Below are 48,609 nucleotides of genomic sequence, written 5' to 3' on the forward strand. Positions count from 1 at the left end.
TTGACGAACTACGTAGAGACGAGGACCGGGGCACAGCCCCCCAACCCCTTGACAAAAACCCCTTACGAAGGTGTCCCCGCCCGACACGCCGAACAAAAACCCGGATCTGCGCACGCTCGCGGGGTTACGAGTCAAGTCCGGGCGATCAGGTACGGCGCCAGGGTGCCCAGCTTCTCGCAGGTCTCCTCGAACTCGCGGTCGGGGCTGGACACGTCGATGATGCCGGCGCCGGCCCGCAGCCAGGTCCGGCCGTCGCGTTCGTAGGCGGCCCGCAGCGTCAGCGCGGCGTCCAGCTCGCCGTCGGCGGAAAACGTCACCACCGCACCGGAATACAGCCCCCGCGGGCATTCGTCGAGGCGCAGAATGGCGTCCACCCCGGCGGCCTTGGGGATGCCGGACGCGGTGACCGCCGGGAACAGGGCCTCCAGCGCATCCATCCGGTCGTGCGCCGGGTCCAGCCGGGCGCTGACCGTCGAGCCCAGGTGCTGCACGCTGCCCCGCTCCCGCACCGTCATGAAATCGGTGACGGCGGCGCTGCCGGGCTCGGCGACCTCGTCGATCTCGGCCATCGAAGTGCGCACCGAGATGGCGTGTTCGACGATCTCCTTGGCGTCGGACTCCAGGTCCTCGCGGGCCTGCCGATCGTGCACGTCGCCGCGGCCCAGCGCTCGGGTGCCGGCCAGCGGTTCGGTGACCACCACCCCGTCGCGGCGGACCGCCGCCACCAGCTCCGGGCTGAAGCCCAGCGCCCGGATCCCGCCCAGCCGCAACAGGAATGACCGCACCGGGGTGGTGTGCCGCCGGGCCCGCCGATAGGTGGACGGAAAGTCCACGGCGAACGGCACGTCGACGCAGCGCGACAGGATCACCTTCTGGTAGCGGTCGCCGCGGATCTCGTCGATGGCCGACGCCACCCGGTGCCGGTAGTCGGCCCCATCGGCGCCCACCTCGACCGCGGACGGGGCCGGGGTCGCCGGCACCCCGTCGGCCAGCAGCCGATCCAGCACCGCGCGATGCCGGTCCTCGGCGTCGAACAGGCGGATCTCCTCGGCGGTGACGACGATGCGGGTCTGCGGCCAAAACACCCGCGCCAGCGGGGTTCCCGGCGCCAGCCGGTGCTGCAGCCCGAACCGGTAGGCGCCGAATTCAAAGGCGATCCAGCCGAACGCGTGGTCGGTCTCCAGCAGCAGCCGGTCCACCGCCTCGCCGAGGGCCTCCCCCGGGCGTCCGGACCAGTCCTGGCGTTGGGTGACGCCGTCGCGAACGATGCGCAGCTCGTCGTTGTCGAGTTCGACGCTGGCCTGCACGCCGATGGCCAGGGTCCAGGCCCCGTCGCGTTCGTAGAGCAGGTATTCGGCGCCGTCGCGTTCCGGCAGCGCCGCGGCCAGCTCGGCCGCCAGGTCGGCCGGCGCGATATCGGCGGCCAACGCGACCGACAGCGACGCGGCGTTCGGGGGGCTGGGCTGGGCACTGACCTCGGTCACGGTTAGTAAATGTAGCCTAACCTATCCACGAGGTGGGGTGGCCCCTCCCGCCGGCGTGATGACGGTGCGCTCGAACGGCCCGCCGTGGTCGGCCGCGTGCTGCACCGCGGCGCCGGCATCGTCCAGCGCGAACGTGGTGACGCGGTCCTGGCTGAGGTCAAGCAGGCCGGCGCGCACCAGCGCGATGAGCTGCGGAGTCGCCGAGCGGGGACACATGAACTGGCCGCGGACGGTCACCGAGTTGCGCATCAGCCAGGGATAGGGCAGCCAGAGATCGTCGCCGCCGAGCATTCCGACCCCGCCCATCAGCACCACGCGGCCGTACTCGCGGACCGTCATGGCCGCGGTGCGCACCGCGGTGACGTCGGCCGCGGGTGGCAACAGGTCGAGCACGACGTCGATGGGCCCGGCGGCGTCGCGCATAGCCGCGCGGTCGGCGTCGGCATCTCCGCTCAGGGTGACGGTGCGGACCCGCGCGCCGAACCGTCGCCGAAGATCCGCCAGCACGGTCTCGTTGCGGCCCGGCGCGACCACGCGGGCGGCGCCCATCGCCAGCGCCACCGCCACCCCGCTGCTGCCGAAGTTGCCGGTCGCCCCGCTGACCAGCAGCGTCTCGCCGGCCCGAAGGTCGGCGGCCAGCAGTCCGGCGTACGGCACCAGTGGCACGACGATGGCCGACCAGCGCGCCGCCTGCTCGACATCGAGGTCGTCGACGCCCAGCGGTACCGCGCTTTCGGTCGGCACCACCATCCGCTCGGCGAACGCACCGTGGTGGAAGTGGCGGGACAGTTGCAGACCGCCGTCGCCGCGGGCGCTCCAACCCTGCAACGCGATGTCGGGTGTGCGGGCATCGTCGCGCGAGCGGACGGTGGGGTCACACAACACCAACGCGCCGGGCTCAAGGCGGGTGGCGTCCGGCCCGGCGGCGAGCACCCGCCCGATCGCGCCGACACCCGGGATGACCGGCGGCTCCAGCAGATACTTGCGGGCGCCGCTGAACACCTCCGCCGCATACGGCAACACGCAGGCGGCCAAGACCTCGACCAGCACCTCCCCGGTACCGATGGTCGGTTCCGCGACGTCCCGGATCGCCAAGGGCGCACCGAACCGCTCCAACACCGCTGCCTTCATCGCTCACCTCGTTCGTCGTCGCCTGGACCGAGCGTAGGAACCGATTCAGGCATGCGTCTAACGAAACTTCGGCATATAGGTCATGCTGTTTCCTCATGGACTTCTCGCTGACCGGCCTGCGGGTGCTGCGCGAAATCGCCGAACGCGGCACCTTCACCGCGGCCGCCGAGGAACTCGGCTACACCCAATCGGCGGTCTCGCGCCAGGTCGCCGCCCTGGAACGCGTGGCCGGCACCGCGTTATTCGATCGGGGCACCGCCGCAACGCGGTTGACGCCAGCCGGCCTGACCCTGCTGCGCCACGCCCGGCTGGTCCTCGACGAACTCGCCGCGGCCCGCCGCGAGCTGTCCGGCGACGACGCGGTGCGCCAGGAGGTGCGGTTGGGCGCCTACATCAGCGCCGGGGCGGCGCTGCTCCCAGCGACGTTAACCAGCCTGCGCCGCCAGCACCCCGAGATCCGGGTCACCACCCGGGAGGGCACGACGCCCGCGCTGGTGCGCGCACTGCGGGCCGGGACCCTCGACCTCGCCGTGATCAGTTCCCGTGCGCCACACCGCCCGCCGGACACCGAACTGCCCCGGCTGACCACCGAAACCCTCGCCGAAAGCAACCTGGTGATCGCCGCCCCGGCCACCGGGCGGTTCGCCGGCCGCGACGCCGTGGCCGTCGCCGAACTGATCGACGTCGACTGGATCGCCAGCCCCTCCAGTGCCGCCGAGCCGCTAATGGGGGTGTGGCCGGGACTGCCCGGTCGCCCGCGCATTGCCCACCACGCGCGTGATTGGCTGACCAAGCTGCGGTTGGTGGCCGCGGGGTGCGGCGTCACCACGATCCCGACCAACCTCGCCCCGACGTTGCCCGACGGCGTGATCGTGCTGCGCGTCCTCGATGGCCTCGCCGAACGGCGCCGGATGGTGCTGGCCCGACTACCCGGCACGCCGTCCCCGGCGATCAGCTGCGTGATCCGGGCACTGCACGCCCAGCACGACCACTGACCGCGGTTACTTGCCCGACGCCGCCTGCAGCAGCTGGGCCGCCGAACCACTCGACAGCATCCAGCCGCCCTGGTTGACGAAGGTGACGTTCATGGTGCGCGCCGCCAGCTTCGGACCCGAGACGGTCACGTCGGCGCTGGCCGCGCCCGGTCCGGCCGGCGCGATGTTGGCCACGTTGAACGCCAACGGCAGCTCTCCCTTGCTGGCGGCTTTTTGCATGTGGTGGTCGGCCATGGCGGCCTGCACCGGCCCGATGCCGCCTTCCACCAGGTTGCTCTTGTTCGCGAACGGCACATTGGGGTCGGCCAGGCCGTTGAGCACGCCGACCAGCTGATCCGCGGTCGGCAGGGCGGCCGTTTGATCCAGCGGCACTTCGAACACCACGGGCCGGACCTGAGCGGCGGCCGGACTGGCGGATACGGCAAGAACTGTCGCGCCGACGGCCGCGGCTCCGACGGCGGTTAGGGCCGCCACCCCGGCGACAAGGGATTTCACGCTCACGACCGGTCCTCTCGCTTGGGTTCTACCTGAGGTAGAGGTTCACGTTGATACTGCTGTTGTCGCAGTTGTGACCGGTGGTGTTACATCCCGGTGCGTGCGCGCGTCATCGAACGTTTCCGAGGCGTTCACGCGCCTGTCGGCCCGCCGGTGCCGTCCGGCAGCCGATGCTGCGTAGCGTCACGTCCGCTTTGGTAACGACGAGAGGAGCGCCCACCGTGTTCATCATCCGGATGCTGGACGGGGAAGAGGTGCATGCCACCGAGCGCGACCAGCTCACCATCAATCCGGAGTCCGGCGTGCTCACCGTTCACCACGTGGACGGCTTCGAAGAAGCCACCACGCACTATTCACCGGCGGCGTGGCGTTCGGTGACCCACCGCGTCAAGAGCACCGCCCACGGCGCCACCGCGCTCTCCGGGGCGAAAGCCACCCGCAGCTGACGACGCCGAAGCCGGGCGGGAGCAACGGCGCTCCCGCCCGGCTTCGGTGTGTTACTGGGGTCTACAGCGCCCGCAGCAGCGCGGCCCGGCCCTTCACGTGCATCCGCTCGAACTTGGAGTTGCGCAACTCCTCCATCCGAACCGCCATCTTGTGGCCCAGCTCCTCGAGTTCGGCGTCGCTGAGATTCACCGGCGCCGGCGGGGGCACCAGGTCGCGTTCCTCCTCGTCGGCGTGCGCCTCCAGCACGGTGAGGAAACTGTTCCATTCGGCTTCGTAATCGGGCGAGGTGACCGGGGTCCGCAACGCCGCGGCCAGCGCGTCATAGATTTGCCGGTGCTCGGCGTGGGCGATCGCGATCAGGGTGCTGGCCGCGGCCAGCGCCGGGTAGTAGAGGTCGTCCTCAATGCGCATGTGAATGTCGAACTCGAGCAGCAGTTCGTCGAGGATCTCTTGGCGTTCGGTCGAGCCGACGGGCGCGGCTTTGAGCCGGCCACCCAGCCCCCGCAGCGTGTCGTGGTGGGCGCACAGGACGTCGTAGGCGTTGCTGCTCATTGCGCCACTTCCTCTCCCACGCGGCTCGGGGCTTCTAAGGCGTCGGCCTCGACGTAGGTGTGCCGTCCGGATCCGGTCGGTTGCGGTGCGCCGTCACGCAATTCGATCATGCCGTCGCGCAGCCGGGCCTGGTAGCAGGGCAGCGGCGCCGCGGCCGGACCGCGGACCACCTCGCCGGTTTGGGGGTCGAATTGCGAGCCGTGCCACGGGCACACGAGGTGGCCGCGGTCCAGCCAGCCGTCCTCCATGGGCGCCGCCAGGTGCGGGCAGTAGCCGCCGACCGCTGACACCGTGTCGCCGTCGCGGCACAACACCACCCCGACGCCGTCGACCTCGACCCGCTTGGGCTTCTTGCCGCTGGGCAGCGCCGCCGCCGGCAGCACCGGCGTCCAGTCGTCCAGCCGGAGCCGCTGCCCGGACTGGTCGATGCCGATCCCGGATCCGAACACCAGCGCCCCACCCAAAAAGCCGCTGCTGGTGGTGATGCCGTACCCGATGGCGCTGATCGCGATGCCGCGCAGGTGCTTGCCGCGACGACGGTCCCGCCAGGACTGGACGTACAGGCCGGTGGCGATGAGGTTCAGCACCCCGTGCACCGCCCCGATCCGACGGTCCTGCTCGTGGGTGTGCTGCCAGTCGGTGACGCCGGTGACCGCCGAGGCGAGGTTGGCCAGGATGCCCAAGCCGAGGGCACGCTGGGCGAACCGCGACGCGTCGAGCAATTCGGATTTGGGCCGGCCGGGCAGCACGCTGAGCGCGTCCAGCGCCACCGTCGTGCCCAGGGCACCGCTGGTCAGCGATGCCAGCGGCGGGTGCACCGGGTGCCCGAGCCAGACCCCGTTAAGCGCGTTGGTCACCCGGTTGCGGGCGCCGCCGAACGTGTTGAACACGAAGCTCAGCGCGTTCTCGAATCGGTAGCTGGGCCGGTCCAGCCATTCCTGGCGCCCGAGTACGGTCAGTACCCGATTCCCGACCTTATGGAACCGATCCTCCACCCGCGGTGACCGTTGAACCACCATCACACCCGTCCTTTGTCTACTAGCGCCGGACCGACGGCCTTCCGTCGGTGTCTCCGCCCAACCCGGCCGGGCCCCATTGCCAGGACAGGTGTGCATCCCTTCCGCTTTCGCGGATCAGCGTAGACCCGGTGTGTGAATTAGCTGACAACAGGGTGGGCGCGCGGGTTGTCAATGCGCGACGGTTGCTGGGAATCTGCTGTAAATCCTTTGATTAACCGATTGTTTACCGTGCTCTGACGTGGCGATTCGATGCTGGTCCACCAGCGCGCAAGTCGAACGGCGATCGTCGCTCACAGTCATTTCACAGCGCGAGTGCGGATCTTGATTAGCGGATATTCCTCGGCTTCAACTCCGCAGATTCGGTTCTGCTAACGGCGTCGGTTCGGGCGACGACCGCGGAAGCTCTGAACCCCGGCGAGCCGTCCGGCATCGGCAGCGGCCAACCGGCTAGTGCGACCGCTACGTCGGCAGGTCCGCGGGTCTTCACATCCTGGCCATGATCGTGGTCCGCTACGACAACGAAATCGACGAAGCGATTGCCTGGACCGCGAACAGCCCAGATCGCAAGCTGCACCGGGAGGGGAGAAACCCGTGACCAACGATCCGGAGCTTCGAGTTGGTCCGCCGGTCGGCACCGTGGAGCGACCGCGTCGCGGGCGGCGACGCTGGATCGCACTACTCGCCACCGCAGCGATCCTGGTCGTGGCGGCAGCCACCGCGATCGCCTACCGCGTCAACAGCCGAGACGGCCGACCTGCGGCCGGATTGCCGAACCCGACCTCGGTGACGCCGTACCCCATCACCACCGTCACGGTCGGCACGTTCCCGACCGATGTGGCCATTGATCCGGCCGCCCACACCGCCTACGTCGTGAACAACGCCGACCACGCCGTGTCGGTGATCGACACCGCCGAGCGCACCGTTGCGGCGACTATCAACGTGGGCAAGGGCCCATGGCGTGTGGCGGTCGATCCCGCAGCCCACACCGCCTACACCACCAACCAAGTCGACGGCACCGTGTCGGTGATCGACACCACCACCAATACCGTCGCCGCCACCATCACCGTCGGCGATGACCCGCGAGGGGTGGCCGTCGACCCGGATGCCCATAGCGTGTACGTCGCGAATTTGATGGACGGCACGGTGTCGGTGATCGACGCCTCCACCCGCACGCTCACCGGCACGATCAAGGTCGGTGTCCAACCGATGGAGGTGGCCGTCGACCCGGCAATCCACACCGTCTACGTCCAAAACGGGGTCGACCGCACCGTATCGGTGATCGACACCACCACCAACACCGTCACTGCCACCATCAAATTCGGCGCGATCCTCGCTGGGCTGACCGTCGATCCGGCCACCCACGCGGTCTATGTCGCCGAGCCATGGGAGAACCTCGTGTCGATCGTCGACCCCGCGACCTGCACCGTCTCGGGCACCATCACGGTGGCCCGTCCCGGCCACCTCGCCATCGACGCGGACACCCACACCGGCTATGCCGCCCGACCCGGTGACGCTCCCTTCCGCGCGATCGACACCGTCTCCGTGATCGACACGGCCTTCCGGCGTGTCACCGCCACCGTGACGGTCGGTGTCACGGCCCGCGCAGGCGCCGTCGACCCCACCACCCACGCCGTCTACGTCACCAACATGGGGGACGGCACCGTGTCGGTGATTGAGCCGAACAACACGCTGTGAATGCAAATGGGGGAAGGAGCGGACTGCATGCTCGACGAGTTTCTGGGCGTCGCCGGGGTCGAAGTGGTGAACTTGTCGCACAGCTGGGCTCCGGGGGAAGTCTGTCACTATCCCGGCGATCCCGAGTACCAGCTGGAGTCGGTGGCCACTCTGGAAAACGACGGCTACGCGCTCAACCGGGTGTCGGTCGGTGAGCACACCGGAACCCACTGGGGCGCACCGTGCCATTTCAACGCCGGAGAGGCCGCCGCGGATGGACTCGACCCGCAGGATTTTTTCCTCCCCGGCGTGGTCGTCGACATCCAGCACAAAGCGGTCGGCAATGACGACTACGCGGTGAGCGTCCACGACCTCCAAGATTGGGAGTCTACCCACGGGCAGTTCCCCACCGAGTGCGCGGTGATCCTCAACACCGGCTGGCATAAGCGCTGGCCGACAGAACATTTCAGCAATCTCGACGAAAACCGCGTGCCCCGCCACCCCGGGTTCTCGCTCGAGGCCCTGCACTGGCTACAAAACCGTGGGAGCCTGGGTCGACGCGGCGCGTTGGGAACCGATGCGTTCAGCCCGGACGTCGGCGCCGACAAAACCTTCGCCGTCTCGAAAGCCCTGTACCGCGAACACCGGATCAGCCTCGAAGTCCTGGCGAACCTCGACCAGCTGCCTGCCCGCGGGTTCTGGCTCGCGGTCGGCGGCTTCATCACCGTCAACGGCACCGGCTCCCCGTGCGTCGTGTACGCGCTGCGCGCGCGATGACACCCCCGATGGCAAACCAAATCCTGTCACCGGAGCGTGACGGTGGGCCGTAAGGTGAGCGTGGCGCGTGTCGGTATCGGCGGGAGGTTGCGGGGTTGGACGAGGTGTTCGGTCGCTATCGGCTGCGCGGTCTGCTCGGCGCCGGCGGCATGGGCCAGGTGTTCCGTGCCTACGACACCGAACTGCACCGCGAGGTGGCGATCAAGGTGCTGCCGCCGCAGGCCGCCACCGACCCATCATTTGAGCAACGGTTCCGCCGCGAAGCCCGCACCGCCGCCGGACTCGGTGAACCCCACGTCGTCCCGATCTACGACTCCGGGGAGATCGACGGCCGGCTGTTCATCGCCATGCAACTCATCACCGGCACCGACGTCGCCACCCTCATCAAGCGCCACGGGCCGATGCCGCCCGAGCAGGCAGTGACCATCATCGAACAGGCTGCCGCCGCACTCGACACCGCCCACGACGCCGGGCTGGTGCACCGCGACATCAAACCCGCCAACCTGCTAATCACCCCGAAAAACTTCGTGTACCTGATCGACTTCGGCATCGCCAACGCCGCCGGTCAAACCAAGCTCACCAGCACCGGCGCAGCCATCGGCACCCTGGCCTACATGGCACCGGAACGGTTCACCACCGGACACTGCGACAAACGCGCCGACATCTACGCACTGACCTGCGTACTACACGAATGCCTCACCGGCACAACACCCTACCCAGCCACCAGCGTCGAACAACAAATGTTCGCCCACATCAACGGACCACCACCCAAGCCCAGCCAGGTGCGTCCCGGGATACCCGCCGCGTTTGACGACGTCATCGCGACTGGCATGGCCACAGACCCCGACCAGCGCTACCAACGCGCCGCCGACTTCGCCACCGCCGCGCGCACCGCACTCCATACCACCCCGGCGCCAACCCAACCGGCTTCCACAAATCCTGTATCCACACATGACGACCGTCATCGACGCCTGGGCGAATTCACCACGACTGCCCCGACCATGCTAGCCGCCACCCAACCGGCCACGCCGTCACCATTGCTGCCCCGGCCTCTGCTCCGCCGCGGTATGCGGCGACGCTGGATCGCAGTGCTCACCGCCGCGGTGCTCGTCTTGGCGGCAGCAATCACCACCGGGGTTGCCTATTGGATGAACAACCGATTTGGCAAGCCAACAGCTGCGACTACAAACCCGACCGCCATCTTGGCTAGCACGCCCCGCACCGTCACTGCCATCGTCAAAACAGGTGCTTCCCCGGGTCTCGTGGCAGTCGACTCGGCCCTCCACACCGCCTATGTCACCGACACCCACGATGGCACCGTCTCGGTGATCGACACCACAACTAATACCGTCACCACCACAATCAAAGTCGGCCGCCTCGCCGCCGGAGTGGCGGTCGACCAAGACACCCACACTGCCTACATCACCAACATCGATGACAGAACGGTGTCGGTGATCGACGCGAAATCCGACACCGTCACCACGACAATTCCTGTCAGGATCTCACCGGAAACACCCTCTGTGGATCTTTTGGAGGGAATAGCCGTAGACCCGTCCACACATGTTGTCTATGTCACTAGTGGACGCGAGAGCGGCGCCGTGCTCGGTTTGGACAGCAAATCTGTCATTGCCAATATCCCCGTCGGCGAGTGGCCGGGCAGAATCGCCATCGACCCGACGAGCCACACCGCCTACACCGCCAACAAGGACGGCAACTCCCTGTCGGTGATCGACACGACCACCAACACCGTCACGACCACGATCTACTTCATCGACCACCCTGAAGATGTGGCCGTCGACAGCGCTGCCCACACCATTTATGTCACTGAGAGCTCAGGCGATACCGTATCGGTGATCGACGGAACCTCCAACACCGTCATCTCCAACATCAAAGTCAACGGGTACTCAAGCGGGGTCGCCGTCGACCCCGCGATCCACACCGCCTATGTCATTACCTCCGGTGGCGACAATAGCGGCCGCATGTCGGTGATCGACACCGGCACGAACACCGTTACGTCGACCGTCAAACTAGGCAAACTTCCCTTAGGCGTGGCCGTCGACCCCGCCACACACACTGTCTACGTCACAAATAGCGGCGATGGCACCGTGTCGGTGATCGGGCCAACCCGTTGAACGCGGTTCGATGTGCGACTAGCAGGTGCGCCCCCTGCACATATCGCTCACCTAAGCCGGTCGTCCGGTCCGTTCCACAGCGAATCCCATTTACATCTCCAAACCGGGAGGGTGACCATGGCGGCCATTTCTCAAGTGTTGGGGAGGTAGCTCGGATTGGATGAAGTATTCGGCCGCTACCGCCTGCGGGGGCTACTGGGCGCGGGCGGCATGGGCCAGGTGTTTCGGGCCTACGACACCCAGCTGCACCGCGATGTGGCTATAAAGGTCCTGCCGCCACAAGCCGCCGCCGACCCGACGTTTGAGCAACGGTTTCGCCGCGAGGCTCGCGCTGCCGCGGGGCTTGGGGAACCCCATGTGGTGACGATCTACGACTCCGGGGAGATCGACGGCCGGCTGTTCATCGCCATGCAATTGGTCAACGGCACCGATGTCGCCACACTGATGAGACACCACGGGCCGATGCCACCCGAACAGGCCGTTAGCATCATCGAACAGGCTGCTGCCGCACTCGACACCGCGCACGCCGCCGGACTGGTCCACCGCGACGTCAAACCCGCCAACCTGCTGGTCACCCCGAAAAACTTCGTGTACCTGATCGACTTCGGCATCGCTAACGCCGCCGGTCAAACAAAACTCACCAGTACCGGCGCCGCACTCGGCACTGTCTCCTACATGGCACCGGAACGCTTCACCACCGGCAAATGCGACAGCCGCGCCGACATCTACGCCCTGACATGCGTGCTACACGAGTGCCTAACCGGCATAAAACCATACCCAGCCACCAACGTCGAACAGCAAATGCTTGCGCACGTCAACGGCCCCCCACCACGACCCAGCCAAACTCGCGCCGGAGTCCCGACGACATTCGATGACGTTATCGCCTGCGGCATGGCCACAAACCCAGACCACCGCTACCAGACCTCCGGACACCTCGCCGCCGCCGCCCGTCGCGCACTTTCGGCATTCCCGACCACCGCGAATTCGGCGCCGACGCAAGCGCATACGGCGAACCCGTGGGCGCCGACCAACCCTACTGACCACAATCCGACCGCGACCGCGCCCACCACACTCGCCCCGACCCAACCGGCGATCGTCAACAGGACACAACCGGCTTCGCCGCGAGCGCGGTTGCGGCGACACTTGATCACGGCCACCGTCGCCACTGTGGCCGCCGTAGCCGCCATTACTTGCTGGGTCTACACCCGTGATGACAATCCGCCCGTGTCGACCGGCAACTCAACCACCGCGGCCAGCATCGGCACCACCACCACCACGATCAAAATCGGTGACGCGCCGCGCGGTATCGCCATCGACACCACTACACACACCGCCTACGCCACCGATTTCGGCGCTAACACTGTTTCGGCGATCGACCTTGCAACCAACACCGTCAAGGCCACCATCGATGTCGGTAACGGCCCGCAGGAGGTGGCCATCGACCCCACGCGCCATACCGCTTACACCTGCGACCTCCACGACGGCGCCGTGTCAGTGATCGACACCGCAACCAACACGGTCACCGCCGTCATAAAACTGGGTACGAGGTCGACAGGTATCGCCGCCGATCCGGCCACTCACACCGTCTACGCTGCCAACACCGCCACCAACGGCGCTAGCAACGTGTCGGTGATTGATACGACCACTAACACCGTCACCACGACGATCCCAGTCGGCGGAGGAGCGTGGGGCGTCGCTGTCGATAGCGTCTCTCGCACTGCGTATGTCACCGGCCACGGCAGCATTCTGTCGGTGATCGACACCGCCACCAACACCGTTACGACCACCATAAAAGTCGATGGTTACGCGGAAGGTGTGGCTGTCAACCCCGCGGCCCACACCGCCTACATCACCAACTCCGGCGGCAGCACAGTTTCAGGGATCGACACCGCCACTAACACCGTCGCGGCCACCATCAACGTCGGCAAGCGCCCGTCTGGCGTGGCTGTTGACGACACTGCCCACACTGCCTACATCGCCAACTTCGATGACAACACCGTGTCGGTGATCGACACCGCCACTAACACCATCACGTCTACCATCTCCGTCGGCAAGCAACCATCTGGTGTGGCCGTGGATCCCACTACCCATACGGCCTACGTCACCAATTTCGGTGACGGGACCGTCTCGGTGATCAAGGACCACTGAGCGGCACAACCGGCCACATGCGTCGGCCAATATCCGTACGTCCCCACACGTTTGCATATTTGACGTTTGACTAGTTGCGGAATGCCGTCGTGGGACCGCTCCTCAACGCCGTAAGGTGAGCGTGACGGACGAGCGAGGTCGGGGGTATCGAAGCGTGGATGAGATGTTCGGCCGCTACCGGTTGCAGGGGTTGCTCGGCGCAGGCGGCATGGGCCAAGTGTTCCGCGCCCACGACACCCAACTGCACCGCGAGGTCGCCATCAAGGTCTTGCCACCGCAGGCCGCCACCGACGCGACGTTCGAGCAACGGTTTCGCCGTGAAGCCCGCACCGCCGCAGCGTTGGATGAGCCCCATGTGATCCCGATCTTTGATTCCGGGGAGATCAACGGTCGGCTGTTTATTGCCATGCAACTGATCAACGGCACTGACATCGCAAGCCTATTGAGCCACCATGGCCCGATGCCGCCCGAACAGGCGGTCAGCATTGTTGAGCAGGCCGCGGCCGCCCTCGATGCCGCTCATGACGCCAATCTCGTGCACCGCGACGTTAAACCCGCCAACCTGCTGGTTGCGCCCACCGGCTTTGTCTACCTCATCGACTTCGGCATCGCCCGCACTTCTGGTCAAACTAAATTGACGGGCACGGGGGCAGCAATCGGCACCTTGGCCTACATGGCCCCCGAACGGTTTCTCAGCGGGCAGGCCGACAAACGTGCCGACATCTACGCGCTGACCTGTGTGCTGTACGAATGCCTCACCGGCACAACACCTTATCCAGCCAAGAGCGTCGAACAACAGATGTTCGCCCACGTCAACGGGCCACCACCGCGGCCCAGCTTAATTCAACCCAGCGTTCCCACAGCATTTGACTACGTCATCGCCCACGGCATGGCCCGCGACCCCGACCAGCGCTACCAAAGCGCCGGTGCCCTCGCCGCCGCCGCCCGCACCGCACTGCATGGCACTGCAACACCACCGCAACCAGCCACTGTCAATACGGTGCCGGTACCCTTTTCCGACGATCATGACGGTCTCGCCGGCGCACTTGCCCCCACGCAATCGGCCATCGCCTCACCGTCGCAAGCATTGCCGCGCACCCGATCGCGGCGGCGCGTGGTCGCCGCAATCATCGCTGCTGCAATCGTCGTCCTGGCTGCCACAACCTCAGTTACCTACTGGGCAGGCGACCGGCGCGACCGGCCGGCAAAACCGGCAAAGGCAGACAACAACCCGACGCCAGTCTCGGCCAGCACGCCCCGCACCGTCACCGCCACCATCAAAGTCGGCGATCATCCAGGCCTGATAGCTGTGGACCCCACGACGCACACCGTCTACCTCACCCAGCCCGTGGAAGATACCGTCGCCGTCATCGATCCCGCCACCAACACCATCGCCACCACCGTCAAAGTCGGCGAGATCCCGGCAGGGGACCGCAATACGCAGGAAGGTGTGGCCGTCGATCCCGCCGCTCACACCCTCTACGCGGCCAAGACCCGCACCGACGGCACGGTAGCGGTGATCGACACCACCACCAACACCGTCACCGCCACCATCAAAGTCGGCGAGTTCCCGATGGGAATAGCCGTCGACCCCACGAGCCACACCGCCTACGCCGTCAACGCCCACGACGACACCGTCTCGGCGATCGACACCACCACCAACACCGTCACCGCCACCATCAAAGTCGGCAAGCTCCCGATGGGAATCGCCGTCGACCCCGCCAGCCACACCGCCTACGTCACCAACTCTGGTGATGACACCGTCTCGGTTATCGACACCACCACCAACACCATCAGCAGCACGGTCTACTTCGTCAAAAGCGCGCATTGGGTGGCCGTCGACCCCACCAGCCACACAGCCTACGTCACCAACTACACCAACCAAACCGTGTCGGCAATCGACACCACCACCAACGCCATCACCACCACCATCAAAGTCAGCGGATCACCGGAAGGAATAGCCGTCGACCCCACCAGCCACACCGCCTACGTCGTCAACTCCACCGATGACTCGGTGTCGCTGATCGACACCACCGCCAACTCTGTCGCCGCGACCATCAAAGTCGGCCGATTCCCGGATGGAATAGCCGTCGACTCCAGCACCCACACCGCCTACGTCGTCAGCCGGATTGACAACACCGTGTCGGTGATCGCGCCATAGGCTGAGCGATGGGCCTGTCTCAAGTGTTGGAGGTACCTCAGGTTGGATGAGATGTTCGGCCGCTATCGGCTGCGCGGGTTGCTTGGTGCGGGCGGTATGGGTCAGGTGTTTCGGGCCTACGACACGGAGTTGGACCGCGAGATCGCAATCAAGGTGCTCCCGCCGGATGCTGCTGCCGACCCGACATTCGAGGCACGGTTTCGCCGCGAAGCGGTCGCCGCTGCCGGCCTCGGCGAACCCCACGTAATCCCGATCTATGATTCCGGTGAAATCGGCGGTCGGCTGTTCATCGCCATGCAACTCATCAACGGCACCGACGTGGCGACCCTGCTGTCCCGCCACGGCCCAATGCCACCCGAACAGGCGGTCAGCATTGGTGGGCAGGCCGCCGCCGCCCTCGACGCCGCCCACGATGCCGGACTGGTGCACCGCGACGTCAAACCCGCCAACCTACTGGTCACGCCGAAGGGCTTTGTCTACCTCATCGACTTCGGTATCGCTCGCGCCCCCCGGTGAAACCGCGCTGACCAGTACGGGGGCAGCGATCGGCACCGTGGCCTACATGGCCCCCGAGCGGTTCACGGTCGGCACCGTCGATGCCCGCGCCGACATCTACGCGCTGACCTGCGTGCTGCATGAATGTCTGACCGGCGCCGTCCCGTATCCGGCAACCAGCGTCGAACAGCAAATGTTCGCCCACGTCAACGGGCCACCCCCACGACTCAGCCAGGCCCGGCCCGGCATCCCCGCTGCATTCGACGATGTCATCGCCTGCGGTATGGCCCGCGACCCCGACCGGCGCTACCAGAGGGCAGGTGACCTCGCCATTGCCGCACGTAGCGCCCTCCATGGCATAACACCCATCCGGCCGGGGCCGGTGCCGACCCAGGCAGTGATACCGGATCGGCCTATGCCCTCCCGCGGCGAGACTGATCAGAGCGCCGCCGCGGCCACCGCACTCGCCCAGGCCAAACCGGCCATGTTCAACGACGCTCCAGCGCTGCCGCGCACCCGGTCACGGCGGCGGTTAATCACCGCAATGGCCGCTGCCGCCATCGTCATCGCGGCCAGCGGCACCGCAATCACCTACTGGGCCAACACTCGCGGCGGCAATACATCATCGTCTGCCGATAGCTCAACCGCCCCTTCCCCCACCGCCACCGCGCCCTACTCCGTCGCCGGGACCATCAAAGTTGGAATGGGTGTAGGCGGTATCACCATCGACCCCATCAGCCACACCGCCTACGTCACCACCCTGAGCGCGGTGTCCATCATCGACACGATGTCCAACAGAGTCACCGGCACCATCGGCGTCGAGGGAATACCAAAGAGCGTTGCCGTGGACCCCACCGCCCATACCGCCTACGTCACATACAGCAATGGCAACGCGGTTCCGGTAATCGACACCACCACCAACACCATCACCACAACCATCGGTGTGGGGACGCAACCGAACGGGGTGACTGTGGACCCCACCAGCCACACCGCCTACATCACCGATAGCGATGACCGCAGCGTGTCGGTCGTCGACACCACCACCAACACCATCGCCGCCACTATCAAAGTAGGCAACTACCCGAAAGCGATCGCCGTAGACCCCACCAGCCACACCGCTTACCTTGCTGACTCGTCTTCTGTGCCGGTCATCGACACGATCACCAACACCGTTACCACGACCATTAAAGACGACATGAGTCCAAACGGCGTGGCCGTGGACCCCACCAACCACACCGCCTATGTGACGAACATGGGTGGCCGCAACACCGTGTTGGTCATCGACACGACCACCAACACCATCACCACCACCATCAAAGTCGGCGGGAACCCGTCGGACATGGCCGTGGACTCATCCGCCCATACCGCCTATGTCGTCAACTCCGGCGATGGCACAGTGTCGGCTATCGACACCAACACGAACACCGTCTCGGCCACCATCAAGGTCGGCAAGTGGCTGCAAGGGATAGCGGTCGATCCCACCAACCACAGTGCCTATGTCACCGATGACGACCCCACCAACAGCACCATCTGGGTGATCAAACCCACCCGCTGAACCGACCTACCCCAGCAGCGACCGCACCACCCCGTCGGCCAGCAGTCGGCCGCGGTCGGTGAGCACCAACCGGTCACCCTCCGCGACCAGGAGGCCGTCTTCAACGGCGGTCTGCGCCCGCTCCCCCTCCGCCACGCCAAGACGCGCCACCGCCAACCCCCGCCGCAGCCGCAACGCCAACATCACGTCCTCGGTGTGCCGGTCGGCCTCGGAGAGTTCCTCGAAATCGGCCACCGGCAGCTCGCCATCGCCGATCAACTCCGCATACGCATTGGGGTGCTTGACATTCCACCAGCGCACATCGCCAACAAACCCGTGCGCGCCGGGTCCGGCGCCCCACCACTGGCCCCCATCCCAGTAGCCCAGATTGTGCTGGCATTCCCCACCGGGCCGGCTCCAGTTGGACACCTCGTACCAGGAGAACCCGGCCGCACTCAGCCGCGAATCGAGCAGCTCGTAACGCCGAGCCATCACGTCGTCGTCGGGCGCGGGCAGCTCACCGCGGCGCACCCGGCGGGCCAGGGCGGTGCCGTCCTCGACGATCAGCGCATACGCCGACACGTGGTCGACGCCGGTGTCGAGCGCCACCTCCACCGAGTCCAGCAGGTCATCGTCGGTCTCCCCCGGTGTGCCGTAGATCAAATCCAGGCTGACGTGCTCGAAACCGGCGGCCAGCGCTTCCCGCGCCGCGGCCGCCGACCGGCCCGGCGAGTGCACCCGGTCCAGGGTGGCCAACACCCGCGGCGCCACCGACTGCATGCCCAGCGACACCCGCGTGTAGCCGGCTTCCCGGATCGTGGCAAAGAACTCCGGTGACGTCGACTCCGGGTTGGCTTCGGTGGTGACCTCGGCGTCGGGCGCCAGATCGAAGTGGCTGCGCACCGCGTCGAGCATCATGCCCAGCCGGGCAAAACCCAGCAGCGACGGCGTCCCGCCGCCGACGAACACGGTGTGCACGGTCGGCGCGCCCAGCCGCGCGGCCGCCAACTCCAGCTCCGCGCACAGCGCCGCCAGCCAGGCGTCCGGGTTGACCCCGCCCAACTCGGCCGGCGTGTAGGTGTTGAAGTCGCAGTAGCCGCACCGGGTCAGGCAGAACGGCACATGCAGGTACAGCCCGAACGGTCCGCCCGGGCGCAACCGCAGAGCGGGCAGGTCGACCGGCGCAGAGGGCATGCCAAATGATGCCACGGCGCAACGGCACCGGCCCGTTCGCCGGACACAGCTTCGGTGTGATCCACCAGCTAGGTCAGGAATTCGCGGCAGGCAGCAGCGCACCCGACCTGACCACAGCATGCTAATGTATGAGCATGTCACTGGAGCATCGGCTGCAGATCCTGCTCGATGACGCGCGCCATCGGCGAATCACTGCGATAGCGCGCGAGCGGGGGGTTTCGGTGGCAACCGTCGTGCGTGAAGCCATCGATCGCGGTGTCGCCAGCCCCGGCGAGCGTCGCAAGTCCGCCGGCCAGCGACTTCTCGACGCTCCCGACATGGCCGTCCCCGACGCACCGGAGCTAACAGAGGAATTGGACGCGCTGCGTTCACGCCGCGGATGATCGTGCTCGACACGACGGTGCTCGTCTACGCAAAGGGCGCCGACCACCCGTTCCGTGACCCATGCCGCAAGCTGATCGCGGCGATCGCCGACGAGCGCATCGATGCGACGACCACCCCCGAGGTGATTCAAGAGTTTGTTCACGTTCGCGCTCGCCGCCGTGGCCGCACCGACGCGGTCACCCTCGGCCGTGACTACGCCGAACTACTCTCACCGTTACTGAGCATCACCCGCGATCACCTTCAGCAAGGCTTGGCGTTGTTCGAAACAACACCGCAACTCGGGGCGTTCGACGCCGTCCTCGCGGCCGCAGCCGCTGAGGCCGGCGCGGCCGCCATCGTCTCCGCGGACACGGCGTTCGCCGGCCTACCGGGCGTCGCGCACATCGTTCCCGACGCGAACGGGATCGCGAAGCTGCTCGGCGAGTCCTGACCCCGTCTCGCCCGCGGTGAATGCGCATTCACTCTGCGTCCACGCCGCGAAAGTTCGAGAACAATGCGCCGTGGACGCAGAGTGAAAACATCACCGGCCCCGTCAAGCCGCCCTTTTGCTCAGGGTGATCCCAACTTTGACCTGGTAGCGCGGTTCCCAGGCGGCTGTGGCACAATGGCCGGGTGACCGTCGCCCACCACACCTGGAACGTTGCATTGGTGGCGCGTCGGCACATCGATCTCAAGCGTGTCTGCAGCTGTCGCTGTCTGCCTTGATGTCGTAGACCCGCCCACCTGAACTTCCAGCTGGCCGCCGGATCTGCGCCGCCGGGACAGCCACCGGTGATTTGCGCGGTCCAAAGCCGGCTCCTCCGCGAAGGAGAGCTCGACCCATGACGGCACCGAAGACCAAGCCGCGCCCCGCCAAAACCCGCGATGAGGGGCAGTGGGCGTTGGGGCAGCGCGAGCCGCTCAACGGCAACGAGGAGTTCAAGCAGGACGACGCGCCGCTGAACGTGCGGGACCGCGTGGTGGACGTCTACGCCAAGCGGGGCTTCGATTCCATCGATAAGACCGACCTGCGCGGCCGGTTCCGCTGGTTGGGCCTGTACACCCAGCGCGAACAGGGCTATGACGGCAGCTGGACCGGCGACGAGAACGCCGACCTGCTGGAGGCTAAGTACTTCATGATGCGGGTGCGCTGTGACGGTAAGGCGTTGTCGGCGGCCGCGGTGCGCACCCTGGGCGAGATCTCCACCGAGTTCGCCCGGGATACCGCCGACATTTCTGACCGGCAGAACCTGCAGTATCACTGGATCGAGATCGAGAAGGTTCCGCAGATCTGGGACCGGTTGGCGGCGGTGGGCTTGCAGACCACCGAGGCGTGCGGTGACTGCCCGCGCGGCATGCTGGGTTCGCCGCTGGCCGGTGAGTCCCTGGATGAGGTGCTTGATGCTTCTCCCGCGCTCGATGAGATCGTGCGCCGCTATATCGGCAAACCCGAGTACGCCAACTTGCCGCGCAAGTTCAAGACCGCGATTTCTGGGCTGCAGGACGTCGCCCACGAGATCAACGACGTCTCCTTCATCGGCGTCCACCATCCCGAGCACGGCCCGGGCCTGGACTTGTGGGTGGGCGGTGGCCTGTCGACCAACCCGATGCTGGCCCAGCGGGTCGGGGTGTGGGTGCCGCTGGAGGAGGTGCCCGACGTGTGGGAGGCCGTCACCGCGATCTTCCGCGACTACGGCTACCGCCGGCTGCGGTCCAAGGCCCGGCTGAAGTTCCTGATCAAGGACTGGGGTGTGGAGAAATTCCGGGAGGTGCTCGAGCAGGAGTACCTCAAGCGGCCGTTGATTGACGGCCCGGCGCCGGATCCGGTCACCCACACCGTGGATCACGTCGGGATCCAGCGGCTCAAGAACGGACTCAACGCCGTGGGGGTGGCTTCGATCGCCGGGCGGGTGTCGGGCACCATCTTGTCGGCGGTGGCCGATCTGATGGAGCGGGCCGGCTCGGATCGGGCCCGGCTGACCCCGTATCAGAAGCTGATCATCCTCGACGTGCCCGACGATAAGCTCGATGAGCTGGTCGCCGGCCTGGACGCACTCGGGTTGGCGTCGGCGCCGTCGCTGTGGCGGCGAAACCTGATGGCCTGCACCGGGTTGGAGTTTTGCAAGTTGTCGTTCGTCGAAACCCGGACGCGTTCACAGTCGTTGGTGCCCGAGTTGGAGCGCCGCCTTCACGACATCAACGCTGGACTTGACGTGCCGGTCACCGTCAACATCAACGGCTGCCCCAACTCGTGTGCCCGCATCCAGGTCGCCGACATCGGCTTCAAGGGCCAGATGATCGACGACGGCAACGGCAACTCGGTGCCCGGTTTCCAGGTGCACCTGGGCGGCAGCCTGGGCGCTGACAGCGGGTTCGGTCGAAAGCTGCGCCAGCACAAGGTTGCCGATGCGGAGCTCGGTGACTACATCGACCGGGTGGTGCGTAACTTCGTCAAGCATCGCGATGACGGGGAGCGCTTTGCCCAGTGGGTGCTGCGCGCCGACGAGGACGACCTGCGATGAGTTTCACCGAAACGCAGTTGCGCGAGGTGGCCGCCCGCGGCGCCGCCGATCTGGACGGTGCGGACGCCACCGAGTTGCTGCGCTGGACCGATGAGAACTTCGGCGGCGTGCACGGCCCGCGCGGCGCGGCGACCTGCAACTACCTGGTGGCCTCCAATATGGCCGACGCGGTGCTGGTGGATCTGGCCGCCAAGGTGCGCCCCGGGGTGCCGGTGCTGTTTTTGGACACCGGGTATCACTTCGCGGAAACCCTCGGCACCCGCGATGCCGTCGAGGCGGTCTATGACATCTCGGTCCTCAACGTCACCCCCGAGCACACGGTCGCCCAGCAAGACGAGCTGCTGGGCAAGGACTTGTTCGCCCGCGACCCCGGCCAATGCTGCCGGCTGCGCAAGGTCGTGCCGCTGACCACCGCGTTGCGCGGCTACGCGGCCTGGGTGACCGGGCTGCGCCGGGTGGAGGCGCCCACCCGCGCCAACGCCCCGCTGATCAGCTTCGACGAGCAGTTCGGGCTGGTGAAGATCAACCCGCTGGCGGCCTGGACCGACGACGACATGGCCGACTACATCGCCGCCAACGATGTGCTGGTCAACCCGCTGGTCGAGGAGGGCTACCCGTCGATCGGCTGCGCGCCGTGCACCGCCAAACCGGCCGCCGGCGCCGACCCGCGCAGCGGGCGCTGGCAGGGCACCGCCAAGGTGGAATGCGGGCTGCACGCCTCGTGACGACGACCCTGGTGTTGACCGCGCACGGCAGCGCGGATCCGCGGTCGTCGGCCAACACCGCGGCGATCGCGGGCCATCTGCGTCGGGTGGCGCCCGAACTGGACGTGCGGGTGGCGTTTTGCGAGCACAACACCCCGAACCTGCGCGACGTGCTGCCCGGGTCCTCCGGCGACGTTGTCGTCGCGCCGTTGTTGTTGGCCAGCGCCTACCACGCGCGCATCGACATCCCCGGGTTGATCGCCCAGACCGGCGCCCGGGTGCGCCAGGCCGACGTGCTCGGCGAGGACGAGCGGCTGCTGCAGGTGATGCGCCAACGGCTCACCGAGGCCGGCGCCTCCCGGTTCGACGCCGGGTTGGGGGTGCTGGTCGTGGCGGTGGGCTCGTCGAACCCGGCCGCCAACGCCCGCACGGCCCGCCTGGCCGGCGCCCTGGCCCGCGGAACCCGGTGGGCGGGCGTGGAAGTCGGCTTCGCCACCGGACCCGCCGCCTGCCTACCACAGGCCGCCGCGCGGCTGCGTGACCAAGGCGCCACCCACCTGGCGATCGCCCCCTGGTTTTTGGCGCACGGCCGCATCACCGACCGGGTCGCCCACTACGCCGCCACCACCGGGATCATGATGGCCGAACCACTGGGCCCACACCGACTAGTGGCCGCCACCGTCCTGGACCGGGTCGAAGACACCCTGGCCGCGCGGATCGCCGCTTAACCAACCAGCGCAGGCCTGCGGGTGGGCGTATCCGTGTCCTCACCCAGCAATAGCGAACGGACCAGCCGGCGCGGCCCGAACGGCCGCAGCATGCTGCTGGCTGGCCGCGGCCGCACCTTCAGCGGCCACCAGAACCATCGTCCCAGGAGCGCCGCAATCGACGGTGTCAACAAGGAGCGCACGATCAAGGTGTCGAACAACAGGCCGATACCGATCGTGCTGCCCGCCTGGCCGATGGAGTGCAGGTCACTGGCGACCATCGACATCATCGTGAAGGCGAACACCAGGCCCGCCGCGGTGACGACCCCACCGGTTCCGCCCATCGATCGGATGATGCCCGTCTTGAGTCCGGCGCCGATCTCTTCCTGGAACCGGGACACCAGCAGCAGGTTGTAGTCGGAGCCAACCGCCAACAGGATGATCACCCCGAACACCGGTGCGATCCAGTTCAACTCGAGGCCGAAAATATGCTGCCAGATCAACACGGACAGCCCGAAAGCAGCACCCAGCGACAACAGCACGGTGCCGACGATCACCAGTGACGCGACCAGGGCCCGGGTGATGATCACCATCACGACGAAGATCAGCGTCAACGCCGCAATACCCACGATCAGGATGTCGAACTTCGACCCGGTTTGGATGTCGTTGTACACCGCCGCCGTCCCGGCCAGGTAGAACTTCGCATTGGTCAGCGAGGTGCCCTTCACCGCGTCATGCGCGGCGTCCAGCGCCGGTTTGACGGCCGAGATGCCGGCCGGGGTGGCCGGATCCGAACGATAGGTGATGATGAAGCGCGCCGCCGTACCGTCCGGCGACAGAAACAGCTTCAGGCCCTTCTGGAAGTCGGCGTTGTCGAACGCTTCCGGGGGAAGGTAGAAGTAGTCGTCGCTCTTGGCGGAGTCGAACGCCTGGCCCATCGCGCTGGCCGTGTCGGTCATCCGAGACATTTGGGTGAGAAGTCCCGAGAAACTGCTGTGCATCGTTAACAGGCTGCCCCGCATCGATTGCGCGACCGCGATGATCGGCGGGAACTGTTCGACCATGCGGGGGATCACCGTGTTCAGGTCGTCGACGTCGGTGAGCAGCGGCGCCAGGTTCGAACTGAACTTGTCGACGCCGTCGTATGCGTCGAACACCGAACGCACCGCCCAGCAGATCGGGATGCCGACGCAGTGCTGCTCCCAGTAGAAGTAGTTGCGGACCGGCCGCGCGACGTCATCGAAATCCGCGATGTGATCACGCATCTCGTCTAACGTGTCTTTGATCTCGGTCAGGTGGCCGGCCATATTCTGCGTGGTGTCGCCGATCTGTCCGACCAGCGTGCGCAGCCGCTCCATGGACGTGACCATGGCGCCCAGATCGTCGCTCATCGTGAGCATGTCGGCCATCCGGTCTTTCATGAACCGCAGGTTTTCTTGGATGGGGATGGCCTGCATGCTGATCTGAAACGGTATCGACGAGTGGTCGATCGGACTTCCCAACGGCCTGGTGATGCTTTGTATTCTCTCGACACCGGCGGTGCGGAAGAGGTTCTTGGCAATTCGGTCCAGGATGATCATGTCGGCGGGGTTCCGCATGTCGTGATCACCCTCGACCATCAAGATGTCCGGGTTCATGCGCGCCGCGCTGAAATGGCGTTCGGCGGCGTCGTAGCCGACGTTCGACGGAAGACCCGCGGGGATGTAGTAGCGATCGTTGTAGCTGATCTTCATACTCGGCATGATCAGCAGGCCGACGATGACGACGATCAGTGCGGCCACGAACACCGGCGCGGGCCAGCGGACGGATGCCGTACCGACCCGTCGCCACCCGCGGGTTCTGATCATCCGCTTCGGATCGAGCAGACCGAACCGGCTGGCCACCGCGACCACGGCCGGCCCCGCCGTCAACGCACCGGCGATGACCACCAGCAGCCCCAGCGCGGAGGGAATCCCCAACGCCTTGAAATAGGACAACCGCGCGAAGTGCAGGCACAGCGTGGCACCGGCGATCGTCAGACCCGAACCCAAAATCACATGATAGGTGCCACGGAACATGGTGTAGTACGCGGTTTCCCGGTCCTCACCGGCCTGACGTGCCTCCTGATAACGCCCGACCAGGAATATCCCGTAGTCCGTTCCGGCCGCGATGGCCAGCGATGACAGCATCGCGACGACGAATGTCGAGAATCCCAACAGCCCATGGTTGCCGAGCAGCGCGACGACCCCCCTGGCCGTACCCATCTCGAATCCGACCATGACGAGGACGAGCAGTACCGTGCTGACGGAGCGATAGACCAGCGCGAGCATGATCACGATGACCAGCCCGGTCACCCCCATCATTTTGAACATGCTCTTGTCCGCGGCCTCGGTCATGTCGGTGGTGAGCGCCGCCGGCCCGGTCACGTATGCCTTGATCCCGCCCGGCGGCGGTGTGTCGCCGACGATCTTGCGCACCGCGTCGACCGATTCGTTGCCCACGGTGCTGCCCTGGTCACCGGTCGTGTTGATCTGCGCATAGGCCGCTTTGCCGTCTGCGCTCTGCGCGCCGGCGGCCGTGATCGGATCCCCCCACAGATCCTGGACGTGCTGGATGTGTTGGGGATCGGCCCGCAGTTTGCCCACCACCGTGTCGTAGTAGCGGTGCGCCTCGGCGCCGAGTTCACCCTCGCTTTCCACGACCAGCATCACGATGCTGTCGGAATCAAACTCCTCGAACTTCGCACCGATATGTTTCGCCGCGATCAGCGCCGGCGCGTCATGCGGTGACATGGTCACCGCATGCGTTCGTGCCACCGATTCGATCGGTGGCACCAGAACGTTCACCGCGACCGTCAGCAACAGCCACCCGATGATGACCGGCCAGGCGAAGCTGCGCACCATCCGCATGAACATCGGGCGAGCGTCGTCGTGGCCGTTCATGCGGCTTTCACCAGACAAAAGACCTGGGCGTGATGCCCGTTGGTGAACTGCTCATCCTTGACATCACCGTTGACGGTGATGCGGCACCCGATACCGTCGCCGTCACCCTGGGCCACCAGATTGGCGACCACCACCGGCGCCGTTGTGGTGATCGTATGCGCCCACGGGAGCTCGGCGAAGTCCGCGTCCTCCGGTTGGGTGACGGCGTTCAAGTAGCTCACGCCGCCGCCGGTGCCGCTGGGCCCGAAAACCTCGTAGCGCACCTCTTTGGTGTTGATCGAGGCGATCGCCGCCGAACCGCTGCCGTTCCACGCGAAGATCTCGTCGGAGCCGAACACAGCGCGCAACCGCACCACGGCCACGCCACCGAGTGCCACCGCCGCGACCACGATCAGCGGCACCCAAACCCGCTTCAGCACGGTGAGCATCGAAATTTCCCTTCGTCAGGACAAGGTCAAGAACAGCTTTTCGAGTTCGTCTTCGGACAGGTTGGCCCCGAGTTCGCTATCGGCTCCGGTGATGCACTGGCGCATTCCGGCAGCGACGATCTTGAAGCCGGCACGGTCGATCGCGCTGCCGACAGCAGCCAGTTGGGTGACGACGTCCCGGCAGTCACGGCCCGCTTCGATCATCGCGATGACCCCGGCCAGTTGGCCCTGGGCACGCCGCAGGCGCTTGAGTACCAGGTCCTTGGCGTTGGTGTCGGTGGCGCTCATAATCCATCTCGCTTTCACCACAACGGGTTATCGACGCCACCAGGGGCGTGTTGTCATTTCCGGGTGCCCACCGCACCACTGCGACGGCGGTACCCGAGCCTGCACCTCGGCGACGTGGCGACCGCAACCCGACCAGCTGATCAGCCCGCAGGTCCGGCACCGCACGGCGTGGCACATCAGCGACGCCCCGGCACCGACGGGGGCCCCTGGTACGGGCGTTGCAGGACAGCAAATCCGGGTGTCGACACCGCGGTCAGCACGGCGTCCAGCAGCGCGATGCCGCCGTCTCGAGCGGGGACCTCGGTCAGCACCGGACCGAAGAACCCGGTGCCGTCCACCGCGATGATCGGGCTACCGCCAGCCCCGCCGAGCACGTCCTGACTGCGTTGATGCGCCGCACGCACGCCGTCATCCCACCCGGGGTCATCGAGTGCATCGATGAGCGCGGGACCGAGATTTGCGGCCGCCAGCGCCTCTTTGACCGTGCCGTCAGCCAACTCCGCGCCCTCGTTGTGCACCAGGACGCCGAATGCCTCGTAGAGTTCGCCGAACGAGCCGGGCCCACCGCGCGCAACCGCGGCGAAGACCCGCCCCACCCGGCCGGCCCAGTCGAGCTTGACGCGCTGTGCCGGTGCCATATCGCGACCCTCGTTGAGCACCGCCAGGCTCATTTGCCGCAGCTCCACGTCGCACCCGGCGGCACCGGCCACATCAAGTAACCACCGTGACGTCACCCAGGCGAACGGGCAGATCGGGTCGACGTAGAGCTCGATGGCGCTCATGACAGTTCCTCGGCCAACGTGCCGAGGGCGGCCCGGAGCTGCCGTGCCGCCTGCTCGGCGACCGGCACCAACGCCGAGTCGTCGACGACCTGCGCCATCAACTGCGGGTTCATCGCCTCGACGTGCACCGTTGCCGGGTTGTCCGCGTCTTCGCGGACCACCACGTTGCAGGGCATCAGCAACCCGACGTGCTTGTGCGCCGACAGCGCCGCATGGGCCAGCGGCGGGTTGCAGGCGCCCAGGATCAGGTAGCGCTCCATCGACTCGCCAAGCTCTGTTGGAGGGTCGCTTGCACGTCGATCTCGGTGAGCACACCGAACCCGTTGTCTTTGAGCACTTCCCGAGTCCTCAACACCACCTTGTCGAAGTCGGCCGTCTCGAACGATGCACTGATCGCGATGGACATAATCCGCCTTTCTGCTCCGCGCGCCGACGGGTCCAACCCGACGCCACCAGCACGTCCTGATATACCCCCGCGGGTATACGCATGAGGCTATCCAATACCCAGGGGGGTATGCAAGTGGGTGTGCGAAATGAGGCGCAGTTCACTCACGCGGATGCGACGGCACACGTTGAAATCGCGCCACGGACGCACAGCCGACGGCAAACACCGCCATGAACGCACAGCCAATGCCCCAGGCCAGGAACGACTACGTCGATTCCCGGCTCGCGGTCAGCCCCTAAGCCGAGGTCAGCGTGCTCTCATCGTGTCCGGGGTACTCCACGCCACCGTCGCCGTTCAGCGGCGGCACATGGGTGGCCCGCACGTAGACGGTGTCGCCCTCGGCCAGCCCCAGCGCCTCGGCGTCGCCGCGGGTGATTTGCGCGGTGAACGATCCCTGGGTGGCCGCGCTGGTCAACTCGACCCGCACCTCAAACCCCAGCGCCACCACCCGGTCGACGGTGGCGCGCACCACGCCGGTGGTCCCCCCGGTCCCGTCGCTGGCGGCGATCGCCAGGTCCGGGGTGCGCCCGACCCGGATGTCGTGCGGTCGCACCAGCGCGCCGTTGAGCGACGACACCGCCCCCAGAAACGACATGACAAAGGCGTTGGTCGGCGCGTCGTACACCTGGGTCGGTGAGCCGACCTGCTCGATGCGGCCCTTGTTGAGCACCGCGATCCGGTCGGCCACATCCAGCGCCTCGGCCTGGTCGTGGGTGACCAGCACGGTGGTGACGTGCACCTCGTCGTGCAGGCGGCGCAGCCAAGTCCGCAGATCCTCGCGGACCTTGGCGTCCAGCGCACCGAACGGCTCGTCGAGCAGCAGCACCTGCGGGTCGACCGCCAGCGCGCGGGCCAGCGCCATGCGCTGGCGCTGCCCGCCGGACAGCTGGTTGGGGTAGCGGCCCTGAAACCCGCTGAGCCCCACCACCTCGAGCAGGTTGTCGACCTTGGCCTTGATCTCGGACTTGGGTCGGCGGCGGATCTTCAACCCGAACGCGACGTTGTCGCGGACCGTCATGTGCTTGAACGCCGCGTAGTGCTGGAACACGAACCCGATGCCGCGCCGCTGCGGCGGCACCCCGGTGACGTCGCGCCCGTTGATGGTGATGGTGCCGGTGTCGGGCCGGTCGAGGCCGGCGATGGCGCGCAGCAGGGTGGATTTGCCCGACCCGCTGGGCCCCAGCAGCGCGGTGAGCGACCCGGCGGGCACCACGAAGTCGACGTTGTCCAGCGCGGCGAAATCGCCGTAGTGCTTATTGGCGCCGGTCACGGTGATCGCGTTGTCAGTCACTAGGACACCTCCTTGCCCGCGCGCCGGGCATCCAAAATCACCTGCACCACCAGGACCAGCACCGAAACCGCCATCAGCAGGGTGGACAACGCGTAGGCACCGTACTCGGCGCCGCGGTTGTAGCGGTCGGAGACCAGCAGCGTCAGGGTCTGCGAGGTCCCCGGCAGGTTCGACGACACCATCAGCACCGCGCCGTATTCGCCCAGCGTCCGCGCCACGGTCAGCACGATGCCGTAGGTCAGCCCCCACCGGATCGACGGCAGCGTGATCCGCCAAAACGTCTGCCACCAGCCGGCGCCCAGGGTGGCCGCCGCCTCCTCCTGGTCGGTGCCCAGTTCGTGCAGCACCGGTTCGACTTCCCGGATCACGAACGGCAGGGTGACGAACAGGCTGGCCAGCACGATGCCCGGCAACCCGAAGATGATCTTGATGCCGAGGTTGTTTTCGACGAACCCCAACGCGCCCGCCGACCCCCACAGCACGATCAGGGCCACACCGACGATGACCGGCGACACCGCGAACGGCAGGTCGATGATCGCCTGTAGCGCGCCCTTGCCCCGGAACCTGTTGCGCGCCAACACCAGCGCGGTCGGGATCCCGAAGATCAGGTTCAACGGCACCACGATCGCCACCACCAGCAGCGTCAAGTCCAGCGCCGCGATGGCGGCCGGGGTGGAGATGTAGTCGAAGAACTGCCCCAGCCCCGGGGCGAAGGTGCGCCACAGGATCAGCGCGACCGGCACCACCAGCAGCACGAAGACATAGCCGAGTGCCAGGTAGCGGGTGAGGTAGCGGATCGCCGCGGAGGGGGTCATGCCGCCTGCTCCTCACGTTTGGCGGCGCGCGAGCCCACGGTGCGCAGGATGAACAGCACCACGAACGAAATCGTGAGCAGCACAATGGAGATGGCCGCCGCCCCGGTGCGGTCGTCGTTTTCGATGAGGGTGCGGATCCACTGCGAGGACACTTCGGTCTTGCCCGGCACCGCGCCCCCGATCAGCACCACCGAGCCGAATTCGCCGATGGCGCGCGAGAACGCCAACCCGGCCCCGGTCAGCAGCGCCGGGGTCAGCGCCGGCAACACGATGGTGGTGAAGATCGTCGCGCCGCCCGCCCCCAGCGAGGCGGCGGCTTCCTCGGCGTCCCGGTCGATTTCGAGCAGCACCGGCTGCACGGCGCGCACCACGAACGGCAGCGTGACGAACGCCAACGCCACCGCGACACCCCAGCCGGTGTGCTGCAGGTGCAGTCCGACCGGGCTGTGCGGCCCGTACAGGGCCAGCATCACCAGGCTGGCGACGATGGTGGGCAACGCGAACGGCAGGTCGATGATGGCGTCGATCAGCCGTTTGCCCGGGAAGTCGTCGCGCACCAGCACCCAGGCGATCAGCAGCCCGAAGATCAGGTTGAGCACGGTGACCCCGGCCGAGATCGTCAGCGTCACCCGGAACGAGTCCAGCGCGGCGTGCGAGCTGACCGCCAACCAGAACGCCTGCCAGCCACCGCCCACGGCCTGCCAGCCGATCGCGGCCAGCGGCAACAACACGATGATCGACAGCCACACCACCGCGGTGCCCACCCGCAGCGAGGTGCTGCCCAGCCGCTGCCCCAGCTGCGCCGCTACCCCACTGCGGGCGCGGTCGAGTTCGGACCCGGCGGTGGCCTTGTCCGGTTCTGCGGTCGTGGTCATCCGGTGGCCTGCATGTAGATCTTGGTGATGGCACCGTTGCGTTTGTCGAACAGCCGCGGGTCCACGCTGTCCCAGCCGCCCAGGTCGGTGATCGTCCACAGTTTCTCCGGCACCGGGAACTCATCGCGGAAGTCGGCGGCGACGGCCGGATCGACCGGCCGGAAACCGGACTGGGCCCACAGCTTTTGCGCCTGCGCGGTGTACTGGAAGTTCTTGAACGCGGTCGCGACGTCGAGATGGTTACTGGTGGTGACCACCGCCATCGGATTGTCGATTTTGAAGGTCTGCGGCGGGTTGAGGTGTTGCACCGGTTTGCCCTGCCGTTCGGTGGCGATGGCCTCGTTTTCGTAGCTGATCAGCACGTCGCCGCTGCCCTGGACGAACACGTCGGTGGCCTCCCGACCCGATCCCGGACGCAGTTTGACGTGCTCGCTGACCAGTTTGTGCACGAAATCCAACCCGGCCTGCGCGTTCTTGCCGCCGCCGCTTTTCACCGCGTAGGGGGCCAGCAGGTTCCATTTGGCCGAACCCGAACTCAGCGGGCTGGGGGTGATGACCTCCACCCCGGGCCGCAACAGGTCATCCCAGTCCTTGATGTGTTTCGGGTTGCCCTTGCGCACCACCAGGGTGACCACCGACCCGAACGGCAGACCCTTGGTGGCGTCTTTGTCCCAGTCCGGGGACACCTTGCCGGCCTGCACCAGCCGGGTGATGTCGGGTTCCACCGAAAAGTTCACGATGTCGGCGGGTTTGCCGGCCGCCACCCCGCGGGACTGGTCGGCCGACGCGCCGTAGGAGGTGACCACCTCCACGTCCTTGCCCTCCTCGGAGGCGGTGAACGCCGGAATCACCGCGCTCCAGCCGGGTTCGGGGGCCGAGTAGGCGACCAGCGTGAGGCTGGTGTGCGCACCGCTGCGGCTGCTGCCGCCGACGACGTCGCTGGGGCCGCCGCCGCAGGCCGCGAGCAGGGCAGCGCCCAGCACCGCGCTGAGCATCAGCACGGCGGCGCGTCGGGCCTGGTTGAACATGGGTGACCTTTCAGTGCGGGCTTCAGCGATACGGCCCGTCGCGACGGAAAGGTGCTCAGTAGTTAAGGGTCACGCACTGACAAAGCCACACCGCGGACGGGACTCTCACGTCAGCGACAACAGTGCACATCGGCCACAGCGCAATTTCCCACGGCAATGAGCGCCAAGATGTGGCACTCACCGTTACCGGACGCTGCGAGCATGCCGCGAAGCCTAACAGAATTTCTCATCACCGCAGGCCCAGGCCCGGCCGCGTCAGCGGGTCAGCAGCCAGGTGACGATCACCAGCACGATCAAGATCACCAACACCAACGTCACCCGGGATCGCGGCAGCCCGCCCATCAGGTCTCCTCGTCGCTGTGCCAGGCGCGCCGCATCAGCTGGATGCCGTTGCCGAGCAGGCCGTCCATCAGCACCGCGGCCAGGTAGGCGATCACCAACACCACCGGCATCACCACGATGGTCTGTATCACAAAGCCGAGCCCGGACAGCCACAGTTCGATGCCGTCCCACCAGCTCAGGAACCCAGCCACGCCGCCCACCCTATGCGGCTGGCCCGGTGAAACCAACATCGCCGCGATGGCCGACACACCTTCCCGAGGTGGACGCCGGGCCGGTCGGCAGATGATGATGGCCGCATGGTCCTGCATGCCAAGCCCGCCGACCAGCACACCACCGAGCCCGCCGACAAGACCATCGCCCGACCGCTGACCATGAGCACCCCGGTGCCGTACGTGGCGGGCGCCCCGCTGCGCAACCCGTTCCCGCCGATCGCCGACTACGCGTTTTTGTCCGACTGCGAGACGACCTGCCTGATCTCCGCGGCCGGCTCGGTGGAGTGGATGTGTGTGCCGCGCCCGGATTCCCCGAGCGTGTTCGGCGCGATCTTGGACCGCAGCGCCGGGCATTTCCGGCTGGGACCCTACGGGGTGTCGGTGCCGTCGGCGCGGCGCTACCTGCCCGGCAGCCTGATCCTGGAGACCACCTGGCAGACCCATACCGGCTGGTTGATCGTGCGCGACGCGCTGGTGATGGGGCCCTGGCACGACATCGAGACCCGGTCGCGCACACATCGGCGCACCCCGATGGACTGGGACGCCGAACACATTTTGCTGCGCAGTGTGCGCTGCGTCAGCGGCACCGTCGAGCTGGTGATGAGCTGCGAGCCGGCCTTCGACTACCACCGGCTCGGCGCCAGCTGGGAGTACTCGGCCAACGGCTACAGCGAGGCGGTCGCCCGGGCCACCAAGAACCCCGACGGCCACCCGACGCTGCGGCTGACCACCAACCTGCGGCTGGGGTTGGAGGGCCGCGAGGCCCGGGCCCGCACCCGGCTCAAGGAGGGCGACAACGTCTTCGTCGCGCTGAGCTGGTCGCGGCATCCGGCGCCGCAGACCTACGAAGAGGCCGCCGACAAGCTGTGGAACACCACCGAGTTCTGGCGGCAGTGGATCAATATCGGCAACTTCCCCGACCACCCGTGGCGGGCGTTCCTGCAGCGCAGCGCGCTGACGTTGAAGGGGCTGACCTATTCGCCGACCGGCGCGCTGCTGGCGGCGTCCACCACCTCGCTGCCGGAGACCCCGCACGGCGAACGCAACTGGGATTACCGCTACAGCTGGGTGCGCGATTCGGCGTTCACGCTGTGGGGTCTGTACACGCTGGGCTTGGACCGCGAGGCCGACGACTTCTTCTCCTTCATCGCCGACGTGTCCGGCGCCAACAACGGTGAACGCCATCCGCTGCAGGTGATGTACGGCGTCGGCGGCGAACGCAGCCTGGTCGAGGAGGAACTGCACCACCTGTCCGGCTATGACCACGCCCGCCCGGTGCGGATCGGCAACGGCGCCTACAACCAGACCCAGCACGACATCTGGGGCACCATGCTGGATTCGGTGTACCTGCACGCCAAGTCGCGCGAACAGGTGCCCGAGACGCTGTGGCCGGTGCTCAAGGCCCAGGTCGAGGAGGCGGTGAAGCATTGGCGGGAGCCCGACCGCGGGATCTGGGAGGTGCGCGGCGAACCGCAGCACTTCACCTCCAGCAAGATCATGTGCTGGGTGGCGTTGGATCGCGGCGCCAAACTCGCCGAGCGGCAGGGCGAACGCAGCTACGCCCAGCAGTGGCGGGAGATCGCCGACGAGATCAAGGCCGACGTGCTCGAACACGGGGTGGATTCGCGCGGCGTGTTCACCCAGCGCTACGGCAGCGATGCGCTGGACGCGTCGCTGCTGCTGGCGATCCTGACCCGGTTCTTGCCGTCGGATGACCCGCGGGTGCGCGCGACCGTGCTGGCCATCGCCGACGAGCTCACCGAGGACGGCCTGGTGCTGCGCTACCGCGTCGAGGAGACCGACGACGGGCTGGCCGGCGAGGAGGGCACCTTCACCATCTGCTCGTTTTGGCTGGTGTCGGCGCTGGTGGAGATCGGCGACGTCAACCGCGCCAAGCGGCTGTGCGAGCGGCTGCTGTCGTTCGCCAGCCCGCTGCACCTGTACGCCGAGGAGATCGAGCCGCGCACCGGTCGGCACCTGGGCAACTTCCCGCAGGCGTTCACCCATCTGGCGTTGATCAACGCGGTGGTGCACGTGATCCGGGCCGAGGAGGAAGCCGAAAGCACCGGCACCTTCCAGCCCGCCAACGCCCCGATGTGACGGCGTCAGCTCAGGTCGGTGACCTTGTTCATCATGGTGTGCGCGATGTCGACCGCGCTGTTTTTCTGCTCCCCCGACACGTCGCGGTAAAACGACACCTGCACCTCGACGAGGCAATTCACCCGGACCCCCAGCGCCCGCAGGCCTGGGATCGTCCCGCTATCGAAGCTGAAACTGGTGTTGGCCGATAGGACCGAATCGGCGACTTTGGGTCGGCTCAGGGTAAAGGTGTCACCCCGGGACGTCTCCGCATCGCCGTCGCGGTGCTCCCACTGCTTGGTCAGCTCCTCGAACACGGTGTCGGCGTCCGCGGCGCTGGGCAACGCGACCACGCCCTCTTCCACGTCGATCACCGTCGCGTCGCGGTCATTCCGCGGCGTCCACCAGATCTCCCGGGCGGCGTCCCGTACGTCGGCGGAGTCGTAGCTGCTCTTTTGCATCAGGCCGACCGCTAGCGCGCAGTCCGGGGACGAGACGTCCGGTCGTTCGTCGAACGCGTCGTCGCCGAACCGCGGCGCCAGGTTGGGGTCGCTTTCGAAGGACTGGTCCAGCATCTTCTCCAGTTCGGCGTCGTCGAGCAGCACCTGCTTGACGGCGCGACCGGCGAGCGGATTCGGGGTCAGCCCCGACGCCGGGTGCACCGTGCCGTCCACGATGCGGGTGCAGCCGCTCACCACCGCCAGCGCCAACAGCAGCACCGCGACCCTCCGCCTAGCCACCATCTGCGTCCTTCCCGCCGCTTAGCTCGCTACTCGGCTCGCTGAGATTGCGTCTAGGGTTGCGATCTCGCCGAAAGCACAGCCCTGGCCGCAATCTCACCGCGACGCCAGCGGTGTGCCCGTCACCTCTTGGCCTTGTCCCCGCCGGCATCGGTGGACAGCGCCGCGACGAACGCCTCCTGCGGCACGTCGACCCGTCCGATGGTCTTCATCCGCTTCTTGCCTTCCTTCTGCTTTTCCAGCAGTTTGCGTTTCCGGGTGATGTCGCCGCCGTAGCACTTGGACAGCACATCCTTGCGGATCGCGCGGATGTTTTCGCGGGCAATGATTTTCGAGCCGATCGCGGCCTGCACCGGCACCTCGAACTGCTGGCGCGGAATGAGTTCCTTGAGCTTGGTGGTCATCTTGTTGCCGTAGGCCGCCGCGGCGTCCTTGTGCACGATGGCGCTGAACGCGTCGACGGCCTCGCCCTGCAGCAGGATGTCGACCTTGACCAGCGCGGCTTCCTGTTCGCCGGCCTCCTCGTAGTCCAGGCTGGCGTAGCCGCGGGTGCGGGATTTCAGCGCGTCGAAGAAGTCGAAGATGATCTCACCCAGCGGCAGGGTGTAGCGCAGCTCGACGCGTTCGGGTGACAGGTAGTCCATGCCGCCGAGTTCGCCGCGGCGCGACTGGCACAGCTCCATGATGGTGCCGATGAACTCGCTGGGCGCGATGACGGTGGTTTTGACCACCGGCTCATACACGGTGCCGATCTTGCCCTCCGGCCAGTCCGACGGGTTGGTGACGATCACCTCGGTGCCATCGTCTTTCACCACCCGGTACACCACGTTGGGCGAGGTCGAGATGAGGTCCAGGTCGAATTCGCGTTCCAGGCGCTCCCGGGTGATCTCCATGTGCAGCAGGCCCAAAAAGCCGCAGCGGAACCCGAAGCCCAGCGCCACCGAGGTCTCCGGCTCGTAGGTCAGCGCGGCGTCGTTGAGCTGCAGCTTGTCCAGCGCGTCCCGCAGATTCGGGTAGTCCGAACCGTCGACCGGGTACAGGCCCGAGTACACCATCGGCTTGGGTTCGCGGTAGCCGGTGAGTGCCTCGGTGGCGCCGTGCCGCGCGGTGGTGACCGTGTCGCCGACCTTGGACTGCCGGACGTCCTTCACCCCGGTGATCAGGTAGCCGACCTCGCCGACCCCGAGGCCCTTGGTGGCCTTGGGTTCCGGGGACACGATGCCGACCTCGAGCAGTTCGTGGGTGGCGCCGGTGGACATCATCGCGATCTTCTCCCGCGGCGTGATCTTGCCGTCGACGACGCGGACGTAGGTGACCACGCCGCGGTAGATGTCGTAGACGGAGTCGAAGATCATCGCCCGGCTGGGCGCGTCGGGGTCACCGGTGGGCGGGGGCACCTGCCGGACCACCTCGTCGAGCAGTTCGGCCACCCCCTCGCCGGTCTTACCGGACACCCTTAATACGTCGCCGGGTTCGCAGCCGATGATGTGCGCGATTTCTCCCGCGTAGCGGTCCGGGTCGGCGGCCGGCAGGTCGATCTTGTTGAGCACCGGGATGATGGCCAGGTCGCGGTCCAGCGCCAGGTACAGGTTGGCCAGGGTTTGCGCCTCGATGCCTTGGGCGGCGTCGACCAGCAGCACCGCGCCCTCGCAGGCCGCCAGCGCGCGGGACACCTCGTAGGTGAAGTCGACGTGGCCGGGGGTGTCGATCAGGTGCAGCACATGGTCGGTGTCCCCGACACGCCAAGGCAGCCGCACGTTTTGCGCCTTGATGGTGATGCCGCGTTCCCGCTCGATGTCCATCCGGTCCAGGTACTGGGCGCGCATCGACCGCTCGTCGACGACGCCGGTGAGCTGCAGCATCCGGTCCGCCAGCGTGGACTTGCCGTGATCGATGTGGGCGATGATGCAGAAGTTCCGAATCTGCGCCGGCGCGGTGAAGGTTTGGTCGGCGAAACTGCTGATGGGAATCTCCTGGTTGACGGGGTGGGACAGCGGCGGGGCGCGGCTTCCAGGGTATCCAGCGACGAGCCGGACAACACAATCGCGCCTCAGCGTTGTCACCTATGCTGGCGCCATGGCTTCCCCGCGGAGGACCGGGTGGCAGACGTTTCAGCGGTTTGCCGAAAACCTCGTGTTCAACGAGGCCCCGCGGGTCATCCGCCAGCTCCAGCAGGTGCCCGCCGTCCAGCAGGGCATTCAACGCGGCATCCAGCAGGGCATCAAGATCGGTCTGGACGTCCTGTCCGGCGCCTCCTCGGAGCCGCCGGTCGCGATCCCGGCCGGTCGCCCGGTGACCAGCAGCAGCGTCCCGACCGCGCATCGGGCCCGCAAAGTGGTCTATGCCCCGGATCTGGACGGCCGCGCCGACCCGGGCGAAGTGGTGTGGACCTGGGTGGTTTATGAGGAGGATCCCACCCGCGGCAAGGACCGGCCGGTGCTGGTGGTGGGCCGCGACCGGCACACCCTGCTGGGGTTGATGTTGTCCAGCCAAACCCACCATCACGACGACCCGGACTGGGTCGGCATCGGCGTCGGCCCGTGGGATTACGAGGGCCGGCCCAGCTGGGTGCGGTTGGACCGGGTGCTCGACGTTCCCGAGGAAGGGATCCGGCGCGAGGGCGCGATCCTGGACCGCGCCCTGTTCGACGTGGTCGCGACCCGGCTGCGGGCCGGCTACTCGTGGAGTTGAGCCGTCTCGCCTAGCCCAACGCACTGACATGGCGTGGGTATTTATGTAAAACTTACGGAATTATCAGCTTGGTACCATCTCGGGGGGTTGCCATGTTCGGACGTTTCGTCGCCTTGGCTGCGCTCGGAGTGGCCGCCGCCGCACCGCTCAGCTTTGCCCCCGCCAAACCCGCCCTACCCGCCTGGGTCGATGTGTTGTTGGCGGCGGACGAGACCGCGCTCATCCTGGGTCCCAGTGGAACCGCAACCCCGAATCAGACCTACATCGACACCGTCGTCAACAACTACCTGAGCCCCGAGGGCTACACCGGCGGCGACGCGGGTGCTAGCGCGCTCACCACACCGGAGCAGTTCAGCGGTGCCAGCTACACCCAGGGTGAGGCCGACGTGATCGAGAAGCTGGTGGAGTTGCAACAAAGCGGGGCCTTGTCGTCGGCTGATCCGACGTACCTGTTCGGGTACTCGCAGAGTGCCACGATCTTGTCGGCCGTGGACTCCAACCTGCACAATCCGCAGTGGGTGGAAAGTGTGTTGACCAGCCCCAACTTGGGCGGCGCCGCGCTGTCGCCGGCGCAAGCCGCCGCCGACGCGCAAACCCTGACCCAAATCGACCCGAGCGACCTGCACCTGGTGTTGGTGGGAGACCCGGCAGCCGACCCGGGCGACGGCATACTGCCGGGCTTCGACAACGCGGCGTTCACGCAGTCGTGGCTGCAAGACTTCGGCTTCCCCGAGATGATGGGCGTCAACAGCAACGCCGACCTTTCCCCTACCGACGTGTTCACCCTCGACGGGGACAACTGGGCGCAAGCGCAGTCGTTGCTGGGAATCCCCGACCTGTCCAGCTGGCAACACCTCGCCTATCTGGGACTCGAAGCCTCAAACTTCACCCCAGTAGCAACCGATGGTCTCACCGACTACTTCAACGCCGCCGACGACTCGGTCAACGCGCTCACCGCCCTGTGGGATGCGCTGTTGGCCTCTCTCTAACGCTGCGCCCGTGATTCAATCGGGTTTCCCGGCCGCGTTCGACATCGACGGTGGTGTCGTCGTCAGGGGCTTAGCCCTGGGTGATGTAGGACTGCAGCTGCTCCTGCTCGGCTTGCAGCTCTTCGATCCGGGTTTTGACGACGTCACCGATGCTGACGATCCCGACCAGCCGGCCCTGCTCGAGCACCGGCACATGCCGGATCCGGTTCTCGGTCATCAGCACGCTGACGTCGTCCACCGAATCGGATTTGGTGCAGCTGGCCACCACGGAGGTCATGATCGTCGACACCGGGCGGGCCAGCATGCTGGCGCCGTGGGCGTGCAACTCGCGCACCACGTCACGCTCCGAGACCACACCCTCCAGGCCATCCGGTCCGACCACCACCATGGCGCCGATGTTGTGCTCGGCGAGCCCGGCGAGCAAGTCCCGCACTGAAGCATCCGGGTCGATGGTCACCACCGCTGCGCCCTTATTCCGCAACACGTCCGTTATTCGCATCCAGACCTCCGCGTTTGTGATCCGGTTCACACTAGGCTACGCCACGCCCGCGGTGGGTGATCCGTTCCCGGGTCAGTGGAGGGACCCGATGACCTCCAGGCAGTAGGTCAGTGGCGGCTCCGGATAGGCCAGCGGCTGCTGATCGCCGCCGCACAATCCGGGGTCGTCCACGCCGTCACGCCGCAGCGCAACCCGGACCGTGGGCTCGGTGAAACCGGGTGTGCACCCGGTGGGTTCGAACAAGTGCGTGACGATGCCCTGCTGATAGCAGGTGCCGACAGCCAAGTCGTCCTGCAGGCACAGCCCGCCGCCACCGCCCTCGAGGGTGGCGTACTCGTCGGTGGGACAGTTCTTCTGCCCCGTGTACTTCTTGGCCACAATCACCCGTGCGTCCGGCGACGAGCAGGGCAGTTCGTGGACGTCGCCGGGTTTAACCAGAATCGTCGTGTCCAGCTTGAGGCAGGTGCCGACGGCGTAGTCGAACAATGGCTCGTCGCCGCCGCTGCTATGCCCGTGGTGATGGAAAACGCCGCCGACAACAGCTTTGGCCGCGATCAACCCGATCAGCACCGTCGCGGCACGGCCGATCCGTTTCCCGATCGACGGCTTCGCCTTCGGGGTGGGCGCCGTGGGCGGAAGTGATTGCGGCGGCGGGTAACCGCCGGACGGAGGCGGTGGATATGCGCCCGACGGAGGCGGATAGCCACCCGGAGCGGGCGGCGGGTAGGCCCCCGACGGCGGCGGCGGATAACCGCCACCGGGTTGCCCGGCTCCGGGCTCGTAATTGCCTTCCGTCATGGGTCCCCCTGGTGTCGAAGGCGAGAAAGTCCCAGGGAGCTTATCGCGGCCACGAGGCCCCGACCGGCGGCAACTTGAGCGGCGATCACCACCGTCGGCATGGCCGCGCCGCGGCACGGCTTTCATCGAACCGGACCGTAGGCTGAGGTCAACAAAGAGCGCGGAAGCCGGGGAAGACATAAGCATGCGAAGATCAGCCGCTCGCATCCTCGGCGCGCTGGTGACCGCGGTGACGCTGGTGGGCTGCACCTCGACGGTGACCGGAATTCCGGTGCAGGCGCCAGCGGATCCCGATGCCGCGATCGTGGCACTGCTGGACACCGGCAACTACCCGATCGTGGCCCGCGACCCGTTCGGTACAGCGGGCAGCGGCGGTTCCCACTTCGAAGCGCACCGGATCGCCGAAAATGTGGTCGGCCCGTGGCAGGTCAACGTCGACCTGCGGCAACAACCGCCCCTCGAGAACCTGGGTTTCACCGCACCCATCGCGTCGTTCATTCCCACCTCGTTCGATTTGCCGGACCCGCTGCCCGAGATCGCGGTCGCACACGGGTTCATCGCCGGCTTCTCCAGTTATCGGGTGACGCGGGGCTCCTTCCCGCACCGCGAGCTGCGCAATATGGTGCTGCGGTTCCCCGACCCCGGGTCGGCTGCGGCGGCCGCCGGCGAAATGGCGGGCGCGGTTCCGCAGACCCGCGAGGCGCCCCGACGGCCGTTGACCCTCCCCGACCACCCCGCGGCGATTTCCTCGGCCTACGACGACGGCGGCGGTATCGCGATCGACAGCTTCTTCGTGCACGGGCCGTACGTCTTCTACGAGTCCGCCGCGGTCACCAACGACAACAACAACGAAAGCAGTGCCAGTCGGCTCATCGACAACGCGCTGATCACGCAGGAACGCTTGATCGACCAGTTTGAGCCGACCGATCCGGCAAAGCTGGGCGACCTGCCGAAAGACCCGACCGGCTCGTTGCTGGCCCACACCCTGCAGGCACCGGGCGTCGGCGAGGCCGGCCTCAGCGATGGGGCGTGGCGGCCCACTGCCTGGCTGCACTTTGAGGACGATCCCGTCGACGCGGCGACACTGTTTCGCGACGCCGGGGTCGTGTGGGTGACGCAGCTCCTGACGACGGTGTATCAAACGCCTAGCTCCGGTGCGTCCACGCGCGTGGCCGACTGGGTCGCCAAGCAGATGAGCGGGGTGCCGGAGGTCAAACCCACCGCGACCGGGGTGCCCGGTTACCCGTCGGCCCGATGTTTCACTCGGACTAAAGGGGCGGCAGCGAAAACGGCGCCGGTGTCGATGCAGCGCGTCGCCTGGCACTACAAGTGCGTCGCGCGGATCGGCCGATACGCCTTCACCGCGTTCTCGGATGACGAGAAGGACGTCAAACAGCAGATCTCGGCGCAATACCTGATCCTGGCCGGCGCGTAGGCGACCGTCACGGGGTGCGCCGAGTGCGGCTGGTCGGCAGCAGCGCCCCGGCGACGATCAGCCACACCAGACCGCCGAGCCGCGCGATCGGCAGCAACGGGGCCACTCCGGGCCACACCAGCACCAGTGTCGTCACCTCGGCGATCGCCGCGAACGCCAGACCCACCCACGCCAGCGGCCGCGGCAGGCAAGGCCAGCCACCAACCACGCGGCTGTCCGCGGTTGCCGTCGCGCGCCGAATCGGTCATGCGGTCGACGTTAGGTGTGGTCAGAACACGCGAAGCAGTTCCACGGCTGCGGCAGCCGCGTCGCCTTTACCAAGGCCAGGGACGTTCCGCTTTGGGAGATCGCCGCGGCGACTGGTAACCTGAACAGTCGCTGCCCAGGCGCCCGGATGCCCTGAGGCACCCCAAGCCGAGATTTTGAGAAGGAATTAACGCGTGGCCAACATCAAGTCGCAGGAAAAGCGCAACCGCACCAACGAGCGCGCCCGGCTGCGCAACCAGTCGGTGAAGTCGTCGCTGCGCACCGCGGTCCGCGCATTCCGCGAGGCCACCGAGGCCGGCGAGAAGGACAAGGCCGCCGAACTGCTGGTGGCGACCGGTCGCAAGCTCGACAAGGCCGCCAGCAAGGGCGTGATCCACAAGAACCAGGCCGCGAACAAGAAGTCGGCGCTGGCCCGGGCGTTCAACAAGCTCTGAGTCACCGCGCTTAGCCGCGCGAGCAGACTGTAAAAAGCCCTATTTCCGCAGGAAATGGGGCTTTGTACAGTCTGCGTGTCGAGATTGCGTCGGTGGTCGTGCATTGGCGAAAACCACGACCCCAGCCGCAATCTCGACGACGTCACCGCCGGCGTCTGCTCGGCACCCCTAGTCCGCCACCAGCTCGGCGACCTTGCGCACCGCGGCTTCCAGTGCGTAGTCGGCGTCGGCGGCGGCCCCCTTGACGTCGGCGTTGAGCGCGGCCACCAGCCGCAGCGCTTCGGCCACGCTGTCGCGCGACCAGCGCCGCGCCTGCCGCTGGGCTTTTTGCACCCGCCACGGCGGCATCCCCAGTTCCCCCGCCAGCCGGTAGGGATCGCCCGATCGCGCACCCACCCGGGCGATGGTGTGCACGGCCTCGGCCAGCGCGTCGGCCAACACCACGTGCGGCTCGCCGCGCAGCATCGCCCAGCGCAGCGCCTCGGCGGCGCCGGCGACATCGCCGACGACGGCCTTGTCGGCGATGTCGAAGCCCTTCACCTCCGCCTTGCCGCTGTGGTAGCGGCGCACCGCGGCGGGGTCGACGAGTCCGCCGGTGTCGGCCACCAGCTGCGAGCAGGCCGACGCCAGCTCCCGGATGTCGGAGCCCACCGCGTCCAGCAGCGCGGTCACCGTCTCCGCGGTGACTTTGACCCGCAGCGCCTTGAACTCGGCGCGGACAAAGTCGGCGCGTTCACTGGCCTTGGTGACCTTCGCGCACGGATGCACCTGCGCCCCGAGGTCCCGTAACTGGCCGGCCAGCGCCTTGGCGCGTCCGCCGCCGGAGTGCACCACCACCAGTACGGTGCCCGACGGGATGTCCGCGGCGGTCGCCGCGATCAGGGTGGCCGCGTCCTTGCCGGCCTCCCCGGCGGCGTCCAGCACGACGACCCGCTCGTCGGCGAACAACGACGGGCTCAACAGCTCGGCGAGCTCATGGGTGTCGACGTCCCCGGCCCGCAGCCGGTCCACCGGAATGTCGTCGGCGCCGGCCTGCGCCCGCACCGCCCGCAGCACGCCGGTGACGGCCCGCTCGACCAGCAGCTCCTCATCGCCGAGCACCAGGTGCAGCGGCGAAACCGGTGGGCTCACCCGCTAATCGTGTCACGCGGCGCCGACAGCGCGCCGACCTGGACCCCGACCTGACCGGTCAGCACCCCGGATGCCGACCAGGCGAGCAGGCACACCGCGGCACCGGCGGCGGTCAGCCGAAACCACCACCACCGCCACGCCGCCACCGCGGCCGTCGTGGCCGCCAGCACCACCGCGGCGCCGGGCACCCCGGCCGGAACCGGCACCGTCGCGCCGGGAAGACCGGCGGTCCAGTGCGCGATGCGGCCCACCCACCACAGTTCCGGTCCGGTGAAGCGGATCAACAGCTGGGCGGCGGCCGGCCAGCACACGCACAGCGCGGCGGCCGCGCTGCCCAGCACGGTGATCGGCACGACCAGCGCCGCCACCGCCAGGTTGGCGAACGCCCCGACCAGGCTGACCCGGCCCGAGATCGCGGCGATCAGCGGCGCGGTCACCGCCTGCGCGGCGCCCGCCACACACACCGCATCGGCCACCGGTTTGGGCCAGCCGCGCGCCACCAGTCCCCGCGACCACACCGGCGCGATGACGATCAGCGCCGCGGTCGCCACCACCGACAAAGCGAACCCGATGTCGACGGCCAGCTGCGGGGCGGCGACCATCAGCACCAGCACGCTGGCCGACAGGCTCGGGATCGCCTGGCGGCGCCGCGACGACAGCACCCCCAGCAGCGCGATCGCGCCCATCACCGCCGCCCGTAACACGCTGGCCGTGGGCTGCACCACGACGACGAACGCCACCAGGGCCAGCGCGGCCAGCGCCACCGCCGCGCGCGGCCCGATCAGCCGGGCCAGGAACAGCACCGCCCCGCACACGATGGTGACGTTGGCCCCCGACACCGCCATCAGATGCATCAGGTTGGCGGCGCGGAACTCCCGGCTGGTGGTGGCGGTGACCGCCGCGGTGTCGCCGAGCACCAGCGCCGGCAAAATCCGGGCCTGCTCGCCGGGCAGCACCTCGGCGGCGACGGCGGCGAACCGGGTGCGGACGGCGTGGGCGGCACGCTGGGTCAGCCCGGCCCGGCCCAGCCTGGGCGCGCCGGAGGCGGTCAGCACCGCGACGGTCAGGTCGCGTCGGGTCGGTGGGGTGATCCGGGCCCGAAACGCCAGCGACCGGCCCACCATCACCTCGTGAAACTCCATCGTCGGCGCAAACACCACCACCCGGCCCGACATTGTGTCGCCGCCGAGCCGCTGCAGCGTGGCCCGAAACATCAGCCGGCGGCTGCCCACCGCGACCGCGCTTTCGCTCGGCGTGACGGTCACCGGCGCCACCGTGCCGAACGCCGCGGTGATCGGGTGCTGGCGGGCCGCGTCGGCGCGCAGGGCCACCGCAGTCCCGAAACCCGCCCCCACCACCCCGACCGCCACCAGGCTCGCGCCGAGCACCCGCAGCCGGTCCCACCCGGCCCGGTCGGCGCGCCACCACAGCCCCACCGCCGCGGCGGCTAGGGCGCCGCCGAGCGTGGCGAGGACAAAACCGACCGGCCACAGCACCCCGGCGGCGGTGACCAGCCAGCTGGTCAGCGCGGCCGGCACCAGCCGGACGTCGAGCCGCGCCGACGGCTGCACCGCGGTCAGACACGGACCAGGGCACGCAGTTTCTCCAGGCGCGCCGGGCCGATGCCGTCCACCTCACCGAGCTGGTCGACGCTGGTGAACTTGCCGTGGGCATCGCGCCAGGCCACGATCGCGGCCGCGGTCACCGGACCGACGCCGGGCAGCGTGTCGAGCTGCTGGGCGGTGGCGGCGTTGAGATCGATGAGTTCGCCGGGTTTGCCCGCGGTCGACCCGGCGCTGGGGTGCGGGGCGGTCGGGCTGTCCGTCGTCCCCGAGCTCACCGAGCTGCCCAGCGCGGTCGGCTGCCCCGACCGCGGCGCGAGGCCGACCACGATCTGCTCGCCGTCGGTGACCGGGCGGGCCATGTTCAAGCCGATGGTGTCCGCGCCGGCCACCGCACCACCGGCGGCCTGCAGCGCGTCGGCGATGCGGGCGCCGGGCGCCAAGGTGACCAACCCGGGGGTGTGCACCAGGCCGACCACGCTGACCACCGGCCGCTGCGGTGCGGGTGCCGGGCCGGCGCTGGGGGTGCGACTGGCCGACGAAACCATTTCCACCGGAGGCAGTTTGGCCGACGAGACGGGCGCGGGCCGATCCCGCACCAAGGTGAAGATGGTGATCAGCACCGCCACCCCGGCGATCACCGCCAACGTGACGGCGCCGGCCCGACCGGGGTCGGCCCGCAGCTTCGCCAGCCAGCCGGCATTGTCGGGTGCGCCGTCGGGCAGCCAACGGGGCAACACCGCATTCGGGTCCTCGTCCTCGTCGGGCTCGTCTGGCTCATCGTCGGCGGGGTCGGTGGTCGGCCGGGCACCGAATCGCCGGTGCAGCCGTTCGGCGGGTAGTTCGGTTCGCATGGCCCGACGCTAGGCGGCGGCCCGGACGGCAACGGCCCGTCGCCGGGCGTGCGGGCCCCGGCTGTGGATGAAGGCGCGACTGTGCAGAAGCCCCACCGGTCGCCCGACCAACCGATTGGGCGACCCATTAATGTGCAAACAGCATTGGTGCACGCCCACAGACAAGGAGGCCGCCATGCAGTTGGCGCTCACCGCAGACGAGGCCGCGTTCCGGGACGAGCTGCGCAGCTTCTACACGAGCAAAATTCCCGCCGACGTGCGCGAGCGGACCCGGTTGGGTGAGTTCCGCCACGACGACCTGGTGACCAGTCACAAGATCCTCCACGAGCACGGGCTGGCCGTGCCGCACTGGCCCGTCGAGTGGGGCGGCAAGGACTGGACCCCCACCCAGCACCAGATCTGGCTCGACGAGATGCAGCTGGCCAGCGTGCCCGAGCCGCTGAACTTCAACGTCAAGATGGTCGGCCCGGTGATCGCCGAGTTCGGTTCCCAGGAGATCAAGCAGCGGTTCCTGCCGCCGACGGCCAACCTGGACATCTGGTGGTGTCAGGGGTTCTCCGAGCCCGAGGCGGGTTCGGATCTGGCGTCGCTGCGCACCACCGCGGTCCGCGACGGCGACAGCTACATCGTCAACGGGCAGAAGACGTGGACGACGCTGGGCCAGTACGCGGACTGGATCTTCTGCCTGGTGCGCACCGACCCGCAGGCCCCTAAACGCCAAGCCGGGATCTCGTTCCTGCTGTTCGAGATGTCCACGCCCGGGGTCACGCTGCGCCCGATCAAGCTGATCGACGGCGGGTATGAGGTCAACGAGGTGTTCTTCGAAGACGTCCGGGTGCCCGCCGACCAGCTGGTCGGCGAGGAGAACCAGGGCTGGACCTACGCGAAGTTCCTGCTCGGCAACGAACGGACCGGCATCGCCGGGGTGGGCCGCACCAAGGTCCGCCTCGCCGAGGTCAAGGAGCGCGCCGCCGCCACCGGGATGCTGTCCGACCCGCTGTTCGCCGCGCGGCTGGCCGAGGTCGAAAACGAGTTGCTGGCACTGGAGCTCACCCAGATGCGGGTGGCCACCGGCTCGGCGGACGGCAAACCCAACCCGGCGTCGTCGGTGCTCAAGCTGCGCGGCAGCCAGCTGCAGCAGGCCGCCACCGAGCTGCTGGTCGAGGTGGCCGGCCCGGACGCGTTGCCGTTCGACGGCGGCGACGCCATCGCGTCGCCGGGCTGGGCGCAGCATGCCGCCCCGCACTACCTGAACTACCGCAAGACGTCGATCTACGGCGGCAGCAACGAGGTGCAGCGCACCATCATCGCGTCCACCATTCTGGGATTGTGAGGCAGCCATGGACTTTCAGTTGAGCGACGAGCAGACCCTGCTCCGCGACACCACCCGCGATCTGCTGTCTCGCAGCTATGACACCGAGACCCGCAACAAGATCGTCGACACCGAGCTCGGCTGGAACCGCGACGTGTACAAACAGCTGGCCGACATCGGGATCCTGGGGCTCGGGTTGGAGCCCGACGCCGGCGGCCAGATCGAGATCATGTTGGTGCTCACCGAGATCGGGCGGCGGCTGGCCCCCGAACCGGTCGTCAACGCCGCGCTGGGGCCGGGCGCATTGATCGCCGAACACGGCACCGACGCGCAGCGCCAACTGCTCGACGAGGTCGCGGCCGGCCAAAAGCTGCTGGCCTTCGCCCACACCGAACCCGGCCTCCGCGGGGCCGGCACCGAGGTGTCGACAACGGCGGTGCAGCAAGGTGATTCGTGGGTGCTGAGCGGACGCAAGAACCCGGTGTTGGCCGGGCACTGCGCCGACACGCTGGTGGTCAGCGCCGCCCTGCCCGACGGCGGGACCGGGTTGTTCTTGGTCGACGCCGACGCGGTGACCCGCCGCCCGTACCGGACCTTCGACGGGTTGCGCGGTGCGCAGGTCGAGCTGGACGCCGCGCCGGGTGAACCGCTGGGCGCGGCCTCCGACGCGTCGGCCGCCATTCGTGGCGCACTCATCCGGATCCAGTCGGCGCTGTGCGCCGAGGCGCTGGGCGCGATGGAAGAAGCCCTGCGGCTGACCACCGACTACCTCAAGACCCGCAAGCAATTCGGGGTCACCCTCAACACGTTCCAGACGCTGACCCAACGCGCCGCCGACATGTACGTGTCGCTGGAGTTGGCCCGCAGCATGACCCTGTACGCCGCCATGTCGATCGCCGACGGCGAGCTGGACCCGGTGATCGCGGCGCGCGCCAAACTGCAGATCAGCCGATCCGGGCGCCACATCGCCCAGGAGGCCATCCAATTGCACGGCGGCATCGGGGTGACCGCGGAATACCCGGTCGGCCACTACGCGGCCCGGCTCACCGCGATCGAGCAGACCCTGGGCTCCGCGCAAGACCAGCTGGGTGTGCTGGCCGGACACGTCGGCGACTACGGCGTCGTGACGCTGTAGCCGCCGAGGCGCCGACCGGGTCGCCGCCTTCTTGTCGACGGGCACCCGCACCGGCATGCTCGGCTACCTGGCGTCCGACGGGCGGCCGCTGGTCGCCCCGGTGTGGTTTATCGTCGACGACGGTGCGCTGGTGTTCAACACCGGCGCCGCCACGGCCAAAGGGCGTGCGCTGGCGCGGGATCCGCGGGTGGTGATCTGCGTGGACGATCCGCATCTCCCGTATTCGTTTGTGCAGGTGCAAGGGATCGCCGCCCTCAGCGAGAACACCGACGACTTGCTCGCCAGCGCAACCCTGATCGGCGCCCGGTACATGGGCGCCGACCGCGCCGATGAATTCGGCTGCCGCAACGCCGTCCCCGGTGAGCTGCTGGTGCGGGTGCGGCCGACCAAGGTCGTCGCGGGCTTCGACATCGCCGACTGAATGTTCCGCGAGCGCGCTCGGGGCCCAGGTGCGGTTAGAAACGGAAGCCGATTTGGGCGGGGACGTCGCTGACGAACGCGGCGCCCAGGCGCGCGATCAGCTCCGGATCCTTGCAGCGTAGCCGATGTACGGCCGCCAAAGGGCCGCGCGGGGGTCGCCCGAACATCGCATCTTGGCGTGCCCGCGCTGATATCTGCTTCACTGCTGGGTTGGAATTCGTCCGGTGGGCGGTTCGTCGTCGGGGAAGTCGTGCACTTCGTATTTGTGGGTTCCTTCCAGGTCGTCGGTGATCGCGGCCTGA

The 48,609-nt window shown here is 67.5% G+C and carries 47 protein-coding genes and 1 pseudogene; 23 read left to right on the forward strand and 25 right to left on the reverse strand.

The features are described from left to right. Window positions 1–131: 131 nt before the first annotated feature. The gene (locus ACAG26_RS25840) at window positions 132–1,439 is read right to left on the reverse strand and encodes a salicylate synthase (protein ID WP_370485977.1); all 1,308 of its coding nucleotides are present in this window, start codon (window positions 1,437–1,439) and stop codon (window positions 132–134) included. A 66-nt stretch (window positions 1,440–1,505) separates the two neighbouring features. Then, window positions 1,506–2,615, reverse strand: a complete 1,110-nt coding sequence (locus tag ACAG26_RS25845; protein WP_370485937.1) for a zinc-binding dehydrogenase — start codon at window positions 2,613–2,615, stop codon at window positions 1,506–1,508. A gap of 95 nt (window positions 2,616–2,710) precedes the next feature. Here ACAG26_RS25845 and ACAG26_RS25850 point away from each other — a divergent pair, with 95 nt between their 5' ends. Next, the gene (locus ACAG26_RS25850; protein ID WP_370485938.1) at window positions 2,711–3,610 is read left to right on the forward strand and encodes a LysR family transcriptional regulator; all 900 of its coding nucleotides are present in this window, start codon (window positions 2,711–2,713) and stop codon (window positions 3,608–3,610) included. A gap of 6 nt (window positions 3,611–3,616) precedes the next feature. Here the strand turns inward: ACAG26_RS25850 and ACAG26_RS25855 are convergent, their stop codons facing one another. Then, window positions 3,617–4,111, reverse strand: coding sequence for a hypothetical protein (locus tag ACAG26_RS25855; RefSeq protein WP_370485939.1), 495 nt, complete (start codon window positions 4,109–4,111; stop codon window positions 3,617–3,619). A 215-nt stretch (window positions 4,112–4,326) separates the two neighbouring features. On the opposite strand from ACAG26_RS25855, the gene ACAG26_RS25860 reads away from it, so the two are divergent. Beyond that, window positions 4,327–4,551, forward strand: a complete 225-nt coding sequence (locus ACAG26_RS25860) for a hypothetical protein (RefSeq protein ID WP_370485940.1) — start codon at window positions 4,327–4,329, stop codon at window positions 4,549–4,551. 61 nt (window positions 4,552–4,612) lie between these two features. On the opposite strand, the gene ACAG26_RS25865 is transcribed toward ACAG26_RS25860, so the two are convergent. Together ACAG26_RS25865 and ACAG26_RS25870 are read right to left on the reverse strand one after the other, a co-directional pair. Next, complete coding sequence (locus ACAG26_RS25865; RefSeq protein ID WP_370485941.1) at window positions 4,613–5,104, reverse strand: hemerythrin domain-containing protein; 492 nt, start codon at window positions 5,102–5,104, stop codon at window positions 4,613–4,615. Beyond that, window positions 5,101–6,123, reverse strand: a complete 1,023-nt coding sequence (locus tag ACAG26_RS25870; protein ID WP_370485942.1) for a Rieske 2Fe-2S domain-containing protein — start codon at window positions 6,121–6,123, stop codon at window positions 5,101–5,103. Before ACAG26_RS25870 ends, ACAG26_RS25865 begins: the two co-directional genes overlap by 4 nt. A gap of 591 nt (window positions 6,124–6,714) precedes the next feature. Between ACAG26_RS25870 and ACAG26_RS25875 the strand changes: the two genes are divergently transcribed. From ACAG26_RS25875 to ACAG26_RS25905, 7 genes are all read left to right on the forward strand, one after another. Beyond that, window positions 6,715–7,818, forward strand: coding sequence for a YncE family protein (locus tag ACAG26_RS25875; protein ID WP_370485943.1), 1,104 nt, complete (start codon window positions 6,715–6,717; stop codon window positions 7,816–7,818). A 27-nt stretch (window positions 7,819–7,845) separates the two neighbouring features. Further along, on the forward strand, window positions 7,846–8,574 hold the full coding sequence (locus tag ACAG26_RS25880) for a cyclase family protein (protein ID WP_370485944.1): 729 nt from the start codon (window positions 7,846–7,848) through the stop codon (window positions 8,572–8,574). A gap of 104 nt (window positions 8,575–8,678) precedes the next feature. Beyond that, window positions 8,679–10,706, forward strand: a complete 2,028-nt coding sequence (locus ACAG26_RS25885) for a serine/threonine-protein kinase (RefSeq protein ID WP_370485978.1) — start codon at window positions 8,679–8,681, stop codon at window positions 10,704–10,706. A 156-nt stretch (window positions 10,707–10,862) separates the two neighbouring features. Continuing rightward, complete coding sequence (locus tag ACAG26_RS25890; protein WP_370485945.1) at window positions 10,863–12,854, forward strand: serine/threonine-protein kinase; 1,992 nt, start codon at window positions 10,863–10,865, stop codon at window positions 12,852–12,854. 163 nt (window positions 12,855–13,017) lie between these two features. Beyond that, window positions 13,018–15,015, forward strand: a complete 1,998-nt coding sequence (locus ACAG26_RS25895; protein WP_370485979.1) for a protein kinase — start codon at window positions 13,018–13,020, stop codon at window positions 15,013–15,015. A 51-nt stretch (window positions 15,016–15,066) separates the two neighbouring features. Next, window positions 15,067–15,531 carry a serine/threonine-protein kinase gene (locus ACAG26_RS25900; RefSeq protein WP_370485980.1) on the forward strand — a complete coding sequence of 155 codons (465 nt, stop codon included), beginning with the start codon at window positions 15,067–15,069 and terminating at the stop codon, window positions 15,529–15,531. Window positions 15,532–15,577: 46 nt separating this feature from the next. Continuing rightward, on the forward strand, window positions 15,578–17,065 hold the full coding sequence (locus ACAG26_RS25905; protein ID WP_370485946.1) for a hypothetical protein: 1,488 nt from the start codon (window positions 15,578–15,580) through the stop codon (window positions 17,063–17,065). Window positions 17,066–17,071: 6 nt separating this feature from the next. Here the strand turns inward: ACAG26_RS25905 and hemW are convergent, their stop codons facing one another. Next, window positions 17,072–18,238 (reverse strand): radical SAM family heme chaperone HemW, encoded by a 1,167-nt coding sequence (gene hemW / locus ACAG26_RS25910; protein ID WP_370485947.1) that lies wholly within the window; start codon window positions 18,236–18,238, stop codon window positions 17,072–17,074. 128 nt (window positions 18,239–18,366) lie between these two features. Between hemW and ACAG26_RS25915 the strand changes: the two genes are divergently transcribed. From ACAG26_RS25915 to ACAG26_RS25940, 6 genes are all read left to right on the forward strand, one after another. After that, complete coding sequence (locus tag ACAG26_RS25915) at window positions 18,367–18,621, forward strand: antitoxin (RefSeq protein ID WP_370485948.1); 255 nt, start codon at window positions 18,367–18,369, stop codon at window positions 18,619–18,621. After that, complete coding sequence (locus tag ACAG26_RS25920; protein ID WP_370485949.1) at window positions 18,618–19,052, forward strand: type II toxin-antitoxin system VapC family toxin; 435 nt, start codon at window positions 18,618–18,620, stop codon at window positions 19,050–19,052. Before ACAG26_RS25915 ends, ACAG26_RS25920 begins: the two co-directional genes overlap by 4 nt. Window positions 19,053–19,270: 218 nt before the next feature. Then, complete coding sequence (locus tag ACAG26_RS25925; RefSeq protein WP_370485981.1) at window positions 19,271–19,327, forward strand: hypothetical protein; 57 nt, start codon at window positions 19,271–19,273, stop codon at window positions 19,325–19,327. 116 nt (window positions 19,328–19,443) lie between these two features. Then, window positions 19,444–21,123 (forward strand): nitrite/sulfite reductase, encoded by a 1,680-nt coding sequence (locus ACAG26_RS25930; protein ID WP_370485950.1) that lies wholly within the window; start codon window positions 19,444–19,446, stop codon window positions 21,121–21,123. Beyond that, window positions 21,120–21,848: a phosphoadenylyl-sulfate reductase gene (locus ACAG26_RS25935; RefSeq protein ID WP_370485951.1), complete on the forward strand. Its 729-nt coding sequence runs from the start codon at window positions 21,120–21,122 to the stop codon at window positions 21,846–21,848. The genes ACAG26_RS25930 and ACAG26_RS25935 overlap by 4 nt, the downstream gene beginning before the upstream one ends. After that, on the forward strand, window positions 21,827–22,555 hold the full coding sequence (locus ACAG26_RS25940; protein WP_370485952.1) for a sirohydrochlorin chelatase: 729 nt from the start codon (window positions 21,827–21,829) through the stop codon (window positions 22,553–22,555). Before ACAG26_RS25935 ends, ACAG26_RS25940 begins: the two co-directional genes overlap by 22 nt. Here ACAG26_RS25940 and ACAG26_RS25945 read toward each other — a convergent pair. The 11 genes and pseudogenes from ACAG26_RS25945 to ACAG26_RS25995 all read right to left on the reverse strand — a co-directional run bounded on the left by ACAG26_RS25945 (window position 22,552) and on the right by ACAG26_RS25995 (window position 31,940). Then, window positions 22,552–25,455, reverse strand: coding sequence for an RND family transporter (locus ACAG26_RS25945; protein WP_370485953.1), 2,904 nt, complete (start codon window positions 25,453–25,455; stop codon window positions 22,552–22,554). The genes ACAG26_RS25940 and ACAG26_RS25945 overlap by 4 nt on opposite strands. After that, window positions 25,452–25,883, reverse strand: coding sequence for an MmpS family transport accessory protein (locus tag ACAG26_RS25950; RefSeq protein WP_370485954.1), 432 nt, complete (start codon window positions 25,881–25,883; stop codon window positions 25,452–25,454). Before ACAG26_RS25950 ends, ACAG26_RS25945 begins: the two co-directional genes overlap by 4 nt. 15 nt (window positions 25,884–25,898) lie before the next feature. Continuing rightward, window positions 25,899–26,171, reverse strand: a complete 273-nt coding sequence (locus ACAG26_RS25955) for a metal-sensitive transcriptional regulator (RefSeq protein WP_370485955.1) — start codon at window positions 26,169–26,171, stop codon at window positions 25,899–25,901. A gap of 176 nt (window positions 26,172–26,347) precedes the next feature. Next, a complete protein-coding gene (locus ACAG26_RS25960; protein WP_370485956.1) occupies window positions 26,348–26,953 on the reverse strand; it encodes a disulfide bond formation protein DsbA in 606 nt (201 codons plus the stop codon). Continuing rightward, a pseudogene (locus ACAG26_RS25965) lies at window positions 26,950–27,359 on the reverse strand (DUF302 domain-containing protein). Before ACAG26_RS25965 ends, ACAG26_RS25960 begins: the two are co-directional and overlap by 4 nt. Window positions 27,360–27,633: 274 nt before the next feature. Beyond that, entirely contained in the window at window positions 27,634–28,689 is a 1,056-nt protein-coding gene (locus tag ACAG26_RS25970; RefSeq protein ID WP_370485957.1) for a sulfate/molybdate ABC transporter ATP-binding protein, read from the reverse strand. Continuing rightward, entirely contained in the window at window positions 28,689–29,504 is an 816-nt protein-coding gene (gene cysW / locus ACAG26_RS25975) for a sulfate ABC transporter permease subunit CysW (protein WP_370485958.1), read from the reverse strand. Before cysW ends, ACAG26_RS25970 begins: the two co-directional genes overlap by 1 nt. After that, window positions 29,501–30,379: a sulfate ABC transporter permease subunit CysT gene (gene cysT, locus ACAG26_RS25980; RefSeq protein ID WP_370485959.1), complete on the reverse strand. Its 879-nt coding sequence runs from the start codon at window positions 30,377–30,379 to the stop codon at window positions 29,501–29,503. The genes cysW and cysT overlap by 4 nt, the downstream gene beginning before the upstream one ends. Continuing rightward, window positions 30,376–31,374: a sulfate ABC transporter substrate-binding protein gene (locus ACAG26_RS25985; protein WP_370485982.1), complete on the reverse strand. Its 999-nt coding sequence runs from the start codon at window positions 31,372–31,374 to the stop codon at window positions 30,376–30,378. Before ACAG26_RS25985 ends, cysT begins: the two co-directional genes overlap by 4 nt. Window positions 31,375–31,517: 143 nt before the next feature. Further along, the gene (locus ACAG26_RS25990; RefSeq protein WP_370485960.1) at window positions 31,518–31,637 is read right to left on the reverse strand and encodes an Ms4533A family Cys-rich leader peptide; all 120 of its coding nucleotides are present in this window, start codon (window positions 31,635–31,637) and stop codon (window positions 31,518–31,520) included. Window positions 31,638–31,748: 111 nt separating this feature from the next. Continuing rightward, window positions 31,749–31,940, reverse strand: coding sequence for a hypothetical protein (locus tag ACAG26_RS25995; RefSeq protein ID WP_370485961.1), 192 nt, complete (start codon window positions 31,938–31,940; stop codon window positions 31,749–31,751). A 105-nt stretch (window positions 31,941–32,045) separates the two neighbouring features. Between ACAG26_RS25995 and ACAG26_RS26000 the strand changes: the two genes are divergently transcribed. Beyond that, window positions 32,046–34,061: a glycoside hydrolase family 15 protein gene (locus ACAG26_RS26000; protein WP_370485962.1), complete on the forward strand. Its 2,016-nt coding sequence runs from the start codon at window positions 32,046–32,048 to the stop codon at window positions 34,059–34,061. 5 nt (window positions 34,062–34,066) lie between these two features. Here ACAG26_RS26000 and ACAG26_RS26005 read toward each other — a convergent pair whose 3' ends face one another. Further along, window positions 34,067–34,780 (reverse strand): sensor domain-containing protein, encoded by a 714-nt coding sequence (locus ACAG26_RS26005; RefSeq protein ID WP_370485963.1) that lies wholly within the window; start codon window positions 34,778–34,780, stop codon window positions 34,067–34,069. Between the two features lie 122 nt (window positions 34,781–34,902). After that, window positions 34,903–36,843 carry a translation elongation factor 4 gene (gene lepA, locus ACAG26_RS26010; protein ID WP_370485964.1) on the reverse strand — a complete coding sequence of 647 codons (1,941 nt, stop codon included), beginning with the start codon at window positions 36,841–36,843 and terminating at the stop codon, window positions 34,903–34,905. A 13-nt stretch (window positions 36,844–36,856) separates the two neighbouring features. Here lepA and ACAG26_RS26015 point away from each other — a divergent pair, with 13 nt between their 5' ends. After that, complete coding sequence (locus ACAG26_RS26015; protein ID WP_370485965.1) at window positions 36,857–37,471, forward strand: type II toxin-antitoxin system PemK/MazF family toxin; 615 nt, start codon at window positions 36,857–36,859, stop codon at window positions 37,469–37,471. 92 nt (window positions 37,472–37,563) lie between these two features. Next, window positions 37,564–38,460 carry a hypothetical protein gene (locus tag ACAG26_RS26020; protein ID WP_370485966.1) on the forward strand — a complete coding sequence of 299 codons (897 nt, stop codon included), beginning with the start codon at window positions 37,564–37,566 and terminating at the stop codon, window positions 38,458–38,460. Window positions 38,461–38,530: 70 nt separating this feature from the next. Here the strand turns inward: ACAG26_RS26020 and ACAG26_RS26025 are convergent, their stop codons facing one another. Together ACAG26_RS26025 and ACAG26_RS26030 are read right to left on the reverse strand one after the other, a co-directional pair. Continuing rightward, window positions 38,531–38,959, reverse strand: coding sequence for a CBS domain-containing protein (locus ACAG26_RS26025; RefSeq protein ID WP_370485967.1), 429 nt, complete (start codon window positions 38,957–38,959; stop codon window positions 38,531–38,533). 72 nt (window positions 38,960–39,031) lie between these two features. Continuing rightward, a complete protein-coding gene (locus ACAG26_RS26030) occupies window positions 39,032–39,757 on the reverse strand; it encodes a hypothetical protein (RefSeq protein ID WP_370485968.1) in 726 nt (241 codons plus the stop codon). 184 nt (window positions 39,758–39,941) lie between these two features. Between ACAG26_RS26030 and ACAG26_RS26035 the strand changes: the two genes are divergently transcribed. After that, the gene (locus ACAG26_RS26035) at window positions 39,942–41,192 is read left to right on the forward strand and encodes a hypothetical protein (RefSeq protein WP_370485969.1); all 1,251 of its coding nucleotides are present in this window, start codon (window positions 39,942–39,944) and stop codon (window positions 41,190–41,192) included. Window positions 41,193–41,199: 7 nt separating this feature from the next. Here the strand turns inward: ACAG26_RS26035 and ACAG26_RS26040 are convergent, their stop codons facing one another. Further along, entirely contained in the window at window positions 41,200–41,400 is a 201-nt protein-coding gene (locus ACAG26_RS26040; protein ID WP_370485970.1) for a hypothetical protein, read from the reverse strand. 232 nt (window positions 41,401–41,632) lie between these two features. Here ACAG26_RS26040 and rpsT point away from each other — a divergent pair, with 232 nt between their 5' ends. Next, window positions 41,633–41,893 (forward strand): 30S ribosomal protein S20, encoded by a 261-nt coding sequence (gene rpsT, locus ACAG26_RS26045; protein ID WP_370485971.1) that lies wholly within the window; start codon window positions 41,633–41,635, stop codon window positions 41,891–41,893. A 168-nt stretch (window positions 41,894–42,061) separates the two neighbouring features. Here the strand turns inward: rpsT and holA are convergent, their stop codons facing one another. The 3 genes from holA to ACAG26_RS26060 are packed head-to-tail and all read right to left on the reverse strand — an operon-like array spanning window position 42,062 to window position 45,440. Further along, complete coding sequence (gene holA, locus ACAG26_RS26050; protein WP_370485983.1) at window positions 42,062–43,003, reverse strand: DNA polymerase III subunit delta; 942 nt, start codon at window positions 43,001–43,003, stop codon at window positions 42,062–42,064. Between the two features lie 17 nt (window positions 43,004–43,020). Continuing rightward, entirely contained in the window at window positions 43,021–44,595 is a 1,575-nt protein-coding gene (locus ACAG26_RS26055) for a ComEC/Rec2 family competence protein (RefSeq protein WP_370485972.1), read from the reverse strand. A gap of 5 nt (window positions 44,596–44,600) precedes the next feature. After that, a complete protein-coding gene (locus tag ACAG26_RS26060; RefSeq protein ID WP_370485973.1) occupies window positions 44,601–45,440 on the reverse strand; it encodes a ComEA family DNA-binding protein in 840 nt (279 codons plus the stop codon). A gap of 175 nt (window positions 45,441–45,615) precedes the next feature. Here ACAG26_RS26060 and ACAG26_RS26065 point away from each other — a divergent pair, with 175 nt between their 5' ends. Genes ACAG26_RS26065 through ACAG26_RS26075 form a run of 3 tightly spaced genes read left to right on the forward strand, consistent with a single transcriptional unit; the run spans window position 45,616 to window position 48,308 of the window. Further along, complete coding sequence (locus ACAG26_RS26065; protein WP_370485974.1) at window positions 45,616–46,773, forward strand: acyl-CoA dehydrogenase family protein; 1,158 nt, start codon at window positions 45,616–45,618, stop codon at window positions 46,771–46,773. 7 nt (window positions 46,774–46,780) lie between these two features. Continuing rightward, window positions 46,781–47,887, forward strand: a complete 1,107-nt coding sequence (locus ACAG26_RS26070; RefSeq protein WP_370485975.1) for an acyl-CoA dehydrogenase family protein — start codon at window positions 46,781–46,783, stop codon at window positions 47,885–47,887. Between the two features lie 31 nt (window positions 47,888–47,918). Further along, complete coding sequence (locus tag ACAG26_RS26075; protein ID WP_370485976.1) at window positions 47,919–48,308, forward strand: PPOX class F420-dependent oxidoreductase; 390 nt, start codon at window positions 47,919–47,921, stop codon at window positions 48,306–48,308. Window positions 48,309–48,609 lie beyond the last annotated feature (301 nt).

This window comes from Mycobacterium sp. pUA109, from assembly GCF_041287095.1.
In the GTDB taxonomy this organism is placed as follows: Bacteria; Actinomycetota; Actinomycetes; order Mycobacteriales; family Mycobacteriaceae; genus Mycobacterium.

Coding starts and splice junctions, on each gene's coding strand:
- ACAG26_RS25935 (WP_370485951.1), top strand. CDS start 21,120: ATGAGTTTCACCGAAACGCAGTTGCGCGAGGTGGCCGCCCGCGGCGCC.
- ACAG26_RS25895 (WP_370485979.1), top strand. CDS start 13,018: ATGTTCGGCCGCTACCGGTTGCAGGGGTTGCTCGGCGCAGGCGGCATG.
- ACAG26_RS25940 (WP_370485952.1), top strand. CDS start 21,827: ATGCGGGCTGCACGCCTCGTGACGACGACCCTGGTGTTGACCGCGCAC.
- cysW (WP_370485958.1), bottom strand. CDS start 29,504: ATGACCCCCTCCGCGGCGATCCGCTACCTCACCCGCTACCTGGCACTC.
- ACAG26_RS25955 (WP_370485955.1), bottom strand. CDS start 26,171: ATGAGCGCCACCGACACCAACGCCAAGGACCTGGTACTCAAGCGCCTG.
- ACAG26_RS25960 (WP_370485956.1), bottom strand. CDS start 26,953: ATGAGCGCCATCGAGCTCTACGTCGACCCGATCTGCCCGTTCGCCTGG.
- hemW (WP_370485947.1), bottom strand. CDS start 18,238: ATGCCCTCTGCGCCGGTCGACCTGCCCGCTCTGCGGTTGCGCCCGGGC.
- ACAG26_RS25950 (WP_370485954.1), bottom strand. CDS start 25,883: ATGCTCACCGTGCTGAAGCGGGTTTGGGTGCCGCTGATCGTGGTCGCG.
- ACAG26_RS25915 (WP_370485948.1), top strand. CDS start 18,367: ATGAGCATGTCACTGGAGCATCGGCTGCAGATCCTGCTCGATGACGCG.
- ACAG26_RS26060 (WP_370485973.1), bottom strand. CDS start 45,440: ATGCGAACCGAACTACCCGCCGAACGGCTGCACCGGCGATTCGGTGCC.
- ACAG26_RS26000 (WP_370485962.1), top strand. CDS start 32,046: ATGGTCCTGCATGCCAAGCCCGCCGACCAGCACACCACCGAGCCCGCC.
- ACAG26_RS25920 (WP_370485949.1), top strand. CDS start 18,618: ATGATCGTGCTCGACACGACGGTGCTCGTCTACGCAAAGGGCGCCGAC.
- ACAG26_RS25865 (WP_370485941.1), bottom strand. CDS start 5,104: ATGAGCAGCAACGCCTACGACGTCCTGTGCGCCCACCACGACACGCTG.
- ACAG26_RS26035 (WP_370485969.1), top strand. CDS start 39,942: ATGCGAAGATCAGCCGCTCGCATCCTCGGCGCGCTGGTGACCGCGGTG.
- ACAG26_RS25850 (WP_370485938.1), top strand. CDS start 2,711: ATGGACTTCTCGCTGACCGGCCTGCGGGTGCTGCGCGAAATCGCCGAA.
- ACAG26_RS25985 (WP_370485982.1), bottom strand. CDS start 31,374: ATGCTCAGCGCGGTGCTGGGCGCTGCCCTGCTCGCGGCCTGCGGCGGC.
- ACAG26_RS26030 (WP_370485968.1), bottom strand. CDS start 39,757: ATGACGGAAGGCAATTACGAGCCCGGAGCCGGGCAACCCGGTGGCGGT.
- ACAG26_RS25930 (WP_370485950.1), top strand. CDS start 19,444: ATGACGGCACCGAAGACCAAGCCGCGCCCCGCCAAAACCCGCGATGAG.
- ACAG26_RS25870 (WP_370485942.1), bottom strand. CDS start 6,123: ATGGTGGTTCAACGGTCACCGCGGGTGGAGGATCGGTTCCATAAGGTC.
- ACAG26_RS25845 (WP_370485937.1), bottom strand. CDS start 2,615: ATGAAGGCAGCGGTGTTGGAGCGGTTCGGTGCGCCCTTGGCGATCCGG.
- ACAG26_RS25945 (WP_370485953.1), bottom strand. CDS start 25,455: ATGAACGGCCACGACGACGCTCGCCCGATGTTCATGCGGATGGTGCGC.
- ACAG26_RS26065 (WP_370485974.1), top strand. CDS start 45,616: ATGCAGTTGGCGCTCACCGCAGACGAGGCCGCGTTCCGGGACGAGCTG.
- ACAG26_RS26015 (WP_370485965.1), top strand. CDS start 36,857: ATGGCTTCCCCGCGGAGGACCGGGTGGCAGACGTTTCAGCGGTTTGCC.
- cysT (WP_370485959.1), bottom strand. CDS start 30,379: ATGACCACGACCGCAGAACCGGACAAGGCCACCGCCGGGTCCGAACTC.
- ACAG26_RS26020 (WP_370485966.1), top strand. CDS start 37,564: ATGTTCGGACGTTTCGTCGCCTTGGCTGCGCTCGGAGTGGCCGCCGCC.
- ACAG26_RS25905 (WP_370485946.1), top strand. CDS start 15,578: ATGGCCCCCGAGCGGTTCACGGTCGGCACCGTCGATGCCCGCGCCGAC.
- ACAG26_RS25880 (WP_370485944.1), top strand. CDS start 7,846: ATGCTCGACGAGTTTCTGGGCGTCGCCGGGGTCGAAGTGGTGAACTTG.
- ACAG26_RS25990 (WP_370485960.1), bottom strand. CDS start 31,637: ATGAGAAATTCTGTTAGGCTTCGCGGCATGCTCGCAGCGTCCGGTAAC.
- ACAG26_RS26025 (WP_370485967.1), bottom strand. CDS start 38,959: ATGCGAATAACGGACGTGTTGCGGAATAAGGGCGCAGCGGTGGTGACC.
- ACAG26_RS26070 (WP_370485975.1), top strand. CDS start 46,781: ATGGACTTTCAGTTGAGCGACGAGCAGACCCTGCTCCGCGACACCACC.
- ACAG26_RS25900 (WP_370485980.1), top strand. CDS start 15,067: ATGTTCGGCCGCTATCGGCTGCGCGGGTTGCTTGGTGCGGGCGGTATG.